This window comes from Cumulibacter manganitolerans (assembly GCF_009602465.1).
Lineage (GTDB): Bacteria > Actinomycetota > Actinomycetes > Mycobacteriales > Antricoccaceae > Cumulibacter > Cumulibacter manganitolerans.
In genome coordinates this window covers 1-49,585 of record NZ_WBKP01000026.1, presented here as the reverse complement: position 1 = coordinate 49,585, position 49,585 = coordinate 1, and the positions used below count along the sequence as shown (strand labels likewise).

The window sequence follows — 49,585 nt, the reverse complement described above, 5'->3', positions numbered from 1 at the left end:
CATCGGCGAGATCTACAACCACTAGGAGGTTCGCGCGAGCACCGACTACCCGTTCGTGTCCGACTCCGAGAGCGAGTCCGCGCTCGCCGCCCAGTGCCGTGGCCTGGCCATCTCGCAGCCGGCGAGACGCGCTCCCCTGCTGGCCTCGCTGGCCGCCTCGCATGCCACCGCGGCGGCGGTGCTCGGATGACCGACGACGCCGCGAGCCTGCAGGCCGCCCTCGCCGCGCAGCACGCGACCATCTGGGCGTACGGCGAGATCGGTGCCGCGGTCGGCGAGGCGCACCGGGCCGCCGTCGAGGACGCCGACGCCACCAACCGGACACGCCGCCAGGCGCTGGAGGACATCCTGCGCTCCCTCGGGCAGGATCCCGCCCCCTCCGAGCCCGGGTACACCCTCCCGGCGCCGGTCACCGACGACGCGTCCGCCCTCGCGCTCGCGGCGAGGCTCGAGGACGCGATGGCGCAGCAGTGGCGGCACTGCTGCGGCCGGGTAGGCAGCACCGCGGTGCGGACGTTCTGCGTCGATGCGCTGGCCGCGACGACGGTGGCCGCGCTGCGCTGGCGACAGGCCGCGGGCGGCGTCGCCCTCCCGCCGGCGTTCCCGGGCATGCCGTGACCCGGGACGTCACCGTGCCGCCGGGGCGCATCGAGGCCTGGTTCCGCGGCTTCGAGGAGCGCAACGGACGGGTCGCGTCGATCACGGCGGCCGACGGGACGACGCAGGTGCGCACCGAGCGCGGCGCGGCCGTGCTGATCACGGACCCCAGGGCCGCCTCGGCCCGGCACGTCGCCGAGCTGACGGCCCTGCTGCTGCCCCGCGAGTCGGTCGCCGTCGTCCTCGTCCGCCGCGGCGGCTACTCGATCGGCCGCGGCGAGTGCGACGGCAGCACGGCCCGCCTGGAGCGCACCAAGACCGGTACCCGGTACGTGCAGGGGCGGACGGCCGCCGGAGGGCAGAGCCAGCAGCGGTTCGCGCGGCGGCGGGCCAACCAGACCGCGGCCCTGGTCGTCGACGCCGCGCAGGCCGCGCGCGCCGTGCTCGGTGACCGTCCGGCCGCCGTGGACCTGCTGGTCACCGGCGGCGACCCGCAGCTCGTGGAGGACCTCCTGGGTCGCGAGCCGCTGCGCCGGCTGCGCGCCGGTCGGCACGTGCAGGTGGCGACGGGTGAACCGCGTCGAGCGAGCCTGGACGACGCGCTGGACGCGGCGCGTGCGGTCCGGCTGACCGTGACCAACGCCGACCCTGAGGAGGGGCCATGACGCAGATCCCGGCCGCGGAGCGGTGCGCCGTGCGTTCGCTGGCGGTGCACGAGCCGATGGCGGGCACCGCCGATCACGTGCGCGCCGGCTATCTGATGATCGAGGACCCGGGGCCGTGGGGGCGCGGCGGCATCACCGACTGCGGCCTGGGCGAGCGCGGCGAGCGGCTCAGCGCCGCCGCGAAGCGGGCCGGCGTCAAGGCTCTGGTGTTCCGCGCGCCGCACCGCGCGGGCCGCGCGATCACCGGGCGGCGGGTGTTCGCGGTGACGCACGGGCACCGCCCGCGGGTGGTGGGCGCGCGCGTCACCGACGACCGCGAGCTGGACCACCTGGACCTCTCGGCGTACGACGGCGACCTGGCGGAGGTCCACACGACGGCGGTCGAGGTCGCCCGGCCGCTGCTGTTCGTGTGCACACACGCCAGACGCGACCAGTGCTGCGCGATCGAGGGGCGCCCGCTCGCGCAGGCGCTGCAGCGCGAGCAACCCGGCCAGGTCTTCGAGTGCAGCCACCTCGGGGGCCATCGCTTCGCGCCAACCGCCCTGATGCTCCCCGCGGGAGCGGTGTACGGACGGCTCGACGCCCGGACCGCGCGACGCGCGCTGCGCCTGGCGGCGCGCGGCGAGGTCGTCGTCGAGGCGCTGCGCGGCCTCAGCCACCTCCCGGCGCGGGCACAGTCCGCCGACATCGCGCTGCGCCGGCAGCTCGGCGCGCCGGACGTGGACGCGGTGCGCCTCGTCGGCGCCGACCCGACCGGCGGCGTGCTCCTGGATGCCGCCGGCACGCGGTGGCGCGCCGAGGTCGTCGAGCGCCGCAACCCGCCGCGTCCGGCCTCCTGCGGCAAGGAGCCGTCCCCGTCCGAGTCGTTCGTCACGCTCGGCGTGCGGCCGGCCGACTAGGGCTCAGAACAGCACGACCATCTGCTCGGCCACCGCACGGAAGCCGCACCGCTCGTACGCGTGCCGCGCCGGGGTGTTGTAGTCGTTCACCGCGAGGCTGATGCGCCGCACCCCGCACTTTCGCGCGAGGGACAGCACCGCCGCCGTGCCGGCGGTACCGATCCCCCGGCCGCGCAGGTCCGGGTGCACCCACACGCCCTGCAGCTGGGCGCACCGGGGCGTGGTGGCGCCGAGCTCCGCCTTGAACACGACCTGGTCGCCGTCCGTGCGCAGGAACGCGACGCCGTCCTCGATGAGCTCCATCGCGCGCCGGCGGTACGACGCACCGCCGTCGTGCGCGGTCGGCGAGCTGCCGATCTCCTCCAGGTACATCTCCACCGACGCGGCGAAGAACGAGCCGAGGTCGGCCGGCAGCGCCCGCCGTACGGCGGGGTCGGGGGTGACCCGACAGGGGCCCTCGTCCACCATCACGATCTGCCGGTCCCGCACGGCACGAGCCGGTCCCCAGGCGGGGCGCAGGGCCTCCCAGAGCACCGCGGTGGCCGGCAGCCGGCCGACGATCGACGAGCACCGCCGTCCCTCCGCGATCGCCAGGTCCGCGAACGCGCGCGCGGCCTGCTCGTCGGCGTTGACCGGCAGCAGGTTGGCGCCGGAGTAGCAGACCGCGTCGCCGTGCATCCACAGCCGGCCCGAGCGCAGCGCGTGCGGGCCCGCCGGGTACAGCACCGCGCCGACCGCGCACGCTTCCACCGGGTGCCGCTCGATCACGCGCAGCACCCGATCGAAGTCCTCGGCCCGGGCGGTCCGCGCCTGCTCCACTACGAGACGCTGACGCTGGGCTCGCCCTCGGCGTCGACGCCCATGTCGTCGGCTATCCGCATCGCTTCCTCGATCAGCGTCTCGACGATCTGCGACTCCGGGACGGTCTTGATGACCTCGCCCTTGACGAAGATCTGCCCCTTGCCGTTGCCCGAGGCGACGCCGAGGTCGGCCTCGCGGGCCTCCCCCGGGCCGTTGACGACGCAGCCCATGACGGCCACCCGCAGCGGGACCTTCATGCCCTCGAGGCCGGCGGTGACCTGCTCGGCGAGGGTGTAGACGTCGACCTGCGCGCGTCCGCAGGACGGGCAGGAGACGATCTCCAGGCCGCGCTGGCGCAGGTTGAGCGACTCCAGGATCTGCAGCCCGACCTTGACCTCCTCCACCGGCGGCGCGGACAGCGACACGCGGATCGTGTCGCCGATGCCCTGGCTCAGCAGCGCCCCGAACGCGACCGCGGACTTGATGGTGCCCTGGAACGCCGGTCCGGCCTCGGTCACGCCCAGGTGCAGCGGGTAGTCGCACTGCTCGGCCAGCAGCTGGTAGGCGCGCACCATCACGACCGGGTCGTGGTGCTTCACCGAGATCTTGATGTCGCGGAAGTCGTGCTCCTCGAACAGCGAGCACTCCCACAGCGCCGACTCCACCAGCGCCTCGGGCGTGGCCTTGCCGTACTTCTGCAGCAGCCGCTTGTCGAGCGACCCGGCGTTGACGCCGATCCGGATCGGCGTACCGGCCGCCTTCGCGGCCTTCGCGATCTCGCCGACCTTGTCGTCGAACGCCTTGATGTTGCCGGGGTTGACCCGGACGGCGGCGCAGCCGGCCTCGATCGCGGCGAACACGTACTTCGGCTGGAAGTGGATGTCGGCGATGACCGGGATCTGCGACTTCTTGGCGATCGCCGCGAGCGCGTCGGCGTCGTCCTGGCTCGGGACGGCGACGCGGACGATCTGGCACCCGGCCGCCGTCAGCTCGGCGATCTGCTGGAGCGTGGCGTTGATGTCGGCGGTGACGGTCGTCGTCATCGACTGCACGGACACCGGAGCGTCGCCGCCGACCAGTACCCCGCCGACGTCCAGCTGGCGCGACTTGCGCCGCGGCGCGAGGGTGGGCGGCGGCAGCTGCGGCATTCCGAGGTTCACGCTCATGCGCTCAATGCTAGTCCGCCTCGTCGTGCCGGATCCGGCGTGCGCTACTGGTTCAGGGTGATCGGATTGATCACATCGGCCACCAGCAGCAGTCCGGAGAACAGCACGAACACGCCGGCGACGACGTACGCGACCGGCATCACCTTGGCGATGTCGATCGGCCCGGGCGGCAGCTTGCCGCGCACCCGGTAGACGGCGTTGCGCAGCCCCTCCCAGAGCGCGCCGGCGATGTGTCCGCCGTCGAGCGGGTACAGCGGCACCAGGTTGAACAGGAACAGCATCATGTTCAGGCTCGCCAGCAGCGAGAGCAGGTAGGCCACCCGCTCGTTCACCGGCTGCGGCAGCGCGAAGATCTCACCGGACAGCCGGCCGACGCCCACGATGCCGACCGGCCCGTCGGGGTCGCGCTGCTCGCCGGCGAAGGTGGCCCGCACCAGCTGCGGTACGCGCTGCGGCAGCTCGACGATCCGCTCCACGGCCAGGCCGATGAAGCTGCCCACGTAGCCGGGCACCTCGGCGATGGACATCGTCGTCATGGGCGTGGTCGGCGCCAGGCCGAGGTAGCCGACCTCGACGTACTTCTTGGGGTCGGTGTCGGAGGTGACGGTGTTGCGCATCGGCGTCACGGTCAGCGTGACGTCCTCGCCGCCGCGGCGCACGGTGAAGGCGATCGGCTGCTCCGGGCTCTTGCGGATGGCCGACCGCACGCTGGTCCAGTCGGCGACCGGCCGGCCGTTCATCGCGGTGATCGTGTCACCGGCGCGGAAGCCGGCCTCGGCCGCCGGGCTGGCCGGCGGCAGCGCGCAGCCGGTCGCGTCGCCGGCGCACACCTTGCCCTGCGCGTCGACCGGCGTGGTGCAGTCCTTGGCGTCCGTGGTCGACGGCAGCACGCACTCGCTGACCTCCTGCACGGTCAGCGACGGCGTGTGGACGCCGATGGTCGTCAGCACGATGGCGAACAGGATGAACGCCAGGATCAGGTTCTGGATCGGCCCGGCGATCATGGTGATCGCGCGCTGCCACCACGGCTTGCCGAAGAACGTCCGGTTCTCATCCCCCGGCTCGAGCTCGGACGCCGACTGGGCGCGGACCTCGCGGATGAGCCGCGCGAACGGGCCCGTGTCCTGCGGACGGTCGGGCCGCGGCGGCGGGATCATCCCGATGATCCGGATGTAGCCGCCGAGCGGGATCCACTTGATGCCGTGCTCGGTCTCGCCCCTCTTGCGCGACCACATCGTCGGGCCGAAGCCGACCATGAACTGGCTGACGCGCATGCCGAAGCGGCGGGCGGCGACGAAGTGGCCGAGCTCGTGCCACCAGATCGAGAACAGCAGCCCGACGACGAACAGCAGGATGCCCAGGGCGGTCATCATGAGGCGGTGGATCCATCCTTCGTGCGGGCGGCGATCAGCGTGTCGGCGGCGGTGCGGGCGGCGGACTCGAACGCGACGATCGACTCGAGGCTGCGGCCGGGTGCGGCCAGGTCGCGGTCCCCGGCCAGCCGGTCCAGGGTCGCACCGATGACGTCGACCACGTCGAGGTAGCCGATCCGGCCGCCGATGAAGGCCGCCTGGGCCTGCTCGTTGGCGGCGTTGTAGGCAGCGGGCGCGAGACCGCCGATCGACGCGCACCGCCGGGCGAGGCGCACGGCCGGGAAGGCGTCGTCGTCCAAGGGCTCGAACGTCCAGGACTGCGCCGTGCTCCAGTCGAAGGTCGGCTGGGCGCCCGGGACGCGGTGCGGCCACCCGAGCGCGAGGGCGATCGGCATCCGCATGTCCGGCGGCGAGGCCTGCGCGATGGTCGAGCCGTCGGCGTACTCGATCATCGAGTGGATCGTCGACTGCGGGTGCACGACGACCTCGATGTCCTCCGGCGGCACGTCGAACAGCAGGTGCGCCTCGATGAGCTCGAGGCCCTTGTTGACCAGGTTCGCGCTGTTGAGCGTCACGGACGTGCCCATCGCCCAGGTCGGGTGCGCCATCGCCTCCGCGAGGGTCACCTCGGTCAGCTCGGCACGGCTGCGGCCGCGGAACGGGCCGCCGCTGGCGGTCAGGATGAACCGCGCGACCTCGTCGCGCCGTCCGGCGCGCAGGCACTGCGCCATGGCCGAGTGCTCCGAGTCGACCGGCACGATCTGGCCGGGGCGGGCCATGTCGCGCACCCAGGTGCCGCCGGCGACGAGCGACTCCTTGTTGGCCAGCGCGAGGGTGTGCCCGGCCCGCAGGCAGGCCACCGTCGCGGCCAGACCGACCGAGCCGGAGACCGCGTTGAGCACGACGTCGCACGGCCCGGCCGCGAGCTCCGCGGCGACCGTCGGTCCGGCGAGCACCTTCGGGATGCTCGGCAGCCCCCGCCGGGACGCCTCGGCCTTCAGGTGCAGGATGACGTCCTCGGCGGTGGTGGCGCGCGCGACACCCACCGTCTCGACGCCCAGGTCGAGCGCCTGCTGCGCCAGCAGCTGCGGAGCCCCGCCGCCGGCGGCGAGCGCCCGGACGGCGAAGCGATCGCGATTGCGGCGGACGACGTCGATGGCCTGGGTGCCGATCGAGCCGGTCGAGCCGAGGATCACGATGCTGCGCTGCGAGGTCACGCAGGCGATTGTCCCTCATCCGCGGCGACGCCGCCGTGAGGGCCGTGCTCAGCCGCCGAGGCCGTAGGCGTGCCCGGCCACGACCGTGAGCACCAGCCGCTGCTCGGCCACCATCGCCCGCCGGTAGTCGTCCCAGTCCGGATGCTCCCCGGCGATGTCCCGGTACAGCGCGACCAGCTGCTCGGAGCCGGGGTCGCCGGGCTGCGTCGTCACCGGGCCGAGCGACGCGTCACCGTCGGCCACCGCGTAGACCCACGGGCTGTCGTCCTGGACGAGGAGGGTGGCCCGCGGGTCGCGGCGCAGGTTCTTGGTCTTGGCGCGGCCGTCGGTGACCGAGATCCGGAAGGTCGCGGTCGGTGCGTCGTACGCGTAGGACACCTGGGAGAGCTGCGGACGACCGTCGCGGCGGATGGTCGCCAGGGTGGCCAGCCGGTTCGACTCGAAGACCTTGCTGAGCTGCGGGGCGATCGTCATCGCATCACGGTAGGTCGCCGCGCCGACCGCTGACAAGCACGGCCCGCGCGGCTCTCGGCGGCACGGGCGGCCGGCGCTAGCCGGTGATCAGCGGCGCGAGCGTCTCCCCGAGCAGCCGCACCCGGCCCTCGACGTGCCCGTTGGCCGGGAGGTTCACCGTGACGCCGTCCACCCCGGTCGCGAGGATCTTCTCGTACGCCGCCGCCACGGTGGCGGGGTCGCCGGCGATCATCCCGCCGCGGCGGGCGGCGAGCTCCGGGATGCCGGAGACCGCGGCGTCCAGCTCGTGCTCGGCCTCCTCGCGGGTCGGCGCGATGCAGGCGCTGGTCTGGTAGGTCACGGTGATCTCACCGCGATCGCGGCCCAGGCGGGCGCAGTGCTCGTCGAGCGCCGCGAGCTTGCGGGGGATCTCGTCGATGCCGCAGATGATGTTCGACTCGTCGGCGTACTGCGCGGCCATCCGCAGCGTCTTGCGTTCGCCGGCACCGCCGATCATCACCGGGATCCGGCCGACCGGAGGCGGCGAGTTGACCGCGTCACGCACCCGGTACCACCGGCCCTCGAGGGTCGGCCGCTCGCCGCGCAGCATCCCGATGACGATCTGCAGCGCCTCCTCGAGCCGCTCGAACCGGTCGGTGAAGGTGCCGAACTCGAAGCCGAGCGAGTCGTGCTCCAGCTCGTACCAGCCGGCGCCGATGCCGAGCTGGGCGCGCCCGCCGGAGACCACGTCGAGCGCGGTGACGGTCTTCGCCAGCAGCGCGGGGTTGCGGTACGTGTTGCCGGTGACCAGGGCCGACAGCCGAACACGCCGGGTGTGCTGCGCCAGCGCGGACAGCAGCGTGTAGCACTCGAGCATCGCGTTCTGCGGGGACCCGAGCATGGGCAGCTGATAGAAGTGGTCCATCACCAGCACGGTGTCGAAGCCGCTGGTGTCCGCCTCGACGGCCTGCCGCCGCACGGTGTCGAACAGTGCCGCGCCGTCGGTGTCGGGGTAGGTGAAGTTCGGGATCTGGTATCCGAGTCGGGTCATGGGCTCAACGTAGCGACGAGGGTGTCAGGTCGGTGTGCCGTCGCCGGCGGTCCGCGTGCGGCATACTGCCCGGGTGAGCACGGCAGCGGACTCCCCCACGCGTGCCCCGCTGGCCGTCGCGGCGGCGGCCTTCGTGAGCAGCCTCGATCGCTTCGCCACCGGGCCGATGATCGTGCTGATCGCGGCGGATCTGCACACCAGCCTGGCCGTCGCGGCCACCTTCGTCGCCGGCGGCTACTTCCTCGCCTACGGGGTGTTCCAGCCGGTATGGGGACTGCTCAGCGACCACATCGGGCGCAGCCGCACCATGCTGCTGACGCTGGTGATCGCCGGCGTGGCCGGCCTGGTGTCGGCGTTCTCGCCGAGCATCACGCTGCTCGCCGTGGCCCGTACCGTCGCGGGGGCCTGCTTCGGCGCGATCGCCCCGGCGTCCATCACCTTCGTCGGCGACACGGTCGGCCCGGCGCATCGCCAGCGCGCCCTCTCGGACCTGCTGGCCGTGACGGCCACCGGGGTCGCCGTCTCGACCGCCCTCGCCGGGTGGCTCGCCCACCTGGTGAGCTGGCGGGCGGTGTTCGGGCTCACCGCGGTCGTCGCCGGGCTCTGCGCGCTGGGCCTGCGCGGCATCTCCGAGCCGCGGCGCGGCGGCGTCAGCGGCATCGCGGCCCATCTCGGCGTCGTCCTGCGCGACCGCTGGGCGCTCCTGGTCTTCGCGCTCGCGTTCGTCGAGGGCGGCGTCGTCCTCGGGATGCTGACCTACCTGCCGGCCGCGCTCTCGACGACCCGTGGCGTGGACGCCGGGGCGGCGGGCCTGGCGGTGGCCGCCTACGGCGTCGGCGCGCTGGGCTTCTCGCGGCTGGTGAGCAGGCTGACCGGTCACCGCCCGATGTGGCTGCTCGGCGCGGTCGGCGGCACCGCGATGCTGCTCGCCTTCGCGGCGGTCACCGCCACGATCACCCTGGTCACGGTGATCGCCGGCGCGCTGCTGCTCGGCTGCGGCTGGGCCTTCCTGCACTCCTCCCTGCAGACCTGGGCGGTGAGCGTCGTGCCGGCCGCGCGCGGGACGGCGGTCGCGCTGTTCGCCGCGAGCCTGTTCGTCGGCAGCTCGCTGTCGACGGCCCTCGCCGCACCGTACGCCGGCGCCGGCCGCTTCACCCTGGTATTCGCCGTCGCGGGCGCGGTCGCGGTGCCGCTCACGGCGGCCGCCGCCCTCGGGATGCGCCGGTACGCGGCGCGCCGGTAGCCGGCGTCCCGCCCTGCTCCGGTTCGGTAGGGTGCGGCTCGGGATCGTCAGCGGCGGTAATCGCCTTCCGGAACGGCGGGGTATGACTCAATCGACCACGAGCACGACCACGGCGGGACCTGCGCTGAGTGACTATCTGCAGTTCGCCGCGCTGCCGATCATCTGGGGATCGTCGTTCCTGTTCATCAAGGTGGCGCTCGGCGGCCTGAGCCCGGTCCAGGTCGCGTGGGGCCGCGCCGTCCTCGGCGGGACGACGCTGGTGCTCATCGCGCTGGTGACCCGCCGCCGGTGGCCGCGCGACCGCGGCCTCTGGCTGGAGATGGTGCCGGTGTCGCTGCTGCTCACCGTCGCGCCGTTCTTCCTGATCAGCTGGGGCGGTCAGTTCATCGGCTCGGGTCTGATGAGCATCTTCAACGCGACCACGCCGCTGTGGACGATGCTGATCGCGATCGCCGCGCTCCCGCAGGAGCGGCCCACCGGACGCAAGTACGTCGCGCTGGCGCTCGGCTTCGTCGGCGTGCTCGTGCTGCTGAACCCGTGGTCGATCACCGGCGCGAGCAGCCTGCTCGGCCAGGTCGCGAGCCTGGGCGCCGCCGCGTGCTACGGCGCCGGCTACGTGATGCTGCGCCGGGTGATCGCCAAGCACGACATCTCGCCGATCACCCTGGCGGCCATGCAGGTCGGCATCGGCGGCCTGCTGTTCGTCCTGGCGACGCCCTGGGTCGCGATGACCCGGCGGCCCGAGCTGACGCCGTCGGTGGTGGTGTGCATCCTGCTGCTGGGCTGCATCGGCACCGGCGTCGCCTACATCCTGAACAACAACGTGGTGCGCTCGATGGGCGCGACGACCGCGTCGATGGTCACCTACCTCAACCCGATCGTGGGCGTGACGCTCGGCGTGATCGTGCTGGCCGAGTCGGTGCACTGGAACGAGCCCCTCGGCGCGCTGCTGGTCATCGGCGGCATCCTTCTCGGCCAGCAGGGCGCGACGCCGCGGCCACGGACGGCCCCCCAGGCGGCCGAGGACTAGCCGCCGACCGCACGACCCGGTGGCCGGACGCCGCCCGGCCCCGCGAGACGGCACAATGACGCCCGTGGAGATCCAGTCACGCGAGCAGCTGGCGGACCTGCTCGCGGCGTACGACGGGCCGCTCGGCGAGGTCCGGCTGCAGGGCGTCACCGTCGAGGCCGGCGACCCGATCGTCGCCGAGCTGCGCAAGCGCGACGTGCGCGGGCTGCTGGTGCTCGGCGGCAGTCTCGCGCCGGACGCCGAGGCCGCGCTGCGGCGGCACGGCGCGCTGCTGTTCCCGTCCAACCCGGCGGTCCCCTTCGACCCGTACCGCACCGCCCTCTACTCGCCGGACGAGCTGTACGACGGCCTGGCCGACGGCTACGGGGCGACCCCGGACGCCCGGTGCTACCGGTGGTCGCAGGCCGCCGGCGGCCGGCACGACATCCAGCACAACGTGTACGCGGCGCTGCACGACACGTCGATCACCGACGCGCTGGACGAGGTGCTGCGCGCGTCGCACCCCCGCCCGGTCGCGGTGATGGGCGGTCACGCCATCGCCCGCGGGACCGCGGGGTACGCCGAGGCCGCCCGGCTGGGCCGGCTGCTCGCCGAGCGGTTCTGCGTGGTCTCCGGCGGCGGCCCCGGCGCGATGGAGGCGGTGAACCTCGGCGCGGCGACGTACGGCGCCCCCGAGTCGGTGCTGGACGACGCGCTGCGGCTCGTGTCCGCGGTGGTGCCGTTCACCGACGTCGCGGAGTGGGCGCGCGCCGGGTTCGCCGCGCGGGAGGCGATCGCCGAGGCGGGCGCCGGCGGCCTGCGCTCCCTCGGCGTGCCGACCTGGTACTACGGCCACGAGCCGCCGAACGTGTTCGCGCAGCTGGTCGCCAAGTACTTCTCCAACGCGATCCGCGAGGACATCCTGCTGGCGCAGGCCGAGGGCCTGGTGGTGCTGCCGGGGGCCGCGGGCACCGTCCAGGAGATCTTCCAGGCGACCGTGCGCAACTACTACTCGCTCGGTCAGCTGGTGCCCACGGTGCTCGTCGGCACGCACTTTTGGACCCGCACCCTCCCGGCCTGGCCGCTGCTGCGCAGCCTCGGCGCCGGTCGCGCGATGGACGGCGCGTTGCACCTGGTCGACTCGGTCGAGGACGCCGCGGCCGCCATCGCCGCCCGCGCGTCGTCCCTCGGGCCCGGCTGAGGCGCACCGGTGGCCGGGCCCGAGGCGTCGGCCTCCGCAACGCCGTGGATCGCGCTCGCGGCACGCCGCGGACCTGGCTCGCGCCGGCAGGGCGCTCGATGGAAGAATGACCGCAGACATTTCTACGAGGAGGTTCCGGTGGCGCGCACCAGCACCGATCACGAGTTGGTCCATCACGGCACGGCGCATCCGGCCCGGACGCGGGCCGCGGTCCAGCTCGCCGACGACGACCCCCGCATCTGGGGCTGGCATCACGAGGGAAACGGCTCGACGTCCCGCAAGGCGGGCATCGTCGTCGCGCTGATCCTGCTCGCAATGCTGTTCGGCAACCATCGCGGCAAGGTCGAGGACCTGTGGCTCGTCGCCGTGGCCGGGATCCTGGTGCTCATGCTCCTGGTGAGCATCGGCAACCGCCGCAAGTCCACCTGGCGCAAGTAGCCGTGGCCGCCTCACCGGCGGCCACGAAGCAATTCTGCGGTGCAGTGGAACACGCTATCGGCCCGATAGCGTGTCCTACTGCACCGCAGAAGGTTGTCGGGACTAGGCGCGCCGCGCCATCGCGATCAGCTCGAGGGTCTGCGCCACCGCGACCTGCCGGTAGCCGCCCTGCTCCTCGGCGAACGACAGGCTGAGGATCTGCTCGGCAGTGGGCGCCTGGCCCCCGGCGAACGCCGCGCGCAGCTGCTCCATGGCCTGGTCGACCTCGGCGGTCGCGAACCCGAGCACGGCCCGGCTCACCCGCGGGAAGCGGTCGGCGTAGTGCGGAGGGGCGCCCATGTCGAGCACCGAGCCCTCCTCGCGGCCGGTCGGGATGTCCTCCTCGTGCAGGCTGGACTCCATCGCCTGGATGCGGGTGCGCATCTCCTTCAGCCAGGCATCGACCTGGTCCTCGTCGTACGCCGAGGAACCACGGGCCTCGTCGAACAGCGGCATCGCCAGCTCGTGCGAGGACATCCCGTCGTGGGTGCGGTCCTCGTTCACGCGGCGCAGCACGCGGTCGACGAAGGTGTCGACCGCGGTGCACTCGTAGCCCTTGCGGCCGAGCTTGAGGGTGCTGAACTCCGGGCGTGGTTCTGCCACTTACTTGTCCTCCAATGCGGCGAGCTGCCCGCAGGCGCCGTCGATCTCGCGCCCGCGGGTGTCTCGTACGGTGGTGGTGATGCCGCCGGCGATCAGCCGGCGGACGAACTCCCGCTCGACCGGCTTGGGACTGGCGTCCCACTTCGAGCCGGGGGTCGGGTTGAGCGGGATCAGGTTGACGTGCACCCACGGGAAGTCGCCGCGGCGACGCAGCTGCTTGGCCAGCAGATCGGCGCGCCACGGCTGGTCGTTCACGTCGCGGATCAGCGCGTATTCGATCGACACCCGCCGCCCGGTGCTCTTGGCGTAGCCCCAGGCGGCATCGAGGACCTCGTCGACCTTGAACCGGTTGTTGATCGGCACGAGGGTGTCGCGCAATTCGTCGTCGGGGGTGTGCAGCGACAGCGCGAGCCGCACCTGCATCTTCTCGGCGGTGAGCCGCTCGATGCCGGGCACCAGGCCGACCGTGGACACGGTCACGCCGCGCTGGCTGATGCCGAGGCCGCCGGGTCCGGGCTCGGTGATCCGCCGGACCGCCGCGAGCACCCGGTTGTAGTTGGCCAGCGGCTCGCCCATCCCCATGAACACGATGTTCGACAGCCGCCCGGGGCCGCCCTCGATCTCGCCGTCGCGCATGACGCGCGCGGCGACGACGACCTGGTCGACGATCTCGGCCGTCGAGAGGTTGCGGGTCAGGCCCTGCTGGCCGGTCGCGCAGAACGGGCAGGCCATGCCGCAGCCGGCCTGGCTGGAGATGCACAGCGTGGTGCGATCCGGGTAGCGCATCAGGACCGACTCGACCAGCGCGCCGTCGAAGAGCCGCCACAGCGTCTTGCGGGTCAGGCCCGCGTCGCAGGTCTGGTCGCGGACGTCGGTCAGCAGCTTCGGGAAGAACTCGTCGGCGAGCCGCTGCCGGTCACCGGCGGGCAGATCGGTCAGCTCGGCAGGGTCGCGGGTGAACCGCTCGAAGTAGTGCTTGGAGAGCTGGTTGGCGCGGAACGCCGGGAGGCCGAGGTCGGCGACGGCGGCCCGCCGACCGTCGATGTCGAGGTCGGCGAGGTGGCGCGGCGGCTTCTTCGCGCCCTTGGGCGGGCTGAAGACGAGCGGAAGGGCAGTCATAGACAGTCGATCATCCCACGATCCGGAGCGCGGTGCGACGGATCGGCGGTGTGAGAGCGCCTACCGTGGCGTGGGCCACCAGTCGGCGACCTCGCGGGCCAGCCAGCCGGCCAGCGCCGCGTTCACGGCGACCGGCTTCTCCTGCGCCATCCAGTGACCGCTGTCGACGATGTGCTCGCTCAGCCGGGGACAGGCCTCGCGCATCGGGTCCGCGAGCCGGGAGCGGACGGTCTGGCACACCGCGTCGTACCGCCCGTGCAGGAACAGCACCGGCATCTCCAGGCGCTGGCTGCCGGCGCGGCTGTACGCCGCGTTCGCCTCGTCGTTGACGTACCAGGAGTCCGGGCCGGTGAACCCGTTGCGGCTGAGCGCCCGCACGTAGGTCTGCCTGTCCTCCTCGGTGAGCACGCGCTCGTCCAGCGGCAGGTCGGGGGCCACCGGGCCCTTGAAGAAGCCGCCCGAGCGGCGGGTCATGGCGTTGATCGACGGACGCGTGAGGTGCTCGGGCCGGCCGTGGCGGAAGACGGCCCGGACGGTCGCGTCGACGTCCCGCTCGAAGTCGGCGTGCGCCTGCTCGAAGCTCTCCTCGTAGAACAGGAAGTAGTCCCACTGCCCCGCCGGGTACTCGTCGGCGGGATACAGGTCGCGGTCGACGAGGTCGAGCAGCGTCTCCAGACAGAAGCCCCGGGGCTGGAACGGGACGACGAGGGACGCGACCGCCCGCGTGCGCTCCGGGTGGTGGCCGGCGATGTTCCACACCACCGGCGAGCCCCAGTCGTGGCCCACCCAGACGGCGCGCTGCTCGCCGAGGTGGTCGATCAACTCGATCATGTCGGCGACGATCTCCTCCTGCGCGTACGCCGCGGTGCCTTCCGGGACGCTGGAGCCGCCGTACCCGCGCATGTCCGGCGCCACGCACCGGAAGCCCAGGCCGGCGAGCACCGGCAGGACGTGACGCCACGAGTGCGACAGCTCGGGCCAGCCGTGGCAGAAGATCAGCAGCGGCCCGCCGTCCGGCCCGGCCTGCAGGTAGGCGGTGGTGTGCCGGTCCGTCGTGTGGCTGCGCTGCTCGATCGCGAAGGTCATGCCGCCGACTATCGCCGACGCTGCCCGCGGTGCGCAAACCGCCGTCGTCGCGGGTCAGCCGCCGAAGGACTCCTGCCGCTCGTCGCGAGCCAGCTCGTCGGCCCGCGCGTCGTCGATGCCGTCGGCGATGTCGGCGGCCGACAGCCCGTCGTAGGTCACCAGGGTCCAGCCCTGCCGGGGGTCGCCCTGCAGCTCGACGATCCCGGTGTTGGGCATCGGGTGCCCGGCGATGAACGACGCGTCGGCGCCCAGCGCCCGGCAGCTGGTCCAGATGCGGATGATCGCGCCGTGCGCGACCACCACGGCCGCGTCGCCGAGGCCGGTCACGGCGTCGGCGGCGCGCGCGAGCTGCCGGTCGAACCGGTCGAGGACCTCGTGCCCGGACTCGCCACCGGCGAGCCGGGTGCCGCGGTGGCGGACGTCGCCCCACGAGAAGACGGTGTGCGCGTACTGCTCGAAGGCCTCGTCGTGGGTGGCGCCCTCGAGCGCACCGCCGGAGATCTCGCGGCCGTCCGGGTGCACCTGCACCTCGATGCCGCGCTGGGCGGCCAGCGGTGCCGCGGTCTGCTGCGTGCGGACCAGGTCGGAGGCGTAGATGGCGCCGACCGGCAGGCCGTCCAGGCGCGGCACGAGCCCCTCCGCCTGCCGGCGGCCCAGGTCGGTGAGCGAGTGCCCCGGCGGCGCGGTGTCCAGGATCCGCCCCGCGTTGGCGGTGGTCTCTCCATGCCTGATCAGCAGCAGTCGCATGGCGCCATTATCACCAGGCGGGCGGCGGGGCGCCCGGTCATCTTCGTCACCCCGCCCCGCCGCCGCCCGGGGCCGGTGGTGGGCTCGGTATCGTGTCGGCCGTGACCGAGCAGCAGTACGACGAGTTCGCCGGCCCGTCGTACGCCCCGGAGGTCGGCGTCGGCCCGCACCCGCTGCCCTGGCCCGAGGATCGCCGGCTGGACCCGGAGCTGCTGCGGGACGGCGACCGGCGCAACGTCGTCGACCGCTACCGGTACTGGAGCGTCGAGGCGATCGTCGCGGATCTCGACGCCCGCCGGCACGGCTTCCACGTGGCGATCGAGAACCTGCACCACGACATGAACATCGGCACGATCGTGCGTACCGCGAACGCGTTCCTGGCCCGCGAGATCCACATCGTCGGACGCCGCCGCTGGAACCGCCGCGGCGCGATGGTCACCGACCGCTACCAGCACGTGCGCCACCACGCCGACCCCGCGGCGCTGGTCGGCTGGGCGGCGGAGCGGGGCCTGCCGCTGATCGGCATCGACAACCTGCCGGGCTCCTCGCCGATCGAGTCGGCCGCGCTGCCGGAGCGGTGCGTGCTCGTCTTCGGGCAGGAGAGCGTGGGGCTGAGCGCCCCCCTGGCGGCCGCGTGCGACGCGGTCCACTCGATCAGCCAGTACGGCTCGACGCGCTCCCTCAATGCCGGGGTCGCCGCGGGGATCGCCATGCACGCGTGGATCCGCCGGCACGCCTAGCCGTGCCCGACGGCGGCCGGTGGGTCGCGCTAGCCCACGAACAGCGTCAGCAGCATCCAGGCGACGGGTGCGCTGAACAGCAGGCTGTCCATGCGGTCCATGACGCCGCCGTGTCCGGGCAGCAGATGGCTCATGTCCTTCACCCCGATATCGCGCTTGACCATCGACTCGGCGAGGTCGCCGAGCGTGGCGATCAGCGCGATCGCGACGCCGAACAGCACGCCCTGCCACCACTGCCCGTGCAGCGCGAGGGCGAGCATGAGGCCGCCGGCGGCCGCCGCTGCGACCAGCGAGCCGCCGAAGCCCTCCCACGACTTCTTGGGTGAGATGGTCGGCGCCATGGGGTGCTTGCCGAAGAGCACGCCGGCCGCGTAGCCGCCGGTGTCGTTGCACACGACGGCGAGGGCCCATGCGACGACCCACGCGGCGCCGTCGGGGCGCGCCGCCAGCAGGATCGCGAACCCGCCGAGGAAGGGAATGTAGGTCGCGATGAAGGCGGACGTCGCGGCGGACACGACGAAGCCCTCCGTGGGCAGCGACATCCGCCAGACGGTGGCGACGAAGAAGGTCAGCAGCAACCCGATGCCGAGGCCCTCGAGGCCGTAGAACCAGGCCGCCACGCCCATGCCGGCGCCGCCGGCCATCAGCGGCAGCTCGGCGACGAAGATGTCGTCCTCGCGGACGGCGAGCGCGACCTCACGGATCGCCAGGACGACCGCGACGACCACGAGGGCGCCGAACGCGGGTCGGTACAGGAACAGCGTCAGCAGCACCACGGCGCCGATCGCGACGCCGACCCCGATGGCGGCCGGAAGATTGCGGCCGGCCTTGCCGGCCGGCGGGGTCTGCGCGGCGCCGGCGGGCGCGCTGGGCTGGGTGGGCTGCTCGGTCATGAAGGTCTCGAGGCTAGACCTCGAGCAGCTCGGCTTCCTTGCGCGCCACGACCTCGTCGACCTCGGCGACGTACTTGCCGGTCAGCGACTCGAGCTCCTTCTCGGCGCGGTCGACGTCGTCCTCGCCGGCGTCGCCGTCCTTCTTGATCTTCTCCAGCGCGTCCTTCGCGGCCCGGCGGACGTTGCGGATCGACACCTTGGCGTCCTCGCCCTTGCCGCGGGCGATCTTGCCCATCTCGCGGCGGCGCTCCTCGGTGAGCTGCGGGAACACCACCCGGATGATCTGGCCGTCGTTGCCGGGGTTGACGCCGAGGTCGGACTCCCGGATCGCCTTCTCGATCTCGACGAGCTGGCTGGCGTCGTACGGCTTGATGGTCGCCATTCGCGCCTCGGGAATGTTGATGGTCGCCATCTGGGTCAGCGGCGTCGGGGCACCGTAGTAGTCGACCTGGATGCCCTCGAACATCGAGGCGTTGGCCCGTCCGGTGCGGATGGTGGTCATGTCGTGCTTCGCGACGCCGACCGCCTTCTCCATCTTCTCCTCGGCCTCGAGCAGAGTGTCGTCAATCATCTTCTTCTCCTAGCGGTTCGCAGGCTCGTTGCTGATGGTGGTGCCGATGCGCTCTCCCGCCGCGGCCCGGCCGATGTTGCCGTCTTCGAGCATGTTGAACACCACGATCGGCATGTCGTTGTCCATGCACAGGCTAATCGCGGTCGCGTCGGCGACCGCAAGATGCTCGGTGAGCACGCGGTCGTAGGTCAGTGAGTCGTACTTGGTGGCAGTCGGGTCGATCCGCGGATCGGCGTTGTACACGCCGTCCACGCCGTTCTTGGCCATCAGCAGCACGTCGCAGCCGATCTCCAGCGCGCGCTGGGCGGCGACCGTGTCGGTCGAGAAGTACGGCATGCCGGCCCCGGCGCCGAAGATGACCACGCGACCCTTCTCCAGGTGCCGGATGGCTCGCAGCGGGATGTACGACTCGGCGACCTGGCCCATCGTGATGGCGGTCTGGACGCGGGTGTCTACGCCTTCCTTCTCCAGGAAGTCCTGCAGCGCCAGGCAGTTCAGGACGGTGCCGAGCATGCCCATGTAGTCCGCGCGGGCCCGGTCCATCCCGGCCTGGGACAGCTGGGCGCCCCGGAAGAAGTTGCCGCCGCCGTTGACGATCGCGACCTGGATGCCGGACTCGACAACCTCGCGGATCTGCCGGGCGATGTTCTTGACGACCTCGGTGTCGACGCCGACCTTGCCACCGCCGAACGTCTCACCGGAGAGCTTCAGCAGGACGCGCTTGTAACCGCTCATCTTTGGTGTCCCCTTCTGGACTGGGTGCGGGATGCCCGGGCAGAGAAAGAGGGCCGTCAGTACCGGATCACGGCAGTGACGGCCCCCTTCACTCGCTTGCTGTCCGAGCCTAGAGCTCTTCGCCGACCTCGATCCGCGCGAAGCGGGTCACGGTGACGCCGGCCGCGTCGAGAACGGCCTTGACGTTCTTCTTCGAGTCCTGCACCGACGGCTGCTCGTTGAGCGTGAAGTCCTTGAAGTAGGCGTTGACCTTGCCCTCGACGATCTTGCTGATCGCCTGCTCGGGCTTGCCCTCGCCGCGGGCGGTCTCCTCGGCCACGCGCCGCTCGTTCTCGACGATGTTCTGCGGGACCTCGTCGCGCGAGACGTACTTCGGCCGCATCGCGGCGATCTGCATGCCGGCCTGGCGGGCGGCCTCCTCGTCGTCACCGGTGTACTCGACGAGCACGGCGACCTGCGGCGGCAGGTCCGCCGAGCGGCGGTGCAGGTATGCGGTGGTCTGGCCGTCGAAGCGGACGACGCGGCGCAGCTCCAGGCGCTCGCCGATCTTCGCGGACAGCTCCTGCACGAGAGCCTCGACGGTGGTGCCGTCGATCTCGTGCGCCAGAGCGGCCTCGATGCCGTCGACCTTCGCCTCCGCGAGCGCGGTGATGATCTTGTCACCGAGCGCGATGAAGTCGGCGTTCTTGGCGACGAAGTCGGTCTCGCAGAGGAGCTCGATCGCGACGCCGTCCTTGACGGTGGCCAGGCCGTTGGACGAGGTGCGCGCGGCACGCTTGCCGACGTCCTTGGCACCCTTGATGCGCAGGAGCTCGACGGCCTTGTCGAAGTCTCCGTCGGTCTCGGCGAGCGCCTTCTTGCAGTCGAGCATGCCCGAGCCGGTGAGCTCGCGTAGCTTCTTCACGTCAGCGGCAGAAAAGTTTGCCATGGTTGTCCCATCTATCCGTGGTGACGGATGAGTAGATGTGTGCTGAGCCGGTAGCCGGAGCTACTTGGCCTCGTCGGCGGGGGTCTGCGGGGCGTCGGCGGCCTGATCGGCAGCGGCCGGCTGTGCGGTCGCCGCGGCCGGAGCCTCGGCGGCCTGGTCCTGCTTGCTGCCCTCGAGGATCTCGCGCTCCCATTCCGCCAGCGGCTCGTTGGCGCCGACCGCGTCGCGGTTCGGCTTGTCGTCGCCCTCGCCCTTGCCGGTCTGCGACGCGCGAGCCAGCAGGCCCTCGGCGCAGGCGTCGGCGATCACGCGGGTGAGCAGTGCGGCCGAGCGGATGGCGTCGTCGTTGCCGGGGATCCGGTAGTCGATCTCGTCCGGGTCGCAGTTGGTGTCCAGAATGCCCACGATCGGGATGTTCAGCTTCTTGGCCTCGCCGACCGCGATCTGCTCCTTCTTCGTGTCCACGATCCAGATCGCCGACGGGACCCGCTGCATGTCACGGATGCCGCCGAGGGTCCGCGAGAGCTTCTCGCGCTCGCGGTCGAGGACGAGCTGCTCCTTCTTGGTCATCACGGTCTCGCCGCCGGTCTCGGCGATCTGCTCGAGCTCCTTGAGCCGCTGCAGCCGCTTGTGGACCGTCGTGAAGTTGGTGAGCATGCCACCGAGCCAGCGGTGGTTGACGTACGGCATGTTGACGCGAGTCGCCTCCTTGGCGATCGCCTCCTGCGCCTGGCGCTTGGTGCCGACGAACAGGATCGTGCCGCCGTGCGCGACCGTCTCCTTGACGAACTCGTAGGCCTTGTCGATGTACGACAGGGTCTGCTGCAGGTCGATGATGTAGATGCCGTTGCGCTCGGTCAGGATGAAGCGCTTCATCTTGGGGTTCCACCGGCGGGTCTGGTGCCCGAAGTGGACGCCGCTGTCGAGCAGCTGGCGCATGGTTACGACGGCCATTGCCGTTCTCCTTCTTCCGACCGCCCGGCCAACCACGCCGATGCGGTCCTCACTGGTTGTCGGCGCCGCCGGTCGGCGACGCCCCTGGCGCCCCGACTCGACCGGTATGCACCGGACCATTGAGGAGTCGACCCGCGAGCGGGTCTGGACGCGCGAAGTCGGTCCGCCGGCAGACGCCGGACGAACCGCTGTCAACCATGGTACGGGATGCCGGGCGGCGACGTCCCGCCGGATCAGTGTGTCGCGGCCCGCACGCCGGCCTCGCGCAGCTCGGCGAGCGAGCTGTAGCCGTCGACCGCCATCAGCAGATCGGCCTCGGCGAGCACCGAGCGCAGCAGGTGCACGATGGCGTCCTCGCCGCCGACCGCCGCCGCCCACGCGTACGGCCGGCCGATGGCCACCGCGGTCGCGCCCATCGCGATGGCCTTCGCGACGTGCGTGCCGGACCGTACGCCCGAGTCGAACACCACGGGGACCTCGCCCGCGGCCGCGACGACGTCCGGCAGCAGCTGCAGCGCGGACAGTCCGCCGTTGGCCTGGCGCCCTCCGTGGTTGGAGCAGTAGACGACGTCCACACCGAGGTCGACTGCGCGGCGCACGTCCGCCGGGTCGCACAGGCCCTTGAGCATCAGCGGCAGGTCGGTCAGCTCGCGCAGCCAGGCGAGGTCCTCCCACGACAGGGACTGCCCGAAGACACGCCCGAACAGCCCGACGGCGGCCGCGGGGTCCTCCTCCGGAGCGACCGCGAGGCGCGCGCGGAACACCTCGTCGGTGAAGTAGTTGCTCAGGCAGTAGCCGCGCAGCTGCGGGAAGTTCGCCGTCGAGAGGTCGCGCGGGCGCCACCCGGTCACCCACGTGTCGGCGGTGACGACGATGCCGCGGTACCCGGCGCGTTCGGCCCGGCGGACCAGGCTCTCGGCGAGCTCCCGGTCGTTGGGCGTGTAGAGCTGGTAGAAGCCGGGGGTGTCGCCGAGCGCGGCGGCGACGTCCTCGAGCGGGTCCTGCATGAGGGTCGAGCCGATCAGCGGGACCCCGGTGCGGGCGGCGGCGCGGGCGGCGGCCAGATCACCGTGCAGGTCCTGGGTGCAGATGCCCAGCACGCCGACCGGCGCCATGAGCAACGGCGTGGGCAGCCGGACGCCCGCGAGATCGACGCCGAGGTCGCGCTTGGTCGCCGCGCGCATCATCCGCGGCATGATGCCCCAGCGGTCGAAGGCGCTCACGTTGGCGCGCTGCGTCTGCTCGTCGCCGGCGCCGCCGGCGACGTACGACAGGATCCACGGGGGAAGCGCCTCGGAGGCCTTGCGCTCGAGCGCGGCGTAGTCCATCGGGAACCGGGGCTGCTGCCCGGCGAGGCCGGCCTGGTAGATCTCCATCTGGTAGTCGCCGAATGCCATCCGTTGCTCCTTCGCTGATCACTGCCGTCGTGTCGCACAGTATCCGGTCGATCCACAGGCGGCGTGTCGTCCACAGCCGCCGCGCTGCGGGTCGCGCCCGCGACGCCGGGACGCTGTGCTGGGGGCATGAATCGGCTCGCGTTCCGGACGACGCTGCTCGCCCTGCTCGTGGCGGCCGCGCAGCTGCTGGCGGCGAACCCGTCGGCCGCCGCCGCCGGGTACCGTTGGCCGCTCGATGGGGCGCCCCCGGTGATGCGGGGGTTCGACCCGCCGCCGAAGCCTTGGCTGCCCGGTCACCGCGGCGTGGATCTCGCGGCCGCCCCCGGCGCCGCGGTCTTCGCGGCGGCCGACGGCACGGTCGCGTTCGACGGCTCGGTCGCCGGCAAGCCGGTGGTGTCGATCGACCACCCGGGCGGCGTGCGGACGACGTACGAGCCGGTCGTCGCGACCGTGCGGGCCGGGCAGGGCGTCACCCAGGGCCAGCAGATCGGCGTGCTGCAGGACGGCCATCCCGAGTGCGCGGCAGACGCGTGCCTGCATTGGGGCGCCCGGCGCGGGGAGGTGTATCTCGACCCGCTGCGCCTGCTGCGGCCGCGGCAGGTGCGGCTGCTGCCGCTGTAGCGGCCGCCCAGCAGCCTGCGAGGCCGCCGCGAGACGACGGTCGGCGGACGCCGCCGCGGCGGCGGTCGGCGCACCCCGCCGCGGGGCCGCGCCCGGCGATCACGTACCCTCTTCGGGACAACCATCACGACCGGTCGAGGGACAGGCCCGAAGACGCCGGGGCAACCACCTGAGCAGCGCGAGCTGCACGGGACGGTGCCAAGTCCTGCGGTGGCCGCGAGGCCGACCGGCAGATGGGGTTGCGTCAGCCGTCGCGCTGCCGTGATTGCACCTGGTCGATCCGCATGGCGTCGTGCCCTTCGACCACGAGGTGCCACACCATGAGCGAGTTCTCCCGAATCACCGACGCCGTTCGCGCCGGCCTCGAGAGCGATACCCAGCACGGGGCGGTCGTGCCCCCGCTGCACCTGTCCAGCAACTTCACCTTCGCCGGGTTCGGGGAGCCGCGAAAGTACGACTACACGCGCAGCGGCAACCCGACCCGCGACCAGCTCGGTTGCGCGATCAGCGATCTCGAGGGCGGCGCCGGCGGCATCGTCACCGCGACCGGGATGGGCGCCATCACCGTCGTGCTGCACGCGCTGCTGTCCCCCGGCCAGCGCCTGATCGCGCCGCACGACTGCTACGGGGGGACGTGGCGACTGCTGGACTCCCTGGCCAGGAAGGGCTCGTTCACAGTCGACCTGGTCGACTTCACCGACCCGGCCGCGCTCGACGCGGCGCTGGCGGCCGAGCCGGCCCCAGCCGTCGTGTGGATCGAGTCGCCGTCCAACCCGCTGCTGCGGATCACCGACATCGAGGACGTCGCGCGGCGCGGGCACGCCGTCGGCGCGACCGTCGTCGCGGACAACACGTTCCTGTCCCCGCTGCTGCAGCAGCCGCTCGCGCTCGGCTGTGATGTCGTGGTGCACTCGACGACGAAGTACCTCAACGGGCACAGCGACGTCGTCGGGGGTGCCGTCATCAGCGCCACCCCGGAGCTGCACGAGCAGATGGCGTTCTGGTCGAACACGATCGGCATCACCGGCAGCCCGTTCGACGCCTACCTCACGCTGCGCGGCCTGCGGACGCTCGCGCCGCGGCTGCGGGCACACCAGGAGGCCGCCGAGGCGGTGGTCGCGGCCCTGGTCGCGCACCCAGCCGTGGCACGCGTCAACTACCCGGGCCTGCCGAACCACCCGGGGCACGCCACCGCGGCCCGGCAGCAGAGCGGCTTCGGGGCGATGCTGTCCTTCGAGGTGCGTGGCGGTACGCCGGCCGTGCGCGCGCTGCTGGAGCGGCTGCGGCTGTTCAGCCTGGCCGAGTCGCTCGGCGGCGTCGAGTCGCTGGTGGCCCATCCGGCGACCATGACGCACGCGTCGATGTCGGCCGAGGCGCGCACGGTCGCAGGGATCGGCGACGGGCTGCTGCGGCTGTCGATCGGCATCGAGGACCCGCGCGACCTGGTCGCCGACCTCACCGCCGCCCTGGACGCGGCCGGCGCGGCCGGCTGAGCTCAGGCCCGCGGGTGCGCCTGGTCGAACGCCGCGCGCAGCCGCTCGACCGAGACGTGCGTGTAGATCTGCGTCGTCGCCAGCGACGCGTGACCGAGCAGCTCCTGCACCGAGCGCAGGTCGGCGCCGCCCTCCAGCAGGTGGGTGGCGGCGCTGTGCCGCAGCCCGTGCGGGCCGACGTCCGGGGCGCCCTCCACCGCGCCGGCGGCCCGATGCACCACGCGCCGCACCTCACGCTGGTCGATCCGCCCGCCGCGAACGCCCAGGAACACCGCGCTGCCGGTCCGCGGACCGACCAGGTCGGGTCGCCCGGAGCGCAGGTAGGCCTCGAGGGCGCGGCGTGCCGGTACGCCGATCGGCACGCTGCGCTCCTTGTCGCCCTTGCCGAGCACGCGCAGCAACCCGCGCGCGTCGTCGAGGCCGTCGAGGTCGAGACCGACCAGCTCGCTGACCCGGATGCCGCCGGCGTACAGCAGCTCGAGCATCGCGCGGTCGCGCAGGGCGAGCGGATCGTCGCCGTCCACCGACCCGACCAGGCCGGCCGCCTGCTGCTGGCTGAGGACCTCCGGCAGCGCGCGGTGCGCCGACGGTGAGGCGAGCTGCGGTCCGGGGTCGGCCTCCAGCAGGCCCTGCGCGGCGGCGTACGCCGTGAACGAGCGGGCACTCGCCGCGCGGCGTGCGAGCGTGCTGCGGGCCGCGCCCATCGTCCGCGACTTCGCGAGCCACGACCGCAGCACTGCGAGGTCGAGTTCGGCGACCGACTCCCCCGACATGCGGCGCAGGTGCTCGAGCAGGCTGCGCACGTCGGATACGTACGCCTTCACCGTGTGCGCGGACACCGAGCGTTCGAGGGTGAGCGCGCGCCGGTAGGCATCGAGGACGTCGGCCATCGCGTCGGGCAGATCGGTGTCGCTCACCCCCCTACGGTGACGGACCGGCCGCGGGGCGTTCAACCCGACCCGCCGGGCGCGGCAGGAACGTTATCCGGGGGCTCGCCGCCACCGCCCGTCGAGCTGCTGCACGTACCCCATCAGCTCGAGGACGGTGAGCCCGCGGAGCACCTCGGGGGCGGCGAGCGCCGAGGTCCGGGCGATCGCCTCGGCCGGTGCCGGCCGCCTGGCCGGGACCGCGTCGAGCAGCGCACCGAGGCCCTGGTCGAGCTCGTCGCCGGGCCGGTCGGCCCCGCGCTCGTCAGGTGCGAGGTCGATGCCGGGCAGCGCGATCGCCTCGAGCACGTGCGCGGTGCTGCCGACCGGGACGGCGCCTTCGTCGCGCAGCATCTGCAGGCAGCCGGCCGACGTCGCGGACGTGACGGGACCGGGCACCGTCATCACCACCCGCCCGAGGTCGCGGGCTCGTCCGGCCGTGGACCGTGCGCCGCTGCGCAGGGCCGCCTCGACGACCACCGTGCCGAGGCCGAACGCCGCGATCAGCCGGTTGCGCACCAGGAACCGGTTGCGCATCGCCGCCGCGCCCGGCGGCCACTCGCTCACCAGCGCGCCGTGCTGGGCGATCTGCGCGAGCAGCAGGTCGTTGGAGCGCGGGTAGAAGCGATCGATGCCGCAGCCGAGCACGGCCACCGTGCCGCCGCCCCCGCCCAGCGCGGATCGGTGCGCCGCGCCGTCGATGCCGTTGGCGCCGCCGCTCACGACGGTCACCTGCCGCTCGGCGAGACCGAGCGCGAGGTCGCCCGCGACGTACTCGCCGTAGCCGGTGGCCGCCCGGGCCCCGACGATCGCCACGGCCCGCGCCAGGCCGCGGGCCAGCGACATCGGTCCGCGCACCCACAGCGCGATCGGCGGCACGCATTGCTGCGCGCCGGCGCTGGCCGCGGCTCCCATGAGGTCGGTGATGTCCCGCGGCCACTCGTCGTCGTCCGGGGTGAGCAGCCGGGCGCCGCACCGCGCGGCGGCCTCGAGGTCGTGGAGGCTGCGGTCCTCCGACCAGCGCTCGCCGGCAGCATTCTGCAGCCTCCGGGGCCCGTCGCCGGCGTGCAGCTGTTCGGCGACCTCGACGGCGCCGAGCGACCCGACGTACGCCCACAGGTCGCGGTTGCCCGGCTCGACGGTGCGGCTGAGCCAGGCGAGCGCAGCGGCCGGCGAGCCGTCCCCGACGCGGGTCATGCCGCCGCTCCGAACGCTCTGCGCCGGAAGGCCAGCGCCTCGGCGACGTCGTCGAAGCCGGGTTCGTCGTGACCGGCCAGGTCGGCGATCGTCCACGCGACGCGCAGCACCCTGTCGTAGCCACGGCCGGTGAGCCGCCCCGCGTCGTACGCGCGCGCCAGCAGGTCGCGGCTGGCCCCGCCGGGCTGCCAGCGAGCGCGCAGCTGCCGGGCGGGCACCTCGCTGTTGAGCCGGCCGGGAGACCACCGGGCGATCGCCCGCTGCCGGGCCAGGAGCACCCGCCGGGCCACGACGGCACTCGCCTCCTCGACGACCGTGTGGTCGAGCAGCGCACCGCGCTGCGGCGGCAGCAGGTCCACGACGAGATCGACGCGATCGAGCAGCGGACCGGACAGCCGCGCCTGGTAGCGCCGCCGCACGACGCTGGTGCAGACGCAGCTGCCCGGTCCGGCCGCCTCGGCGCATGGGCACGGATTGGCGGCGAGGATCAGCTGGAACCGCGCGGGGAACGTGAACGCCCCGCTGGCCCGGTGGATGGTTACCGACCCGGTCTCCAGCGGCTGCCGGAGCTGGTCGAGCACCCGGGCGTCGAACTCGGGCGCCTCGTCGAGGAACAGCACGCCGCGATGGGCGCGGCTGACCGCTCCGGGGCGCACGACCGGCGTACCGCCGCCGACCAGCGACACCGCGGTGGCGTTGTGGTGCGGGTCCTCGAAGGGCGGCCAGTCGTGCAGCGGGTGCTCGGGGTCGATCATCCCGCTCACCGACCGGATCGAGGTCACCGTAAGCGCGTCCTCGTCGCTGAGGCGGGGCAGGATCGAGGGCATCCGTCTGGCGAGCATCGTCTTGCCGGCGCCCGGCAGGCCGCAGAACATCAGGTGGTGCCCGCCCGCGGCGGCGATCTCCAGGGCGCGCTTGCCCAGTGGCTGCCCGCGCACCTCCGCAAGGTCGGGGAGCTCGCGCGGCCGGCCCGGCGGCGCCGGTCGCACGCGTTCGACCTCGTGATCGTGGCCGCCGAGCATCCGGTAGACGTCGGCCAACGTGGGTGAGCACCAGACCTCCAGGTCGCGGGCGGCTCCGAGCGGGATGGACGCCTCTGCGCGATTGCCGAGCGGCAGGATCACCCGCCGGGCGCCGGAGGACGCGGCGGCCAGCAGCACCGGCAACGCACCGCGCACCGGATGCAGCCGGCCGTCGAGCCCGAGCTCGCCGAAGAACACGGTGTCGGCGATTCGTTCGGTATCGACCAGCCCGTCCAAGACCAGCATCGAGACCGCGAACGCCAGGTCGAATCCGCTGCCCTGCTTGCGCACGTTCGCCGGTGACAGGTTGAAGGTCACCTTCCGGGCCTTCCATTCGTACCGGCAGCTCGCCAGGGCCGAGCGCATCCGGGTGAAGGACTCGCGGACCGCGGCATCGGGCAGCCCGAGGATCCGCGACTCCGACGGGGCGCCCGCGCCCGCCGTGCATTCCACGCCGACCGGGATACCGGTGACGCCCTCGACGGTCACCGCCCGCACCGACGCCACCCGCTGCCGGCCCCCGGCGTCGGGGGCGTGCGGCTCGCTCATCCGAACGCCCCGCGCACGTGCTGGCACACCGGCCGGTAGCCGCGCCGCGCGATGACCGACACGACGTCGTACCGCACGTCGCTGACGCCGACCGGGTGCTGCCGTCGGAAGATCGACGCCAGTCGATAGATACGGTTGATCTTGCTGGGCGTGAGCGCCTCGATCGGCTCACCGAAGTACGTCGACGAGCGGGTCTTCACCTCGCAGACGACCAGGGTGGCGCCGTCGATGGCCACGATGTCCAGCTCACCGTCCGGGCAGCGCCAGTTGCGCGCCACGATCCGCATCCCGGACCGTTCCAGCTCGGCCGCGGCCAGGTCTTCACCGAGCCTGCCGAGGTCGTCCTTGAGCGCCATGCCGCCTCCCTCTCGCGTGGTGTCGCGATCGAGAGTGACCCGCCGGGCCGGCCCATGGGGGCTTGGTGGGCGACCTGTGGACGACGCCCGAGCGGTGTGCACAACGCCGGCGGTGGCGCCCCTACGGGTCGGGCCGGTGTGCTACCCGCGCGTGCGATGGGGCTCGTGCCCAGCCGTCGGGATACGCACCGGCTCGGGCTCGCGCACAGAGGTCGGGGGTGTGTACATCGCGCGGGCCGGTCGGTCCACTCGATGTACAGAAGTCCGCGCGCTGTGCTCGAGCCCGCTGGCCGTGCAGAAGTCCGCGCGCTGTGCCGGGGTGCAGCGGGGCGCGGAGGCTAGGGGACCTCGAGGTCGGGCTTGTCGAGCTCCTCGACGTTGACGTCCTTGAAGGTGACCACGCGGACGTTCTTGACGAACCGCGCGGGGCGGTGGATGTCCCACACCCAGGCGTCCTGCAGCTGCAGCTCGAAGTACACCTCGCCGCCGGCGTTGCGGACCTGCAGGTCGACGGAGTTGGCGAGGTAGAACCGGCGCTCGGTCTCGACGACGTAGCTGAACTGCCGGGCGATGTCCTTGTACTCGCGGTAGAGCTGTAGCTCGAGCTCGGTCTCGTACCGCTCGAGATCCTCGGCGCTCATCCGGTCTCCTCCCCCATCATCTGCGAGTTAACCACACGGTGACGGCGCACGTTCGCGTAGCGCAGGCGGTGCTGTGGCGACGGTCCGTGTGCCGCGAGCGCGGCCTCGTGCTGGCTGGTTCCGTAGCCCTTGTGGACGTCGAAGCCGTACTGCGGGTAGGCCAGCGCGAGCTCGCGCATCCGGCGGTCGCGGGTCACCTTCGCCAGGATGCTGGCGGCGGCGATGGACGACGACACGCGATCGCCCTTCCACACCGCGAGGGTCGGGCCGCCGATGCCGTCCACCGGGAATCCGTCGGTGAGCGTGTACGCCGGCGTGACGCCGAGCCCGCGGACGGCTCGGCGCATCGCCTGCAGGTTGGCCACGTGCAGTCCGATCCGATCGATGACGTCGGCCTCGATGCTGACCACCTGCCAGGCGACGGCGCGCCGCACGATCTCCTCGTACAGCCGCTCGCGCACGGCCTCGGTGAGCAGCTTGGAGTCCGCGAGCCCGTCGATCTCGCCCCGCCGGCCGGCGGGCAGCACGCACGCGGCAGCGGTCAGCGGGCCCGCGCAGGCGCCGCGGCCCGCCTCGTCGGCGCCGGCGACCACGGTGAATCCCGCGCGGGCCAGGACGGTCTCCATCGGCACGAAGCTCTCCGCACCGGCGCGCAGCACGTACCGCGGTGCCAGGACGTCGGCTACGGCGTACACGGCTCATCCTCCCGGCGGCGCCGGCGGAGCGCCTGCACGCCGCTCATCGGCGCCACGAACAGCAGCGCGAGCACCGGCGGCTCGGCGAGCAGGCCGGCGGGGCCGGCGTGCGGGAGCGCCTGGGCCTGCGGGTTGTCCTCGCCCAGCCACCGGAAGCGGTCGAAGGGATACAGGATCACGAACGCGCGCCCGACCACCGAGTCGACCGGCACGGTGCCCTGGTACTGGTCGTCGATGTGCGCGCGCGAGTCGGCCGACCCGTTGCGGTGGTCGCCCATCACGAACAGCCGGTCCTTGGGCACCTTGATGGGACCGAAGTCGCGCAGCGCGTAGGCGGCGTTCGGCGGCTGTCCGTCGAGGTAGATGTAGGGCTCGTCCAGCGGCTTGCCGTCGACCAGGACGCGACCCTGCGCGTCGCAGCACGACACGGTCTGTCCCTCCGTCGCGATCACCCGCTTGACGAGGTCCTTCGCGGCCGGTGGCGCGGCGCCGACCAGCCGCTTGAGCCACAGCCAGGACTGCCCGAGCACGTCGTCGGGCTCCGTGACGTGCACCTCCGGCTCCCAGCTGGACGGTGCCTCGAACACGACGATGTCACCGGGCTCGGGGTCGCTGAACCAGTAGCTCATCCGGTTGACCAGGATGCGGTCCCCGGTGCAGCCGGGGCAGCCGTGCAGGGTCTGCTCCATGGATCCGGAGGGGATCCAGAACGCCTGGACGACGAAGGACTTCAGCAGCACCGCGATGACGAACGCGATCGCCAGCATGATCGGGAGCTCCTTGAGCCACTGGCCGAAGCCGCCACGGGCGGCCTTGCGCCTGCGTCCCCGGCGCCCGCCGTCCGCCTCGGCGTCTCCCTGCGGTGCGGCGCCGTCCTCGGTCCGCTCGGCCTCCGGGGGCTCCGCCGTCCGGTGCGCTCCGGCGTCCTCGATCCGCGGCTGGGGGTCCACGAACTCCGCGTCGTCGCGCTCGGGACGGTCATTCGTGCTCATTCCGACAAGCGTAGGCGACCGCGGGCGAACCGCTGGTGAGGCACCCCGGCGACCCCCCGGAGAACGAGAAAGGCGCGGTCCGGCGGGTTGCCGGACCGCGCCTTCGGGCGCGTGCGCTACTTGAAGCGACGCTCCTTGATCTTGGCGGCCTTGCCGCGCAGGTTGCGCAGGTAGTACAGCTTGGCGCGACGGACGTCACCGCGGGTCATGACCTCGATGGCCTCGATGACCGGCGTGTGCACCGGGAAGGTGCGCTCGACGCCGACGCCCGAGGAGATCTTGCGGACGGTGAACGTCTCGCGGGCACCGGCGCCGTGGCGGCGGATGACGACGCCCTGGAAGTCCTGGATGCGCGAGCGGGTGCCCTCGATGACCTTGACCCGCACCTTCAGGGTGTCGCCGGGGCGGAACTCGGGGATGTCGTCGCGCAGCAGCTCGCGGTCGAGTTCGTCGAGGACGTTCATGTCGTGTCGCTTCCTTCGTCTTGCCTACATGTCAGGCCCGCGCGGTGGAGCACGAGCGGAAGTCTTCAGGTGGCTGCCGGGCGCGGCGTCGAGCGCACTTCTGGCCAAAGGCAACCTGTCTAGTGTGCCCTATCGTCGAGGTTTGCGGAACACCGGGCCCCGCGCGGTCGCGTGACTTTCGCTACGCGGGGCCGTCGAGCTGCGCGAGGACCTCCCGGTCCCGGGCGTCCAGCAGGGTCTCGTCGTACGCCGCGAGCAGGTCGGGCCGTCGCGTCGCGGTCCGCCGCAGGGCCTCGTCGCGACGCCAGCGCGCGATCGCGGCGTGGTTCCCCGACCGCAGCACGTCGGGGACGGCGAGGTCCCGCCACACCTCGGGCCTGGTGTACGACGGCCCCTCCAGCAGCCCGTCGGAGTGCGAGTCCAGGCGGGCCGACTCGGCGTTGCCCAGGACGCCGGGCAGCAGCCGGGCGATCGCCTCGACCATCACCAGGACGGCGACCTCTCCCCCGGCCAGCACGTAGTCGCCGATCGACAGCTCGAGGACGGGAACGCGGCGCGCCGCGTCGTCCGCGACCCGCTGGTCGATGCCCTCGTAGCGTCCGCAGGCGAACACCAGGTGCTCGGCGTCCGCCAGCCGTTCGGCGTCGCGCTGGGTGAACAGCCGCCCTGCAGGGGTCGGCACGACGAGGATCGAGTCGGGCCGGAGCGTCTCGTCGAGTGCCGCGCCCCAGACCGTGGGCTTCATGACCATGCCCGGGCCGCCCCCGTACGGCGCGTCGTCGACGCTGTGATGCACGTCGTGGGTCCAGGCCCGCAGGTCGTGCACGCCGACGGCGAGATCACCGCGCGCGATGGACTTGCCGACGAGGGACTCGCGCAGCGGATCCAGGTAGCCCGGGAAGACCGTGAGGACGTCGATCCTCACAGCTCGAGCAGCCCGTCGGGCGGCGTCACGGTGATGCACCGCGTCGCGCGGTCGACGACCGGCACGATGTCGCGCACGAACGGCAGCAGGATCTCCCGACGCTCCCCGCGGGCCCGGACGACGAGGGTGTCGCCGCCGGCGCCGTGGACGACGTCGACGACCTCACCGACGTCGACCCCGTCCTCGGTCGAGACGGCCATCCCGACCAGCTCGTGGTCGTAGAAGTCGTCGTCGTCCTCGATCGGCGGCAGCTCGTCCGAGTCGATGACCAGCAGCGTCCCCTGCAGCGTCTCGGCCGCCGTGCGGTCGGCGATCTCCGCGAACCCGAGCACCAGCTTCTGCCCGCTGACGAAGCGCTGGGAGCGGACCGTGAGCGGGCCGCGCTCGGCGGGGTCGGTGCGCAGCACGGCGCCGACCGCGAAGCGTTCCTCCGGCTCGTCGGTGCGGATGCCGACGTTCAGCTCGCCCCGGATGCCGTGGGCCTTGCCGATCCGGCCGATCACCAGCTGCACGGTGCTCTCCTTCGTGGTGCGGTCAGTATGACGGGCGCAGAACGCGCTGTGGGCAAGCCCCGATCGCTCGGCGCTTGCCCACAGTGCGGTGCTTGTCGATGTGCGGTGCTCAGTCGTCGACGTCCACGACGTCGACGCGGATGCCCTTGCCGCCGACCGCCGACACGACCTGGCGCAACGCCTTCGCGGTGCGGCCGCTGCGGCCGATCACCTTGCCGAGATCATCGGGGTGCACCCGGATCTCCAGCACCCGCCCGCGGCGGGTCGTGACCATGTCGACCTGCACGTCGTCGGGGTTGGCGACGATGCCGCGCACGAGGTGCGAGACGGCTTCCTCGAGCACTACTTGGCGTCCTCGGCCGGGGCCGCGTCAGCCTGAGGAGCCTCCTCGGCCTTGGCCGTGGCGGCGCTCGGCTGCTCGGCCTTGGCGGCGTCGTCCGCCTTCGGGGCGGCCTTCTTCTTGGGCGTGGTCGCAGCCCCCTTGGCGGCGTCGCCGTCGGCCATCGCGCCGGCGAGCGCGGCCTCGTAGCGGGCCTTCTTGTCCTCGGCGGGCGCCTTGGTCTTCATCGGCTCGGGAGCCGCCTCGCCCTTGAACTTCTGCCAGTCACCGGTGACCTTCAGAATCGCCGCCACCGCGTCGGTCGGCTGCGCGCCGACACCGAGCCAGTACTGCGCACGCTCGGAGTCGACCTCGATGAACGACGGGTTCTCCTTGGGGTGGTACTTGCCGATCGTCTCGATCGCGCGGCCGTCGCGCTTGGTGCGCGCGTCGGCCACGACGATGCGGTAGTACGGGGCGCGCATCTTGCCCAGGCGCATGAGCTTGATCTTGGTTGCCACTGTTTCCTAGTGCTCCATCTTGGTCTTGGGGTCGGGGCGCCGTACGTCGCGTGGGGGTGCGGGTACGCCGGTCCCGTGTGAGCCCGCGGCGCAAAGTCAGGTAGAGGGCCCGATGCGTCCGCAGAAGTCAACCTGTTCATTCTGCCAGACGATGCGGACGCCGGTCAGCCCCGGCTCGCGAGATCGCACTCACTATCCGTCCTCGCCGTGCCGCGCGATGAGCAGGGCACACCAGGTCATCGCCACGCCGCCGACGGCGATCACCGCGGCCGCGATCGCGAACGCGGTGCGATAGGACTGCCCGATCACCGGCGCCACGACGAGCGGGCCGAGCACCTGCCCGATGCTGTACGCCGTCGTGAGCGCCGCCGCCGAGCGGGCCACCGGCAGCCGCCGTCCCTGGGTCGTCGTCATCATCGCGATGCCCAGGAAGGTGCCGCCGTACAGCGCCGCGCAGACGGTCGCCGCCCAGGTGGCATCGGTGACCGCCGGCAGCACCGACCCGCCGATCTGCAGCGCGTAGGCGACCACCAGGACGCGGCTGATCGGGACCCGCTGGGCGACGCGGTGGTAGACGAAGGTGGCGGGCACCGCGGCCAGGCCGGCGATGATCCAGACCACCGCGCTGACCCCGCTGCCGGTGCCGACCGCCGCGACGATGAACGTCCCGATGATGATGTAGCCCAGCCCCTCGAGGAAGTAGGCCGACAGCAGCAGCATCCAGATGCGCCGGACGGCGGCTGTCGGCCGCCCCTGGCCGTCGGTGCGCCGGATCGGGCGCGCCTCCGGCTCGACCGGCAGCAGCCACGGGCCGACCGCCAGGACGACGCTGATGCCGGCGGTGCCCAGCCACATCTGCTGCCAGCTGAGCGATCCGGCCGCGAGCAGCGAGAACGCGCCCATGATCACGATGCCGACGCCGACGCCGCCGAAGGCCACGCCCGGGGAGGCGCCGCGCGTCAGATAGGCCCCGACGGTGCTCGCGATCCCGACGAACAGGACCGCGCTGCCGTAGCCGGCCAGGAAGCGCAGGAGGCTCCAGCCGAGCAAGCTGTCCATCGGCACCATCAGCGCCTCGCTGACGATCACGACGACGGTCCAGGCGCGGAAGCTGAAGCGGGTGTTGATCTGCGGCCAGAGCGTCAGCACGACGGCGCCCACCAGATACCCGAGGTAGTTGACGGTGGCGATCCACGCGCCCTCGTGACGGCTGATCACGCCACCGGCCATCATCACCGGCATCAGCGGAGTGAAGGCGAACCGTCCGATGCCCATCGCCACGGCCATCCCGAGCAACCCCTGCCCGGTCACCGACCGTCCGCTGCGCGCCGTTCCCATCACCTCGCCACCGTAGCGGAGCGGGCGGCCCGGCCCGCGCGAACAGGCCGCGGCGGCGCCCGGCGGCCCGGCTAGTCTGTCAGCCATGACTTCTGGCGACGACATCAAGGCAGTGCTCTGGGACTTCGGCGGAGTGATCCTCTCCAGCCCCTTCGAGGCGTTCAACCGTTTCGAGGCCGAGCGCGGGCTGCCCGCCGACTTCGTGCGCACCGTCAACACGCACGATCCCGACGCCAACGCGTGGGCACGTCTGGAGCGCTCGGAGCTGACGCACGCGGAGTTCGACGAGGCCTTCGCCCTCGAGTCGCAACGCCTCGGTCACGAGGTGCGCGGCGCCGACATCCTGGCGCTGCTGGCCGGCGAGGTGCGGCCGGAGATGGTCGCGGCCCTCGACGCGGTGAAGGCGGCCGGCTACAAGACCGCCTGCCTGACCAACAACGTGACCAAGAGCGACGGCATCGACCCGACGGCGAACGAGCGCGCGGACGTCGCCCCGATCATGGCGCGTTTCGACGCAGTCGTCGAGTCGAGCAAGGTGGGCTACCGCAAGCCGGAGCCGCAGTTCTACCGGACCGCGTGCGAGCTGCTCGACGTGCACCCCGAGGCGTGCGTCTACCTCGACGACCTCGGCATCAACCTCAAGCCTGCCCGCGCGATGGGGATGCGCACCATCAAGGTCGGCGCCCCGGAGGTGGCGATCGCCGAGCTGGAGTCGATTCTCGGGATCCCGCTGCGCAGCCCGCAGCGCCTGCCGTAGCGGACGACGCTACGTCGTCCTCGTCCGGGCGACGGCGGCCTGGTAGACGTCCGCGTCGGTCTGGGTCAGGTCGGCCAGCGTGGCGGCCGCCGCGTACCGCTGGAACTGGTGCTTGGTCGCCTCGACCGGGTAGTGCGGCAGCGCCAGCAGCCGGGCCAGCCAGCGGTCCACCTCGGCGTCCAGCTCCTCGGCCGGGACGACGGAGTGCAGCAGCCCGAGCCGGTAGGCCTCCTGGGCGTCGCACGGGCGGCAGGTCACGATGAGCTCGCGTGCGCGCGCCGCGCCGATCTCCCGGATCAGCAGCGGCGTGCCGCCCCAGGACAGTGGGATGCCGATCTCCACCTCAGGCAGCCGGAACACCGAGTCGTCGGCCCCGACGCGGAAGTCGCAGGCCGCCGCCAGCAGCACGCCTCCGCCGATGACGTGGCTGTGCGTGCGCGCGATGGTGATCGCCGGGCAGCCCTGGATCGCGGCGATGGTCCGGTGGCCGGTCTGCGCGATCCGCCGGTGCGCGCGCGGGGGCGCGTCCGGCGCGGGCCGTGACGGGTGGTTCGTCAGATCGGCGCCGGCGGTGAACGCCCGGCCCCTGCCGCCGAGCACCACGACCCGCACGTCGTCCATCTGGTGGACCGCGGTGTACAGCCGGGTCAGCTCGTCGAGGGTCTGCGGATCCAGCGCGTTCAGCACGGGCGGCCGGTCGAGCCAGACCCGCAGCACCTGCTCCCCCGCCTCGATGGTGAGCCGCTGGTACGCATCCAGGTCGTGCGCCATGCCGTCGCCGCCCTAGTACGCGCGGGCGACGATCGCGATCGCGCCCTCTTCGTCGTCCGATTCCGGGATCTCGCCGTCCGGGCGCACCAGGCAGCGCACCGTCACCGCCGATGCTGCGAGCGTGCGCTCCCCCTCCACGCCCAGCGTCGCCCATGGGATCCGGGCGAACCCGGTCTGCGCGGCCTCGAGTGCGTCCTCGACCGTGGTGACCTCGGCGGTGAGCCGGTCCCGGCGCTCGAGCGCCTCGGCGAACAGGGCGCGCTGGTCCTCGTCGAGCGCGCGCACCGCGTATGCGACGACCTCGTCGAGCGCGACGGGCGCCTTGCCGCCGGCGATCCGCCGGGCGATCGTGACCTTGTGCTCGGCGATGTCCCGCGGGCCCACCTCGATCCGCAGCGGGATGCCCTTGAGCTCGGCATCCACCGCGCGCCGCCCGAAGGCGGTGTCGGTCCGGTCGTCGAGCTCGGCCCGCACGCCGGCCGCCGCGAGCTCGGCGGTGATGCGGGTGGCCGCGTCGCTGACCCCGTCGCCGTCCTTGACGACCATGACGAGGGCCTGGGTCGGGGCCAGGCGCGGCGGGATTCGCAGCCCGTTGTCGTCACCGTGGGTCATGATCAGGCCGCCGATCATCCGCGTCGAGGTGCCCCAGGACGCCGTCCAGCAGGTCTCCTGCCTGCCTTCGGACGACAGGTACTTGATGTTGAACGCCTTCGCGAAGTTCTGCCCGAGCTCGTGGGAGGTACCCATCTGCAGGGCCTTCCCGTCCCGCATCATCGCCTCGAGGGCGAGCGTGTTGGTCGCACCGGCGAACCGCTCGGCCTTGGTCTTGCGGCCGCGGATCACCGGCATGGCGAGGATCTGGACCATGAAGTCCTCGTACGCCTCCCGGTGGATGCGAGCGGCGTACGCCGCCGCGTCGGCCTCGGTGGCGTGCGCGGTGTGGCCCTCCTGCCAGAGGAACTCGCTGGTGCGCAGGAACACCCGCGGGCGCAGCTCCCACCGCACCACGTTGGCCCATTGGTTCAGCAGCAGAGGCAGATCACGGTACGAGTTGATCCACTTGGCCATGAACTCGCCGATGACGGTCTCGGACGTCGGGCGCACCACCACCGGCTCCTCGAGCTGCTTCCCGCCGGCGTGCGTCACGACCGCGAGCTCCGGGCTGAAGCCCTCGACGTGCTCGGCTTCGCGGGTCAGGTACGACTCGGGGATGAACAACGGAAAATAGGCGTTCTTGGCGCCGCACGCCTTGATCCGGGCGTCCATCTCCGCCTGCATGCGTTCCCAGATGCCGTACCCGTAAGGACGGATCACCATCGTGCCGCGGACCGGTCCGTTGTCGGCCATCTCCGCCTTCGCGACGACGTCCTGATACCAACGGGGAAAGTCTTCGGACTGCGGGGTGAGAACGCTTTTTGCCATGCGGATGATCGTAGTGTGTGGCGGCGATGCGGCCTTGCGGGGACACAGCCGCCGGCTACAGCGTGACCAGGCGTACAGCGACGGCGAGCATCACGCAGCCCACGGCGACGTCGATCGCCCGCCACGTGGACGCCCGGTGCACCAGCCGCGACAGCGCCCGCGCACCCAGTCCGAGAGCGCCGAACCAGAGCACGCTGGCGATCATCGCCCCGCTTCCGAACAGCCATCGGCCGGCGCCGTGCGTGCTCGCGATCGAGCCGAGCATCAGCACGGTGTCGAGGTACACGTGCGGGTTGAGGAAGGTCAACGCCAGCGTCGTCAGGACCACGACGCGGAGCCCGGACGGCGGCGTCGCCGACGGATCGAGGTGCTCGGTGGTCAGCGCGCGCCGGAAGGCCCCGACGGCGAGGCACACCAGGTACGCCGCGCCCGCCCAGGTCAGCACGGTCAACAGCTGCGGCACCCGCTGCACCACGACACCCAGGCCCGCGACGCCTGCCGCGATCAGCAGGACGTCGGCGACGATGCAGATCGCGACGACCGCCGTCACGTGGTTGCGCAGGAGCCCCTGCCGCAGCACGTAGGCGTTCTGCGCGCCGATGGCAACGATCAGCGAGAGGCCGGTCAGTACGCCGGTCAGGAGGTCGAGCACCGTGTTGCGCTAGCCCCGGAACGGGTGCCGGACGACATGCAGGCCCGGGTCGACCGGCTGGAGCGAGCCGCCCAACGCCTGCTGCATCGCATCGCGTCCCGCCACCAGGCGCCGCTGCAGGGACGCGGGCGAGTAGTCGAAGCCCTTCATCGCGATCTCCCATCCCGCGCCGTCGTAGCCCAGGTGGTGCACGACGGCCCGGCGGCCGGAGGAGCGCAGCGGCGCGGAGACCGTCGCCTCCAGCAGCTCGAGCGCATGGCGGCTCTGCGCAGCGAACACGAGATCCTGCTGTCGGCGCGCCACGGCGTCCAGCGAGGACGCGCGCTCGGCGACGGGAGGCCAGAGGTCGATCGCCCAGCAGACGACGTCCCCGCGCGGCGGATCGGCGAACAGCGGCCGGACCGGAAGGTTCGCCGACAGGCCGGGGTCGACCAGCAGCCGGCCGTCGATCTCGACCGGGGGGAACAGCAGCGGCAGCGCGGAGCTCGCGAGCAGGTGATCGACGGTGATCGTCGTGCGGGCGCTGTCGAACACGACGTCCTCGCCGGTCAGCTGGTCCAGCGCGTTGACCACGACCCGGATCTCGCCGTTGTTGAGCACGTCGAAGTCGATCAGCTCTTCGAGCGTGCGGCGCATCGGCGCGGTGGAGTGCAGGTGGTCGTCGTCGGGCACCAGCGGGAGGGCACCCCAGATCCCCGGCAGACTCGGGTGGAAGAGCCCGAGCCGGCCGCCGGTCATCGCGCGGGACGCTGCGGCCTGCCGGGAGGCCGGCAGCAGACCGGCCGCCGACCGGTCCTCGGCGCGCGCCCAGTACGTGCGCAACCGCTCCGCGGCCCTGTCGCGGGGGCCGCCGGCCAGCAGGCCGGCGCTCACCGCGCCGATCGACGCGCCCGCGACCCTGGTGACCGGTGGCTCCGCCTCGAGCAGCGCCTCCAGGGCGCCCGCGTGGAACGCTCCGAGGGCGTTGCCGCCCGCGAGGCACACCCAGTGCTCGGGTGCGAGTGGACCCGGCATGTGACGCTCCGTTCGTCGGCGTATCGATGATCCGCGTGCGCGGTCGGTCAGTGGACGACGCCGCGCAGCACGACGTGCCGCGGTTCGCGCAGCACGGCCAGGTCGTCGAGCGGATTGGCCGAGTAGCAGGCGAAGTCGGCTGGCGCACCCTCCTCGAGGCCGGGGCGGCCCAGCCAGGCGCGGGCCCGCCATGACGCCGCTCCCAAGGCGTCGACGGCGCTCATCCCGATGCCGGTCAGCGCGATCACCTCCTCGGCGATCGAGCCGTGAGCGATCCCGCCGCCGGCGTCGGTACCGGCGTAGATCGGCACGCCGGCCTCGTACGCGGCCCGCAGCCGCCTCGGATGCTCCTCGTACAGCGATCGCATGTGCTCGGCATACGTCGGGTACTTTCCCGCGCTGTCGGCGATCGACGGAAAGTTGCGGATGTTGACGAGCGTGGGAACGAGCGCCGTGCCGTGCTCGACCATGGCGGCGATCACCTCGTCGGTGATGCCGGTGCCGTGCTCGATGCAGTCGATACCGGATGCGACGAGGTCGGGAAGGGCGGCCTCGGAGAAGGTGTGCGCCGTGACGCGGGCGCCCGCGGCGTGCGCGGCGGTCATCCCGGCGCGCAGCTCGTCGAGGCCCCAAAGCGGAGCCAGATCGCCTGCGCCGCGGTCGATCCAGTCGCCCACGAGCTTGACCCACCCGTCGCCCCGACGCGCCTCGGCCGCCATCTGCGCCGGGAGGTGGGCCGCGTCGGTGTGGGTGTACACCCCGGTGATGTAGCGCTTGTCCTGCGCGATGTGCTTGCCTGCCCGGATGATCTCCGGCAGGTCGGGCTCGTCGTTCATCCACGCCGTGTCGTACGGGCAGCCGCAGTCCCGAATCAGCGTGGCGCCGCCGTCGCGCGTCTGCCGCGCGTTGTCCCTCAGCCGGTCGTGGTCCGCGCCGTCCACGAAGCCCTCGGGCGAGTTCCACAGATGGCAGTGCGCGTCGACGAGCCCGGGGACGATGTAGCCGCCCCGCGTGACTGTCTCGGCGGAGGCGACCGGCTGGTAGCTGACGCGCCCGTCGACGACATACAGGTCGCGCTGCTCGTCGCCGGGCAGCACCACGCCGGTGAATCGCAGCGCACCCATCTGTCGGCTACTCCTTGGGAAGGTCGAGCTTCGACAGGTCGGGCATGCCGGGGATCTTCGGCAGCTTGCCGCCGGCCCGGCCGAGATCCGGGAAGCCGTCGGGCAGGCCGCCCGGAGGCAGCCCCGGCATGCCGCCCATACCCGGCAGGCCCATCGGGCGGTTCGGGCGCGACGTCCCCTTCTTGCCCTTCTTGCCGCCCTTCTTGTTCTTGGCGTTGCGCGACTTGCGGCTGATGCCGCTGCCGCCGCCGAGGCCCATCGCCCCCGACATCTGGGTCATCATCTTGCGGGCCTCGAAGAACCGGGTGACGAGGTTGTTGACCTCGGACACGGTGACGCCGGAGCCGTTCGCGATACGCAGCCTGCGAGATCCGTTGATCATCTTCGGGTCCCGGCGCTCGGCCGGCGTCATGCTGCGGATGATCGCCGCGGTCCGGTCGAGGTCCTTCTCGTCGAGGTTGTTCAGCTGCTCCTTCATCTGTCCGGCTCCGGGCAGCATGCCGAGCAGGTTCTGCAGGGGACCCATCCGGCGGATGGCGAGCATCTGCTCCAGGAAGTCCTCGAGGGTGAACTTGTTGCCGGAGGCGACCTTCTGCGCCATCCGCTCGGCCTCGTCCTCGTCGAACGTCTGCTGCGCCTGCTCGATGAGGGTGAGCATGTCGCCCATGCCGAGGATGCGGGAGGCCATCCGCTCGGGGTGGAAGACGTCGAAGTCCTCGAGCTTCTCGCCGGTGGAGGCGAACATGATCGGCTGGCCGGTCACGTAGCGCACCGAGAGCGCCGCACCACCGCGCGCATCGCCGTCGAGCTTCGACAGGACGACGCCGGTGAACCCGACGCCGTCCCGGAACGCCTCGGCCGTCGTGATCGCGTCCTGGCCGATCATGGCGTCGATGACGAACAGCACCTCGTCGGGGCGCACCGCCTCGCGGATGTCGATCGCCTGCTGCATCATCTCGGTGTCCACGCCGAGGCGGCCGGCGGTGTCGACGATGACGATGTCGTGCATCTGCCGCTTCGCGTGCTCGATCGAGTCGCGCGCGACCTGCACCGGGTCGCCGACTCCGTTGCCCGGCTCCGGGGCGTAGACATCGACGCCGGCCTGCTTGCCGACGACCTGCAGCTGGGTGACCGCGTTGGGTCGCTGCAGGTCGCACGCCACCAGCACGGGCGAGTGGCCTTGCCCACGCAGCCACTGCGACAGCTTGCCGGCGAGCGTCGTCTTGCCGGCACCCTGCAGGCCGGCGAGCATGATCACGGTCGGCGGGTTCTTCGCGAACTGCAGCCGCCGCGTCTCCCCACCCAGGACACCAATCAGCTCGTCGTTGACGATCTTGATGAACTGCTGCGCGGGGTTGAGCGCCTTGGAGACCTCCGCCCCGAGGGCGCGTTGCTTGATCGCGGCGACGAATGCCTTGACGACGGGGAGCGCGACGTCCGCCTCCAGCAGCGCGATGCGGATCTCGCGCGCCGTCGCGTTGATGTCGGCCTCGGTCAGCCGGCCCTTGCTGCGCAGGCCGGTGAAGACCTTCTCCAGGCGGTCGGAAAGGGTGTCGAACACGAAAGCTCCCAGTGATGGTGGACGGACGCCGTCGGCGATCCTGCGGCATGCCGACTCTCTAGAGTAGTCCACCGCGGCGGCCGGACGACGCTGCCCGAGAGGCGTCCGCGGGCGGAGGATCCGATCAGCGGCCGGTGGCGCGAGCAGCTGAGCGGGCCGGCCGCCGGGAAAGGCTCCCGCGCGGCCGACCCGCATTCGGCGCGGCTACGCTGCGGCGGCGTCGATCGCCTTGCTCAGCTCGGCGACGGTGCCGGACGTCATCTGGGTCCCGTTGACCAGCACGGTCGGCGTGCCCTTGAAGCCCTTCTTGTCGAATTCGTCGGTGTTGGCCGTGGGCGCGTCCTTCTGCGCGCCGTCGGTGACGCACTTCGTCCACGCGTCGCCGAGGCCGACCTTCTCACCGATCGAGATCAGCTCCTTGTCGGACAGCCCCGGGCCGCCCTCGGCCGGCTGCTCGTTGTAGAGCTCCTTCATGTACAGGTAGCCCTTGGGCTGGTCGCCGGCGCACATCACGGCCGCTCCGGCGCGGGTGGAGTAGCCGGCCGGGGACGAGCTGTTGTTGAGGATCGCGACCGGGTGCACGACGAGCTTGGCCTTGCCGTCCTTGACCGCCTTCTCGACGGTGGGCGCGGCCTGCGTCTCGTAGGCGCGGCACGCCGGGCACAGCAGGTCCACCCAGTAGTCGATCGTGACGGGCGCCGCCTGCTCGCCCCAGGTGATCGCGTTGGACGCGACCGCTCCGGTGCCGAGGTCGATCGAGGCGGCGGCCTTTTCCTTCTCGCTGTTGCTGCTGTTCACCGCGATGATGCCGGCGACGACGAGCGCCGCGACGAGAACGGCCGCGACGATCCAGATCGTCGTCTGGCTGCCGCCGCGTCCGGCCGCCGCCTTGCGGGCGTCCGCCAGCGCCTTGGCGCGGTCCTTGCTCGGCTGCGACCGGGTCGCGGGCTTCTTGCCGACCTTCGGCCCGGTCGCGTTGGAGCGCGCCGTGGCGGCCCGCGCGGAGGGCGACTTGGCGGTGGACGCCGGCTTCGACGCGCCCGCGCGGTCCGGCGCGCCGGTCGAGCCGCCGGGCTTGACGGTGCGCTTCTTCGAGTTCGACATGGTCCTCTTTCGTTCGTCCTACGGGATGGCGTGGCTGGTCATCGGGCGGCGAGCGCGTCGCCGGCCGGGGCGCCGAGGTCGTCCACCCGGGCCGCGGCCGGGTCCTGCTGGCGGCCCAGCAGGTCCTCGACCGCGAAGCGGGTGCGTGGCCACAGCACCAGCCATGCCGTGGCGAGGAGCATCCCGGAGTCGCGGGCGATCTCGAGCGGGTAGTCCGGCCGCCCGGTCGGGATCAACGATCCGCCGAAGCAGCCGCACTGGGTGCTGATGCCCCGGACCCACAGCGAGGCGATGCCGGCGATGAAGGCGATCAGCAGCAGCGAGAGCATGATCGACACGATGCGCGTGCCGACGCCGAGCAGCAGCAGCAGCCCGAGGGCGATCTCCACGACCGGGAGCACGACGCCGATCGTGTCGGCGATCTCGCGGGGGAAGATCCGGTAGGACTCGACCGACACCTTCGCCACCGGGATATCGAGAATCTTCGAGATGCCGGCGTACCCGAAGACGACGCCCATGACCAGGCGGATCGCGGTGCCGACGGCGGGGCGCAGCCGAGCCCACGAGCCGCTGTCGTCGGCGGGCTCCGGGTGCATCACGCCCGCCATTGTTCCACGGACTGCGCGCGGCGGCCCGCCGCTGTGACCGGAATCGGCGGGCGCGTCACCGGCGCCGCTTCTTATTGCAAACGATGTGCAATAAGGTCGGGTGCGCAGCTGTTAGGAGGCCGCCACCGTGCACGTACCCGACGGATTCCTCGACGCGCCGACGTCGATCGCCACCGGAGTGGCGGCGGCCGGCGCCGTCGCGCTCTGCCTGCGGGGCGCCCGCCGGGAGCTCGACGACCGGACCGCTCCCCTGGCCGGCATCGTCGCGGCCTTCGTGTTCGCGGCGCAGATGCTCAACTTCCCGGTGGGCGCCGGGACCAGCGGACACCTGCTGGGCGGCGCCCTCGCCGCCGCCCTGGTCGGGCCGTGGACCGGAGCCCTGTGCGTCGCGGTCGTCCTCGTCGTGCAGGCCCTGGTCTTCGCGGACGGCGGCCTGACCGCGCTCGGCACCAACGTGCTGCTGATGGCGATCTGCACGGTCATCGTCTCGTACGGCGTCATGCGCCTGCTGGTGGCGGCGCTCCCCCGGCGGCGCGGCAGCATCCTGGTGGCCGTCTGCGGCGGCGCACTGCTGTCGGTCCCATCCGCGGCCGCCCTGTTCGTCGGGCTGTACGCGGTCGGTGGCGCGGTGGCCGTGCCGCTGCCGAGCCTGGCCGGCGCGATGTTGACCGTGCACGTCCTCATCGGCCTCGGCGAGGCACTGATCACCTCGCTCGTCGTCGGGACGGTCTTGGCCACCCGGCCCGATCTCGTCTTCATCGCCCGGAGCCTGCGCACGCCGCTCGAGCGGCGGCGTGCCGGCGCACCGGCCGACGAGGTGTCCGCGTGACGGCGCGCCCGCGCACCGCCCGGGCGGTCGCGATCGGCCTGCTCGTCGCCGCCGTCCTCATGGCCGGTCTGCTGAGCTACTTCGCCTCGTCCGCGCCCGACGGGCTGGAGAAGGTGGCCGGCGACAAGGGGATCAGCGATGCCGCGCGTCCGCATGCGTCCGAGGACGGGCCGCTCGCGCACTACCGCACCAAGGGCGTGGACGACAGGGGGCTGTCCGGCGGCGTGGCCGGCGTGCTCGGGGTCGTGGCGGTCGGGGCGGCCGGCACCGGGCTGTTCCTGCTGCTGCGCCCGCGCCGTCCCGTCGAGGCGGCCGCCGACGCCGCCGCCGGCCGGCATGCGGACGGTCGCTGACGTGGGTGCGGGACACGGCGACCTCGGCTACGTCGACGGTCGCTCCTGGCTGCACGGCACCTCGGGCCACCACAAGATCGTCGCTGCCTTCGTCCTCGTCCTCGCGGTCGTGGCGGTACCGCGCGGTACGTGGTGGCCGTTCGCGGTCGCGGTCGGTGTGCTGGTGGCGGCCGCCGCAGCCGCCCGACTGCCGGCGCGACGCGTGCTGCGCCGGATGCTCGTCGAGACGCCGTTCGTGGTGTTCGCCCTCGCGCTGCCGATCATCGCCGACGGGCCCCGCGTCGCCGTCTTCGGCGTGCCGGTGAGCGAGCCCGGGCTGCTCGCGGCGGGGGCGATGCTGGCGAAGGCGACCGTCGGTGTGCTCGCCGGCGTCGTGCTGGCCTCGACGACCCGACCGGCGGAGCTGGTCCGTGGTCTGCACCGCCTTCGGATGCCGGGACCGCTGGTGGAGATCGCCTCGTTCATGCTGCGCTACGTCTCGGTCGTCTCCGACGACCTGCGCCGGATGCGGATCGCCCGCGAGTCGCGGTGCTTCGCCGGTTCCGGGCCGCGTCAGGCGCGGGCGGTGGCGGCGTCGGCCGGAACGCTGTTCGTGCGGTCCTACGAACGGGGCGAGAGGGTGCATCTGGCGATGCTGGCCAGAGGCTACGCCGGCACCATGCCGGTCACCGAGACGCGCGACACGGCGCGCGCGCCGCTCGCGCTGACGGCCGGCGTGCTGATCGTCGTCGCGGCCGCCGCCACGGCCTGGTGGCTGCGATGAACGCGCCGTCGCTGCGGGTCGAACGGCTCGCGTTCGCCTACCCGGACGGCCACCAGGCGCTGTACGGCGTCGACCTGCGCATCGACCGCGGCGAGCGGGTGGCGCTGCTCGGCCCGAACGGGGCCGGCAAGACGACGCTGGTGCTGCACCTGAACGGCATCCTCGGCGGCGGCGAGGGGCGCATCGAGGTCGCCGGGACGCCGGTCACCCGCCCGCATCTGGCCGAGGTCCGCCGCCGCGTCGGGATCGTGTTCCAGGACCCCGACGACCAGCTGTTCATGCCGACGGTGCGCCAGGACGTCGCGTTCGGGCCGGCGAACCTGGGGCTGCGTGGCGCGCCGCTCGAGGCAGCGGTGGCGCGGGCGCTGGAGCAGGTCGGGATGGCCGCGTACGCCGACCGCCCGCCGCACCACCTGTCGTTCGGCCAGCGCCGGCGGGTCGCCGTGGCGACGGTGCTGGCGATGGACCCGGAGATCCTGGTGCTCGACGAGCCGTCGAGCAACCTGGATCCGGCGGGACGCCGGGAGCTCGCCGAGATCCTGCAGGCGCTCGACGTGACCGTCCTCATGGTCACCCACGACCTGCCCTATGCGCTGCAGCTGTGCGAGCGGTCGGTCGTCCTCGACGCCGGCGTCATCGTCGCCGACGGCAGCACCGCGGACCTGCTGCGCGACGCCGAGCTGCTCGCCCGTCATCGTCTCGAGCTGCCGTTCGGCTTCGCCGTCCCGTAGCCCGCGCCCCCTCCAGCTAGGTGGTCTGCAGCAGGCCGTCGACGAACTCTCGCGGCACGAACGGGATGAGGTCGTCCTTGCCCTCGCCCATGCCGACGAACTTCACGGGGACGCCGAGCTCCTTCTGCACGGCGATCACGATGCCGCCCTTGGCGGAGCCGTCGAGCTTGGTGAGCACGACGCCGGTCACGTTGACGACGTCGGTGAACACCCGGGCCTGCACCAGGCCGTTCTGCCCCGTGGTCGCGTCGAGCACGAGCAGCGTCTCGTCGACCGGGCCGTGCTTCTCGACGACCCGCTTGACCTTGCCGAGCTCGTCCATCAGGCCCTGCTTGGTGTGCAGCCGGCCGGCCGTGTCGATCAGCACGGTGTCGACGCCGCGCGCCTTGCCCTCCTTGACCGCGTCGAACGCGACCGAGGCCGGGTCCGCCTTCTCGGGTCCGCGCACGACGTCGACGCCCACCCGCTCTCCCCAGGTGCTCAGCTGGTCGGCGGCGGCCGCGCGGAACGTGTCGGCGGCGCCCATCAGCACGGTGTGCCCGTCCCCGACCAGCACGCGGGCCAGCTTGCCGCACGTGGTCGTCTTGCCGGTCCCGTTGACGCCGACGACCATCACGACGGCCGGCGTCCCGTCGGCGCGGGTGGCCGCCAGCGAGCGGTCCATGCCCTCGTCGAGGGCGTCGACCATCTCATCGGCGAGCAGCGCCTTGACCTTCTCGGAGCTGGCGGCACCGACGGCCATCGACTTGGTGCGCAGCTGCTCGACGATGTGGGTGGAGGCAGCGACGCCGACGTCGGCGCGCAGGAGGGAGTCCTCGAGGTCCTCCCAGTCCTCCTCCTCCATCTCGTCCTTGGCGAGGACGGCGAGCAGCCCGCGGCCGAACGCGCTGTTGGAGCGCGCCAGCCGTTCGCGCAGCCGGCCCATCCGCCCCTTGGTCGACGGCGGGGTGTCGAGGGGGACCGCCGCCGGTGCGGGCTCGACCTCTGGTTGAGGCTCAACCTCGACCTGAGGTTCAGAGATGACCTCGGCGGGAGCGGTGTCGGCCGGTGGCGCGAGGGCCGCCGCGTCGTTCGGGATGATGATCGACTCGAGCTCGGCCTCGATGTCGGAGTCGGTCGGCTCGAGGTCGGCGTCCGAGCGGGCCGGGCCCGTGGTGCGCGGCGTCTCGAGCGGGGTCCGCTCCGACGGCGCCGGACGGGTCGCGGTGGGCCCCGCGGGGGCCGGCCCCGGGCGGTCGAGCGTCGCCGTGCCGGCGCCGGGGCGCTCCGCCCCACCGGCAGTCGAGCCCTCCGCGCGCGCGCCACGCGCGGGGCGGTCCTCCAGCCGCATGACCTTGCGGCCCTTGCTGACGATGTAGGCGTAGCCGCCGCCGATGATGACGACGAGCAGGGCCAGCGATATGTAGAGCCATTCCATGAGGTGCATCATCCCAGAGATGTCGTAGCCGGCCGAGGCCGAGCGGGGTCGGGTTTCGGTGCGGGCAGCGGTCTAGGAGACCCGCTCGCGGATCCGCTGGCTGATCACCTGGGTGATCCCGTCGCCGCGCATCGTCACGCCGTACAGCGCGTCCGCGATCTCCATCGTGCGCTTCTGGTGGGTGATGATGATCAGCTGGCTGGTGTCGCGCAGCTGCTCGAACAGCGTGATCAGGCGCCCGAGGTTGACGTCGTCGAGGGCCGCCTCCACCTCGTCCATGACGTAGAACGGGCTGGGGCGGGCGCGGAAGATCGACACCAGCAGCGCGACCGCGGTGAGCGAGCGCTCGCCACCGGACAGCAGCGAGAGCCGCTTGATCTTCTTGCCCGGCGGCCGCGCCTCGACCTCGATGCCGGTGGTCAGCATGTTGTCCGGGTCGGTGAGCACCAGGCGCCCCTCGCCGCCCGGGAACAGCGTCTTGAAGACCACCTCGAACTCGCGCGCGACGTCCTCGTACGCCGAGCTGAACACCTCGAGGATGCGGGCGTCGACGTCCGCCACGACCGTCAGCAGGTCGCGGCGGGTCGCCTTGAGGTCCTCGAGCTGGTCGGACAGGAACTGATGCCGTTCCTCGAGCGCCGCGAACTCCTCGAGCGCCAGCGGGTTGACCTTGCCGAGCAGCGCGAGGTCCTTCTCGGCCTTGCGGGCCCGCTTCTGCTGGAGCTCGCGGTCGTACGGCGTCGGCTCGGGCGCAGGCTCGCCCTTCTGCTCCGCCTCGGCGACCATCGCGGCCGTCGGCGGCACCGGCTGGTCGGGCCCGTACTCGGCCAGCAGCGCCTCCACGGTCACGCCGAACTCCTCGGACGCCTTCTCGCCGAGCTGGTCGATGCGCAGCCGCTGCTCGGCCCGCGCGACCTCGTCGCGGTGCACCTTGTCGGTGAGCCGCTCGAGATCGGCCCCGAGCTCTCGCAGCCGCGCGCGCACCATCCGCAGCTCCGCCTCCCGCTCGACGCGTCCGGCGGCGATCGCGTCCCGCTCGCTCTCGGCCCGCAAGATCGAGACGCCGAGATGGGCTAGGACCTGCTCCGCGGCAGCGGCGACGTCCTTGGCGACCGCGGCGCCCCGCGCCCGCTGCTCGCGCTGCTTGGCCAGCCGGGCGCGGGCCGCGCGCTCGTTCTCGGCGTTGCGCCGCAGCGAGGCGACGCGACCGGCCAGCGCCTGGACGCGTTCCTCGGCGGTGCGGACGCCGAGCCGGACGTCGACCTCCTGCTGGCGCAGGTTGCCGACGACGACGATCAGCCGGTCGCGTTCCTCGGTGGACGGCTCCTCCTCCGCGGGCGCCTGCTCGGCGAGCCGCAGCCGCTCCTCCATCTCGGCGAGACCCGCTCGGGCCTGGGTGGCCTTCTCCTCCGCCTGCTGCTGCTGGCGGACGAGGCGGTCGGCCTCGGCGACGGCGCTGCGCGCGGCGGACCCGAGGTGCGCGAGCTCCTCGGCGACGGCGTTCATCTTGGCGTCGGACTCGTGCAGCGCGGACAGCGCCTCGGCGACCTCCGCGGCGAGCGCCTGCTCGCGACCCTCGGCCTCCTCGAGCCGGGCGGCGAGGTCGTCGGCCAGGCTCGCGGCCTCGGCCCGCTTGCCCTCCGCCTCGTCGACCGCCGCCTTGACCTCGATCGTCGAGGGCGCCGATGCCGAGCCGCCGCGGGCGAGCCCGCGACCGACGACGTCGCCGTCGACGGTGACCGCGCGGACGTCGGGGTGCTCATCGGCCAGCCGGACGGCGACGTCCAGCGACGGCACGATCGCGACCTTGTGCAGCAGCTCGGTCAGCGGTGCCAGCAGCTCGTCCGGCACGTCGACGTCGTCGAGCGCCCAGCGGGCGCCCGCCGGCAGGGCGGGCCAGCCGTCGCGGGCGGGGCGGGCGGCGCCGGTGATGAGCATGCCGGCCTGCCCGGCGTCGGCGTCCCGCAGGAGGGTGAGGGCGTC

Annotated in this window: 54 protein-coding genes, 1 pseudogene and 1 riboswitch; of the genes and pseudogenes, 16 read left to right on the top strand and 39 right to left on the bottom strand. The window is 72.5% G+C overall.

What is annotated here, in order from left to right; all coding sequences use genetic code 11:
• The first annotated feature begins 55 nt into the window (after window positions 1-55).
• Genes F8A92_RS19210 through F8A92_RS10955 form a run of 4 tightly spaced genes read left to right on the top strand, consistent with a single transcriptional unit; the run spans window position 56 to window position 2,161 of the window.
• Window positions 56-190 (top strand): hypothetical protein, encoded by a 135-nt coding sequence (locus F8A92_RS19210; RefSeq protein WP_267130043.1) that lies wholly within the window; start codon window positions 56-58, stop codon window positions 188-190.
• A complete protein-coding gene (locus F8A92_RS10965; protein WP_153505198.1) occupies window positions 187-618 on the top strand; it encodes a DUF4439 domain-containing protein in 432 nt (143 codons plus the stop codon). Before F8A92_RS19210 ends, F8A92_RS10965 begins: the two co-directional genes overlap by 4 nt.
• Window positions 615-1,262, top strand: a complete 648-nt coding sequence (locus F8A92_RS10960) for an acVLRF1 family peptidyl-tRNA hydrolase (protein WP_153505197.1) — start codon at window positions 615-617, stop codon at window positions 1,260-1,262. Before F8A92_RS10965 ends, F8A92_RS10960 begins: the two co-directional genes overlap by 4 nt.
• Window positions 1,259-2,161, top strand: coding sequence for a sucrase ferredoxin (locus F8A92_RS10955; RefSeq protein ID WP_153505196.1), 903 nt, complete (start codon window positions 1,259-1,261; stop codon window positions 2,159-2,161). The genes F8A92_RS10960 and F8A92_RS10955 overlap by 4 nt, the downstream gene beginning before the upstream one ends.
• Before the next feature lie 3 nt (window positions 2,162-2,164).
• Here the strand turns inward: F8A92_RS10955 and F8A92_RS10950 are convergent, their stop codons facing one another.
• From F8A92_RS10950 to F8A92_RS10925, 6 genes are all read right to left on the bottom strand, one after another.
• Window positions 2,165-2,980 carry a GNAT family N-acetyltransferase gene (locus tag F8A92_RS10950; protein ID WP_153505195.1) on the bottom strand — a complete coding sequence of 272 codons (816 nt, stop codon included), beginning with the start codon at window positions 2,978-2,980 and terminating at the stop codon, window positions 2,165-2,167.
• Window positions 2,980-4,128: a flavodoxin-dependent (E)-4-hydroxy-3-methylbut-2-enyl-diphosphate synthase gene (gene ispG, locus F8A92_RS10945; RefSeq protein ID WP_153505194.1), complete on the bottom strand. Its 1,149-nt coding sequence runs from the start codon at window positions 4,126-4,128 to the stop codon at window positions 2,980-2,982. The genes F8A92_RS10950 and ispG overlap by 1 nt, the downstream gene beginning before the upstream one ends.
• 44 nt (window positions 4,129-4,172) lie before the next feature.
• Window positions 4,173-5,501, bottom strand: a complete 1,329-nt coding sequence (locus tag F8A92_RS10940; protein ID WP_153505193.1) for a M50 family metallopeptidase — start codon at window positions 5,499-5,501, stop codon at window positions 4,173-4,175.
• Window positions 5,498-6,718, bottom strand: a complete 1,221-nt coding sequence (dxr, locus tag F8A92_RS10935) for a 1-deoxy-D-xylulose-5-phosphate reductoisomerase (protein WP_153505192.1) — start codon at window positions 6,716-6,718, stop codon at window positions 5,498-5,500. The genes F8A92_RS10940 and dxr overlap by 4 nt, the downstream gene beginning before the upstream one ends.
• Window positions 6,719-6,766: 48 nt before the next feature.
• Entirely contained in the window at window positions 6,767-7,192 is a 426-nt protein-coding gene (locus tag F8A92_RS10930) for a PPOX class F420-dependent oxidoreductase (protein ID WP_153505191.1), read from the bottom strand.
• A gap of 76 nt (window positions 7,193-7,268) precedes the next feature.
• On the bottom strand, window positions 7,269-8,222 hold the full coding sequence (locus F8A92_RS10925) for an LLM class F420-dependent oxidoreductase (protein ID WP_153505190.1): 954 nt from the start codon (window positions 8,220-8,222) through the stop codon (window positions 7,269-7,271).
• A gap of 73 nt (window positions 8,223-8,295) precedes the next feature.
• On the opposite strand from F8A92_RS10925, the gene F8A92_RS10920 reads away from it, so the two are divergent.
• The 4 genes from F8A92_RS10920 (at window position 8,296) to F8A92_RS10905 (ending at window position 12,113) form a co-directional block, all read left to right on the top strand.
• Window positions 8,296-9,465: an MFS transporter gene (locus F8A92_RS10920; RefSeq protein ID WP_194291453.1), complete on the top strand. Its 1,170-nt coding sequence runs from the start codon at window positions 8,296-8,298 to the stop codon at window positions 9,463-9,465.
• An 82-nt stretch (window positions 9,466-9,547) separates the two neighbouring features.
• Entirely contained in the window at window positions 9,548-10,495 is a 948-nt protein-coding gene (locus F8A92_RS10915; RefSeq protein ID WP_153505188.1) for a DMT family transporter, read from the top strand.
• A gap of 64 nt (window positions 10,496-10,559) precedes the next feature.
• Window positions 10,560-11,675 (top strand): LOG family protein, encoded by a 1,116-nt coding sequence (locus tag F8A92_RS10910; RefSeq protein WP_228389375.1) that lies wholly within the window; start codon window positions 10,560-10,562, stop codon window positions 11,673-11,675.
• A 138-nt stretch (window positions 11,676-11,813) separates the two neighbouring features.
• Window positions 11,814-12,113, top strand: coding sequence for a DUF2631 domain-containing protein (locus F8A92_RS10905; RefSeq protein ID WP_194291452.1), 300 nt, complete (start codon window positions 11,814-11,816; stop codon window positions 12,111-12,113).
• A gap of 102 nt (window positions 12,114-12,215) precedes the next feature.
• On the opposite strand, the gene F8A92_RS10900 is transcribed toward F8A92_RS10905, so the two are convergent.
• The 4 genes from F8A92_RS10900 to F8A92_RS10885 are packed head-to-tail and all read right to left on the bottom strand — an operon-like array spanning window position 12,216 to window position 15,707.
• On the bottom strand, window positions 12,216-12,755 hold the full coding sequence (locus F8A92_RS10900; protein ID WP_153505185.1) for a hypothetical protein: 540 nt from the start codon (window positions 12,753-12,755) through the stop codon (window positions 12,216-12,218).
• Window positions 12,756-13,874: a 23S rRNA (adenine(2503)-C(2))-methyltransferase RlmN gene (gene rlmN, locus F8A92_RS10895; RefSeq protein WP_153505184.1), complete on the bottom strand. Its 1,119-nt coding sequence runs from the start codon at window positions 13,872-13,874 to the stop codon at window positions 12,756-12,758.
• A gap of 60 nt (window positions 13,875-13,934) precedes the next feature.
• Window positions 13,935-14,960, bottom strand: a complete 1,026-nt coding sequence (locus F8A92_RS10890) for an alpha/beta fold hydrolase (protein WP_153505183.1) — start codon at window positions 14,958-14,960, stop codon at window positions 13,935-13,937.
• 54 nt (window positions 14,961-15,014) lie between these two features.
• Window positions 15,015-15,707 carry a histidine phosphatase family protein gene (locus F8A92_RS10885; protein WP_153505182.1) on the bottom strand — a complete coding sequence of 231 codons (693 nt, stop codon included), beginning with the start codon at window positions 15,705-15,707 and terminating at the stop codon, window positions 15,015-15,017.
• 101 nt (window positions 15,708-15,808) lie between these two features.
• Between F8A92_RS10885 and F8A92_RS10880 the strand changes: the two genes are divergently transcribed.
• Window positions 15,809-16,447: a TrmH family RNA methyltransferase gene (locus F8A92_RS10880; RefSeq protein WP_228389374.1), complete on the top strand. Its 639-nt coding sequence runs from the start codon at window positions 15,809-15,811 to the stop codon at window positions 16,445-16,447.
• Between the two features lie 29 nt (window positions 16,448-16,476).
• Here F8A92_RS10880 and F8A92_RS10875 read toward each other — a convergent pair whose 3' ends face one another.
• The 6 genes from F8A92_RS10875 to F8A92_RS10850 all read right to left on the bottom strand — a co-directional run bounded on the left by F8A92_RS10875 (window position 16,477) and on the right by F8A92_RS10850 (window position 21,925).
• On the bottom strand, window positions 16,477-17,340 hold the full coding sequence (locus F8A92_RS10875) for a phosphatidate cytidylyltransferase (protein ID WP_153505180.1): 864 nt from the start codon (window positions 17,338-17,340) through the stop codon (window positions 16,477-16,479).
• A 13-nt stretch (window positions 17,341-17,353) separates the two neighbouring features.
• Window positions 17,354-17,911 (bottom strand): ribosome recycling factor, encoded by a 558-nt coding sequence (gene frr, locus F8A92_RS10870; protein WP_153505179.1) that lies wholly within the window; start codon window positions 17,909-17,911, stop codon window positions 17,354-17,356.
• A gap of 9 nt (window positions 17,912-17,920) precedes the next feature.
• A complete protein-coding gene (pyrH, locus tag F8A92_RS10865) occupies window positions 17,921-18,646 on the bottom strand; it encodes a UMP kinase (RefSeq protein ID WP_153505178.1) in 726 nt (241 codons plus the stop codon).
• Window positions 18,647-18,755: 109 nt separating this feature from the next.
• On the bottom strand, window positions 18,756-19,574 hold the full coding sequence (gene tsf, locus F8A92_RS10860) for a translation elongation factor Ts (RefSeq protein ID WP_153505177.1): 819 nt from the start codon (window positions 19,572-19,574) through the stop codon (window positions 18,756-18,758).
• Window positions 19,575-19,634: 60 nt separating this feature from the next.
• Complete coding sequence (rpsB, locus tag F8A92_RS10855; protein ID WP_153505176.1) at window positions 19,635-20,528, bottom strand: 30S ribosomal protein S2; 894 nt, start codon at window positions 20,526-20,528, stop codon at window positions 19,635-19,637.
• A gap of 233 nt (window positions 20,529-20,761) precedes the next feature.
• Complete coding sequence (locus tag F8A92_RS10850) at window positions 20,762-21,925, bottom strand: alpha-hydroxy-acid oxidizing protein (protein ID WP_153505175.1); 1,164 nt, start codon at window positions 21,923-21,925, stop codon at window positions 20,762-20,764.
• Window positions 21,926-22,051: 126 nt separating this feature from the next.
• Here F8A92_RS10850 and F8A92_RS10845 point away from each other — a divergent pair, with 126 nt between their 5' ends.
• Entirely contained in the window at window positions 22,052-22,546 is a 495-nt protein-coding gene (locus tag F8A92_RS10845; RefSeq protein ID WP_153505174.1) for a M23 family metallopeptidase, read from the top strand.
• Between the two features lie 118 nt (window positions 22,547-22,664).
• Window positions 22,665-22,786: riboswitch (SAM riboswitch) on the top strand.
• 80 nt (window positions 22,787-22,866) lie between these two features.
• Complete coding sequence (metB, locus tag F8A92_RS10840) at window positions 22,867-24,039, top strand: cystathionine gamma-synthase (RefSeq protein ID WP_153505173.1); 1,173 nt, start codon at window positions 22,867-22,869, stop codon at window positions 24,037-24,039.
• Between the two features lie 2 nt (window positions 24,040-24,041).
• Here the strand turns inward: metB and F8A92_RS10835 are convergent, their stop codons facing one another.
• From F8A92_RS10835 to F8A92_RS10775, 13 genes are all read right to left on the bottom strand, one after another.
• Entirely contained in the window at window positions 24,042-24,956 is a 915-nt protein-coding gene (locus F8A92_RS10835) for a tyrosine recombinase XerC (RefSeq protein WP_323368432.1), read from the bottom strand.
• 63 nt (window positions 24,957-25,019) lie between these two features.
• Window positions 25,020-26,162: a DNA-processing protein DprA gene (gene dprA / locus F8A92_RS10830; protein WP_153505172.1), complete on the bottom strand. Its 1,143-nt coding sequence runs from the start codon at window positions 26,160-26,162 to the stop codon at window positions 25,020-25,022.
• Window positions 26,159-27,733, bottom strand: coding sequence for a YifB family Mg chelatase-like AAA ATPase (locus tag F8A92_RS10825; protein ID WP_153505171.1), 1,575 nt, complete (start codon window positions 27,731-27,733; stop codon window positions 26,159-26,161). The genes dprA and F8A92_RS10825 overlap by 4 nt, the downstream gene beginning before the upstream one ends.
• On the bottom strand, window positions 27,730-28,089 hold the full coding sequence (locus tag F8A92_RS10820; protein ID WP_153505170.1) for a YraN family protein: 360 nt from the start codon (window positions 28,087-28,089) through the stop codon (window positions 27,730-27,732). Before F8A92_RS10820 ends, F8A92_RS10825 begins: the two co-directional genes overlap by 4 nt.
• A 338-nt stretch (window positions 28,090-28,427) precedes the next feature.
• Window positions 28,428-28,730 carry a DUF2469 domain-containing protein gene (locus F8A92_RS10815; protein ID WP_106850682.1) on the bottom strand — a complete coding sequence of 101 codons (303 nt, stop codon included), beginning with the start codon at window positions 28,728-28,730 and terminating at the stop codon, window positions 28,428-28,430.
• Window positions 28,727-29,425: a ribonuclease HII gene (locus F8A92_RS10810; protein WP_228389373.1), complete on the bottom strand. Its 699-nt coding sequence runs from the start codon at window positions 29,423-29,425 to the stop codon at window positions 28,727-28,729. The genes F8A92_RS10815 and F8A92_RS10810 overlap by 4 nt, the downstream gene beginning before the upstream one ends.
• Window positions 29,413-30,417 carry a signal peptidase I gene (gene lepB / locus F8A92_RS10805; protein WP_228389372.1) on the bottom strand — a complete coding sequence of 335 codons (1,005 nt, stop codon included), beginning with the start codon at window positions 30,415-30,417 and terminating at the stop codon, window positions 29,413-29,415. The genes F8A92_RS10810 and lepB overlap by 13 nt, the downstream gene beginning before the upstream one ends.
• Before the next feature lie 116 nt (window positions 30,418-30,533).
• On the bottom strand, window positions 30,534-30,881 hold the full coding sequence (rplS, locus tag F8A92_RS10800) for a 50S ribosomal protein L19 (RefSeq protein WP_153505169.1): 348 nt from the start codon (window positions 30,879-30,881) through the stop codon (window positions 30,534-30,536).
• Window positions 30,882-31,062: 181 nt separating this feature from the next.
• Window positions 31,063-31,806 (bottom strand): tRNA (guanosine(37)-N1)-methyltransferase TrmD, encoded by a 744-nt coding sequence (gene trmD / locus F8A92_RS10795; RefSeq protein ID WP_153505168.1) that lies wholly within the window; start codon window positions 31,804-31,806, stop codon window positions 31,063-31,065.
• Window positions 31,803-32,318, bottom strand: coding sequence for a ribosome maturation factor RimM (gene rimM, locus F8A92_RS10790; RefSeq protein ID WP_153505167.1), 516 nt, complete (start codon window positions 32,316-32,318; stop codon window positions 31,803-31,805). The genes trmD and rimM overlap by 4 nt, the downstream gene beginning before the upstream one ends.
• Before the next feature lie 109 nt (window positions 32,319-32,427).
• Window positions 32,428-32,661 carry an RNA-binding protein gene (locus tag F8A92_RS10785; RefSeq protein ID WP_153505166.1) on the bottom strand — a complete coding sequence of 78 codons (234 nt, stop codon included), beginning with the start codon at window positions 32,659-32,661 and terminating at the stop codon, window positions 32,428-32,430.
• Window positions 32,661-33,158 carry a 30S ribosomal protein S16 gene (gene rpsP / locus F8A92_RS10780; RefSeq protein ID WP_153505165.1) on the bottom strand — a complete coding sequence of 166 codons (498 nt, stop codon included), beginning with the start codon at window positions 33,156-33,158 and terminating at the stop codon, window positions 32,661-32,663. Before rpsP ends, F8A92_RS10785 begins: the two co-directional genes overlap by 1 nt.
• Before the next feature lie 192 nt (window positions 33,159-33,350).
• Window positions 33,351-34,496, bottom strand: coding sequence for a YbfB/YjiJ family MFS transporter (locus tag F8A92_RS10775; protein ID WP_153505200.1), 1,146 nt, complete (start codon window positions 34,494-34,496; stop codon window positions 33,351-33,353).
• A gap of 85 nt (window positions 34,497-34,581) precedes the next feature.
• On the opposite strand from F8A92_RS10775, the gene F8A92_RS10770 reads away from it, so the two are divergent.
• On the top strand, window positions 34,582-35,253 hold the full coding sequence (locus F8A92_RS10770; protein WP_153505164.1) for an HAD-IA family hydrolase: 672 nt from the start codon (window positions 34,582-34,584) through the stop codon (window positions 35,251-35,253).
• 9 nt (window positions 35,254-35,262) lie between these two features.
• Here F8A92_RS10770 and F8A92_RS10765 read toward each other — a convergent pair whose 3' ends face one another.
• From F8A92_RS10765 to F8A92_RS10730, 8 genes are all read right to left on the bottom strand, one after another.
• Window positions 35,263-36,024 (bottom strand): enoyl-CoA hydratase/isomerase family protein, encoded by a 762-nt coding sequence (locus F8A92_RS10765; RefSeq protein ID WP_153505163.1) that lies wholly within the window; start codon window positions 36,022-36,024, stop codon window positions 35,263-35,265.
• A gap of 12 nt (window positions 36,025-36,036) precedes the next feature.
• Window positions 36,037-37,446, bottom strand: a complete 1,410-nt coding sequence (gene proS / locus F8A92_RS10760) for a proline--tRNA ligase (protein ID WP_153505162.1) — start codon at window positions 37,444-37,446, stop codon at window positions 36,037-36,039.
• A gap of 55 nt (window positions 37,447-37,501) precedes the next feature.
• The gene (locus F8A92_RS10755) at window positions 37,502-38,098 is read right to left on the bottom strand and encodes a LysE/ArgO family amino acid transporter (RefSeq protein ID WP_153505161.1); all 597 of its coding nucleotides are present in this window, start codon (window positions 38,096-38,098) and stop codon (window positions 37,502-37,504) included.
• Between the two features lie 9 nt (window positions 38,099-38,107).
• Window positions 38,108-39,112 carry a patatin-like phospholipase family protein gene (locus F8A92_RS10750; protein ID WP_153505160.1) on the bottom strand — a complete coding sequence of 335 codons (1,005 nt, stop codon included), beginning with the start codon at window positions 39,110-39,112 and terminating at the stop codon, window positions 38,108-38,110.
• Between the two features lie 47 nt (window positions 39,113-39,159).
• Window positions 39,160-40,236, bottom strand: coding sequence for an amidohydrolase family protein (locus tag F8A92_RS10745; protein ID WP_153505159.1), 1,077 nt, complete (start codon window positions 40,234-40,236; stop codon window positions 39,160-39,162).
• Window positions 40,237-40,243: 7 nt separating this feature from the next.
• Window positions 40,244-41,797 carry a signal recognition particle protein gene (gene ffh / locus F8A92_RS10740; RefSeq protein ID WP_153505158.1) on the bottom strand — a complete coding sequence of 518 codons (1,554 nt, stop codon included), beginning with the start codon at window positions 41,795-41,797 and terminating at the stop codon, window positions 40,244-40,246.
• 204 nt (window positions 41,798-42,001) lie between these two features.
• Window positions 42,002-42,901: a DsbA family protein gene (locus F8A92_RS10735; RefSeq protein ID WP_153505157.1), complete on the bottom strand. Its 900-nt coding sequence runs from the start codon at window positions 42,899-42,901 to the stop codon at window positions 42,002-42,004.
• A gap of 38 nt (window positions 42,902-42,939) precedes the next feature.
• Window positions 42,940-43,497 carry a MauE/DoxX family redox-associated membrane protein gene (locus F8A92_RS10730; RefSeq protein WP_228389376.1) on the bottom strand — a complete coding sequence of 186 codons (558 nt, stop codon included), beginning with the start codon at window positions 43,495-43,497 and terminating at the stop codon, window positions 42,940-42,942.
• A gap of 139 nt (window positions 43,498-43,636) precedes the next feature.
• Between F8A92_RS10730 and F8A92_RS10725 the strand changes: the two genes are divergently transcribed.
• Genes F8A92_RS10725 through F8A92_RS10715 form a run of 4 tightly spaced genes read left to right on the top strand, consistent with a single transcriptional unit; the run spans window position 43,637 to window position 46,185 of the window.
• A complete protein-coding gene (locus tag F8A92_RS10725) occupies window positions 43,637-44,338 on the top strand; it encodes an energy-coupling factor ABC transporter permease (protein ID WP_228389371.1) in 702 nt (233 codons plus the stop codon).
• Window positions 44,335-44,691 (top strand): PDGLE domain-containing protein, encoded by a 357-nt coding sequence (locus F8A92_RS19035; protein ID WP_228389370.1) that lies wholly within the window; start codon window positions 44,335-44,337, stop codon window positions 44,689-44,691. Before F8A92_RS10725 ends, F8A92_RS19035 begins: the two co-directional genes overlap by 4 nt.
• A gap of 1 nt (window position 44,692) precedes the next feature.
• A complete protein-coding gene (gene cbiQ, locus F8A92_RS10720; protein ID WP_228389369.1) occupies window positions 44,693-45,454 on the top strand; it encodes a cobalt ECF transporter T component CbiQ in 762 nt (253 codons plus the stop codon).
• Window positions 45,451-46,185, top strand: coding sequence for an energy-coupling factor ABC transporter ATP-binding protein (locus tag F8A92_RS10715; RefSeq protein WP_153505154.1), 735 nt, complete (start codon window positions 45,451-45,453; stop codon window positions 46,183-46,185). The genes cbiQ and F8A92_RS10715 overlap by 4 nt, the downstream gene beginning before the upstream one ends.
• Before the next feature lie 16 nt (window positions 46,186-46,201).
• On the opposite strand, the gene ftsY is transcribed toward F8A92_RS10715, so the two are convergent.
• Window positions 46,202-47,602 carry a signal recognition particle-docking protein FtsY gene (gene ftsY, locus F8A92_RS10710; protein WP_228389368.1) on the bottom strand — a complete coding sequence of 467 codons (1,401 nt, stop codon included), beginning with the start codon at window positions 47,600-47,602 and terminating at the stop codon, window positions 46,202-46,204.
• Window positions 47,603-47,674: 72 nt separating this feature from the next.
• Window positions 47,675-49,585: pseudogene (locus tag F8A92_RS10705) on the bottom strand (chromosome segregation protein SMC); the annotation flags it as partial.

Coding starts and splice junctions, on each gene's coding strand:
- F8A92_RS10965 (WP_153505198.1), top strand. CDS start 187: ATGACCGACGACGCCGCGAGCCTGCAGGCCGCCCTCGCCGCGCAGCAC.
- F8A92_RS10955 (WP_153505196.1), top strand. CDS start 1,259: ATGACGCAGATCCCGGCCGCGGAGCGGTGCGCCGTGCGTTCGCTGGCG.
- ispG (WP_153505194.1), bottom strand. CDS start 4,128: ATGAGCGTGAACCTCGGAATGCCGCAGCTGCCGCCGCCCACCCTCGCG.
- F8A92_RS10940 (WP_153505193.1), bottom strand. CDS start 5,501: ATGATGACCGCCCTGGGCATCCTGCTGTTCGTCGTCGGGCTGCTGTTC.
- F8A92_RS10930 (WP_153505191.1), bottom strand. CDS start 7,192: ATGACGATCGCCCCGCAGCTCAGCAAGGTCTTCGAGTCGAACCGGCTG.
- F8A92_RS10925 (WP_153505190.1), bottom strand. CDS start 8,222: ATGACCCGACTCGGATACCAGATCCCGAACTTCACCTACCCCGACACC.
- F8A92_RS10915 (WP_153505188.1), top strand. CDS start 9,548: ATGACTCAATCGACCACGAGCACGACCACGGCGGGACCTGCGCTGAGT.
- rlmN (WP_153505184.1), bottom strand. CDS start 13,874: ATGACTGCCCTTCCGCTCGTCTTCAGCCCGCCCAAGGGCGCGAAGAAG.
- F8A92_RS10890 (WP_153505183.1), bottom strand. CDS start 14,960: ATGACCTTCGCGATCGAGCAGCGCAGCCACACGACGGACCGGCACACC.
- F8A92_RS10885 (WP_153505182.1), bottom strand. CDS start 15,707: ATGCGACTGCTGCTGATCAGGCATGGAGAGACCACCGCCAACGCGGGG.
- F8A92_RS10875 (WP_153505180.1), bottom strand. CDS start 17,340: ATGACCGAGCAGCCCACCCAGCCCAGCGCGCCCGCCGGCGCCGCGCAG.
- frr (WP_153505179.1), bottom strand. CDS start 17,911: ATGATTGACGACACTCTGCTCGAGGCCGAGGAGAAGATGGAGAAGGCG.
- pyrH (WP_153505178.1), bottom strand. CDS start 18,646: ATGAGCGGTTACAAGCGCGTCCTGCTGAAGCTCTCCGGTGAGACGTTC.
- tsf (WP_153505177.1), bottom strand. CDS start 19,574: ATGGCAAACTTTTCTGCCGCTGACGTGAAGAAGCTACGCGAGCTCACC.
- rpsB (WP_153505176.1), bottom strand. CDS start 20,528: ATGGCCGTCGTAACCATGCGCCAGCTGCTCGACAGCGGCGTCCACTTC.
- F8A92_RS10850 (WP_153505175.1), bottom strand. CDS start 21,925: ATGGCATTCGGCGACTACCAGATGGAGATCTACCAGGCCGGCCTCGCC.
- F8A92_RS10845 (WP_153505174.1), top strand. CDS start 22,052: ATGAATCGGCTCGCGTTCCGGACGACGCTGCTCGCCCTGCTCGTGGCG.
- metB (WP_153505173.1), top strand. CDS start 22,867: ATGAGCGAGTTCTCCCGAATCACCGACGCCGTTCGCGCCGGCCTCGAG.
- dprA (WP_153505172.1), bottom strand. CDS start 26,162: ATGACCCGCGTCGGGGACGGCTCGCCGGCCGCTGCGCTCGCCTGGCTC.
- F8A92_RS10825 (WP_153505171.1), bottom strand. CDS start 27,733: ATGAGCGAGCCGCACGCCCCCGACGCCGGGGGCCGGCAGCGGGTGGCG.
- F8A92_RS10820 (WP_153505170.1), bottom strand. CDS start 28,089: ATGGCGCTCAAGGACGACCTCGGCAGGCTCGGTGAAGACCTGGCCGCG.
- F8A92_RS10815 (WP_106850682.1), bottom strand. CDS start 28,730: ATGAGCGCCGAGGATCTCGAGCGGTACGAGACCGAGCTCGAGCTACAG.
- lepB (WP_228389372.1), bottom strand. CDS start 30,417: ATGAGCACGAATGACCGTCCCGAGCGCGACGACGCGGAGTTCGTGGAC.
- rplS (WP_153505169.1), bottom strand. CDS start 30,881: ATGAACGTCCTCGACGAACTCGACCGCGAGCTGCTGCGCGACGACATC.
- F8A92_RS10775 (WP_153505200.1), bottom strand. CDS start 34,496: ATGGGAACGGCGCGCAGCGGACGGTCGGTGACCGGGCAGGGGTTGCTC.
- F8A92_RS10770 (WP_153505164.1), top strand. CDS start 34,582: ATGACTTCTGGCGACGACATCAAGGCAGTGCTCTGGGACTTCGGCGGA.
- F8A92_RS10765 (WP_153505163.1), bottom strand. CDS start 36,024: ATGGCGCACGACCTGGATGCGTACCAGCGGCTCACCATCGAGGCGGGG.
- proS (WP_153505162.1), bottom strand. CDS start 37,446: ATGGCAAAAAGCGTTCTCACCCCGCAGTCCGAAGACTTTCCCCGTTGG.
- F8A92_RS10750 (WP_153505160.1), bottom strand. CDS start 39,112: ATGCCGGGTCCACTCGCACCCGAGCACTGGGTGTGCCTCGCGGGCGGC.
- F8A92_RS10745 (WP_153505159.1), bottom strand. CDS start 40,236: ATGGGTGCGCTGCGATTCACCGGCGTGGTGCTGCCCGGCGACGAGCAG.
- F8A92_RS10735 (WP_153505157.1), bottom strand. CDS start 42,901: ATGTCGAACTCGAAGAAGCGCACCGTCAAGCCCGGCGGCTCGACCGGC.
- F8A92_RS10730 (WP_228389376.1), bottom strand. CDS start 43,497: ATGCACCCGGAGCCCGCCGACGACAGCGGCTCGTGGGCTCGGCTGCGC.
- F8A92_RS10715 (WP_153505154.1), top strand. CDS start 45,451: ATGAACGCGCCGTCGCTGCGGGTCGAACGGCTCGCGTTCGCCTACCCG.
- ftsY (WP_228389368.1), bottom strand. CDS start 47,602: ATGGAATGGCTCTACATATCGCTGGCCCTGCTCGTCGTCATCATCGGC.